This window comes from Streptomyces sp. NPDC050211 (assembly GCF_040656035.1).
In the GTDB taxonomy this organism is placed as follows: Bacteria; Actinomycetota; Actinomycetes; order Streptomycetales; family Streptomycetaceae; genus Streptomyces.
In genome coordinates this window covers 47601-92776 of record NZ_JBFALC010000039.1, presented here as the reverse complement: position 1 = coordinate 92776, position 45176 = coordinate 47601, and the positions used below count along the sequence as shown (strand labels likewise).

Here is a 45176-nt window from a genome sequence, read left to right as displayed (position 1 = left end):
TGAGACTTCGAACACCTCCCCCAACGGCACGGGAGCCTCGTGCGTTGCGGGGATCGAGCCCGTCACCCGATCAGTGGCCACGCTGAAAGACCTCAGTGATTGGCCGCCCGGCGTCCCACGACGACTCGGCTGCCAATTAGGAATTGCGAATGATCGCTCTGTAGGGAATCGACAGCGAGGTCGTCCGTCGGGTGGAACCAGCAGCACACCGTACGGAGGCACTACATGGCCGCGATCTGGGTCGGCATGGACGCAGGCAAGACCCACCACCATTGCGTTGCGATCGACGAGAGCGGCCGACGGCTGCTGTCGCGACGCGTCGCCAACGACGAACCCGAACTCCTCCAACTGATCGCCGACGTCCTGGCCCTGGGCGATGAAGTGACCTGGGGCATCGACCTGGCCGACGGCGGAGCCGCCCTGGCCATCACGATCCTCCTCAACCACGACCAGCCGCTGCACTACATCTCCGGCCGGGCCATCCACCGCGCCTCCGAGAGCTACCGCGGCGAGGGCAAAACCGACGCCAAGGACGCCGCCGTCATCGCCGACCAGGTCCGCGTCCGCCGCGACCTGCACCCCTTACGCGCCACCCACGACACCGTCACCGACCTCAAGATCCTCACCGGCCGGCGCACGGACCTGGTCGCGGACCGCACCCGCACCGTCAACCGCTTGCGCGCCCAGCTCACCGGCGTTTTCCCTGGTCTGGAACGGGCGTTGGACCTGACCAATACCGGCCCGCTCACCTTGCTGACCGGGTACCAGACCCCGGCGGCCATCCGCCGAATGGGGACCAGGCGGCTGGAGACCTGGCTGCGCAACCGCCATGTCGTGCGCCCTGACCGGCTCGCCGGGATCGCCATCGAGGCCGCTGAACGGCAGCACACCAGCCTGCCCGGCGAGAAACTGGCCGCCGAGCTGGTGCACACGCTGGCCAAGGAGGTGATGGCCCTCAACCAGCAGGTCACCGATCTCGACAAGGACATCGAGGCCCGGTTTCGCGACCACCCCACCTTCGACGTGATCACCAGCTTGCCCGGCATGGGCGTCATCCTCGGCGCCGAGTTCCTCACCGCGACCGGCGGCGACATGACGGCCTTCGGCACCGCCGACCGCCTCGCCGGCTTCGGCGGCGTCGCCCCCGTGCCCCGCGATTCCGGGAAGATCAGCGGCAACCTGCGGCGCCCACAGCGCTACAACCGCCGCCTCCAACGCGTCTTCTACACCTCGGCGTTGTTCAGCATCCGCCATTGCGAGGAATCGCGCCGGTTCTACGATCGCAAACGCGCCGAGGGCAAGCGCCACACACAGGCCGTCCTCGCCCTTGCCCGCCGCCGCGTCAACGTCCTGTGGGCACTCCTGCGCGACAGACGGCGCTATGAACTCATGCCGCCCACTGCTCACGCCACTTGACAGACCACATTAGGAATCACTGCCAGGAAAAGCACCATTCACCACAGATGTATTCAGTGTCAGAGGTGTAAGGGCCGTCGTGAAAGTGCCGTTCCCGCTCGACATCCATCAGATCACCCGCCCCTATGTCGGCGACTACATGTCCATAGTCAAAGAATACGTGATCTGCCGAACGGGCCGGGTGTGCGGGCCTACTTCGCCGGATTCGCCAGCTCTTTTGCCGAAGCAGCCCCGGGCCGGACGGGCTCATCACAGTTCCCGCCCCAATAGCTTGCACAAGTCGCATGCTGTGAGTGGCGGCCGAGGAGGCCGCCACTCAAGCGTTGGCTTACTCGGCTCCGTGGTGGTGGCCCCCGAAATATTTGACGGGTGACCAAGCGGGCAGGATATCGGGCAGACGCGGCGTGAGGGTGCTGTAGTCCTGCGCCCCGAACACCACCCTTCCATCCAGGACTGTCAAGACGGAGCAAACATGTTTGATCTGATTTTCAGGAACAGTGAAATAGTCCCTGTCCAACAGTGCAAAATCCGCCAGGTGTCCTGGAGCGATCATGCCCATTTCGGATTCTGTGTTCATGAACCATGTTGGACCACTGGTAAACAGCTTGAGTGCCTCGACTCGGGACAGGCGATTAGCCTTGGCAAGCACTTCAGACCCGGAGGCCGACTTTCCAGACACCATCCAGCTGACGCCTACCCACGGGTTGAAGGTGGCTGCCCGGAAAGCATCGGTGGTCATGGCGAGAGGGATTTCGCTATCGACCAGCTGGCGCAGCCGCGGAGTTCTCAGAGCCTTTTCGCGGCCGTGTGTTTTGATGAACCCATCTCCATGCAGCGCCATTTTGGCGTCCAAGGCAATTCCGCCGCCAAGCCTTTTGACCCGGTCAATGTTCTCCGGAGTGATAGTTTCGGCGTGTTCGATGCTCCATCGCAAACCGTCTAGCGGCGTTGTTTCGTTCATCTTCTCCAAGGCGTCAAGGAACGGCGTGATATTTTCGTTGTAGCTGATGTGCATGCGAAAAGGGATGCGCCGCCGGACCAACTTAGTGACATTTTCCTCGACGTGTCGCCGCATCTGGTCGGGGTCGATGATGACCGCCGGACGGTCGAAATTCTCATGATCGTGCACTTCCGCCTGCAACACTTCGCCGGCGCCACGATATACGTGGCCATGTTCCAGGGTCGGGTGCAGGTTTTGGCCTGGGCCGATGGGAGCGGTTTTGGTGATCGCTTCAATGTGTGCGTCCACCATATTGATTGGGCTGCCGTCGCCGAGTTGTATGTCGACGAAGGGCATGCGGACGTTGAGGCGGTTGTCGCGGGCCAGGACGTCTACGGTGGCTTGGGGTTTGGGGTAGCCCTCGCTGCCGCCGGCATCCACGATCGAGGTGACACCGAAACGGTTCAGGGCATGGACGGTATGGATCAGCGAGCTGACTTCTTCGTCGAACGAAAGTTGCGGGACCATGGTCTCCATGGCGAGGAAGGTGAATGTGTATCCGTAGATCACACCGGTGTAATGCCCTTGACCGTCCTTCTCGAATTCGGTTCCCGGCAATTCGGGAAACCGATCGGTGCCCACGCCCAACAATTCCATCGCCTGCTTATTCAGGAAGGCGCGATTATAGGCGTATTGCACGATCAATGGACGGTTATGCACGGCTTCGTGCAGCTCGTCCATCGTAGGGAACCGATTCTCCTCGAACTGGTAGGGGGACCAGCCGCCGATCACTTTGACCCAGTGCCCCTCAGGCGTTCGCTCCGCCTGCTCGCGCAGCATGCTCAGTGCGCGACGTAGCGTGGGTACGCCGTCCCACCTTATATTGTAAGTGTAGCCACTTTCGTTGAGCACGTGAGTGTGCGCATCGATAATGCCCGGAATGAGTCTGCGGCCACGCGCGTCGATGATCTTCGTTTCTGAATTTTTCAAACTCAAAATGTCTGCATCAGGACCAACCGAGTAGATACGGCCGCCCTTCACGGCTAAAGCGGATGCTTCGGCCTGTCCGCGGTTATTGGTGAAGATTTTTGCATTGATTACGATCAAATCCGCACCGGGAGGATTCTGCGTCGATTGTGCTTGGGCGTTGGGCATAATTCCAGTCATTTGTCCTCATTCAATTGAAACTTATGGAACACGCTAGGAAAAAATGCAGGGCGGCTGCGCGGTGTCTCCACACCGCCACCGATCCCGCCGCCGAAGACTGGGTGGGCGCCAAAGCCGCCCGGATCCTGGCCGGTGACGCCCTCGCAGCCGTCACAGCCATCCGCACCGAGGCCGACCACACGGGCCTGTCCCCAGATCAGCGGGCCGCCGCGGACAAAGCCTGCCGCTACCTGGAGAACAGTGCCGCCTTCGTCCACTACGACCAGGCCCTCGACGCCGGCTGGCCGACCGCCTCGACATCACCGGCAGCCGATGGAGCGTCTGCGGAGCCGAAGCCGTCCTCACCCTCCGCGCCTTCATCAGCAACGGCGACTTCCCGGCTTACAGAGGTTCCGTCCACCGGAAGGGGTCGTCTTCCAGCGCGGCACGGTCCCAGTGTCCGCGCACTGCGGCGGCTTCGTAGGTGGTGTGGAGGAACTCGGCGACCGCGCGGTCGGGGTCGGGCGCGGCGCGGACGGCCTCGTAGGGCAGGAGGAACTGCTGAAACTCGGCACTGAAGTAGGCGCCTTCGGGGCCGACCGGGTGATCGGCGAACCCGTCGGGTTCGGGGTAGGCGTAGGCGTAGAAGGCGCCCTCCTCTCCACCGCCGGGCCAGAACCCGCAGCTGGACAATTCCCGGGAGTAACCCTCGACCATCACCCAGTCCCCACAGTTGGGTACGCCGCCGGGGTGCGGAGGAGCCGACCGTCCCGAGAAGCGGGTGCAGGCGAGGTCCATCCCTCCCCAGAAGAAGTGCACCGGGCTGACCTTGCCGACGAAGTGCGACCGGAACTCGCCCATCACCCGGTTCGCCTGCAGCAGCTGTCGCCAGAACAGGGCGGCCGCTTCTCCGTCGTAGGTGGCGTGGTCGTGGTCCTCGGCAAAGGGGATCGCCGGCTCGACCTCGTTGGGGTGCGGATGGATCGGGGCGTCGATCCCGAGCTCGTCGAGCGTGTGCAGGACCTGGGTGTAGAACTCGGCGACCGGCATGGGCCGGAGCGGGAAACTTCGCACGCCACTGTCGCTGCTGCGGACTTCGAGCTGATGGCCGACGAAGTCGAATTCGATCTCGAAGGCCCCAGCGCGGTACGGGATGGTCGATGTCGTCAACCCGCGGGGGCTGACGTACAAGGTCACCTGCCACCAGTGGTTGAGCAGCGGAGCGTGGGCCATCCGGATCTTGCCCACGATCTGGGTCCACATGTGCAGAGTGTCGCGGGTGGCGGTCCAGTCCGAGACCCGGAGGCTCGGCCAGTTCGTCGTCGCTGGTGTGGTCATCGCTTCTCACATCCTTGACAGCACCATCAGTGGGTGGCGGTCATCGAGGCGCGTAGACATCGATCGTTGGGGACAACAGACCGCTTGGGGAAACCTGCGCGCGCCGGGGCTTGTCGTCCCAGAGCCACGGGTGGTCAGCGGTATTCGGGATTGGTGTTGTCGGGGTGGCAACCGGCGTCCCAGGCCGAGCGCTGGTTGCCATAAGCCGGAAACCCACCGGTGCTGCGGATCATCGAAGCGAGGTGGAGCAGGTTGTAGGTCATGAACGAGATGTTGCGGTTGGCGAAGTCGTTGTCCGGGCCGCCGGAACCTTCGTCGAGGTAGGAGGGGCCTGGGCCGACCTCGCCGAGCCAGCCCGCGTCGGCCTGGGGCGGGACGGTGAAACCGATGTGTTGCAGGCTGTACAGGATGCTCATCGCGCAGTGCTTGAGACCGTCCTCGTTGCCTGTGAGCAGGCACCCACCGACGCGTCCGTAATAGGCGTACTGTCCCTGCTCATTGAGCACGCCGGAGTAGCCGTAGAGCCGCTCGATCACCCGGCGGGTCACCGAACTGTTGTCACCGAGCCAGATGGATCCACCGATGACCAGGATGTCGGCAGCAAGGACTCGGGGCAGCAGTGCGGGCCACTCGTCGGCGTCCCATCCATCCTCGGTCATGTCTGGGCGGACGCCGGTGGCGATGTCGTGGTCGACGGCGCGGATTTGATCCACGCTCACTCCGTTCGCCTCCATGATCGCGACGCTGCGGTCGATGACACCCTGGGTGTGGCTGAGGTCGGGTGAGCGCTTGAGGGTGCAGTTGATGTACATCGCGCGCAGCCCGCTGAAGTCGGGCTTGTCATTCACGGGCACATTCATGGGGCTCCTTGCTTTCAGATCAGGACGCCTTCGATCTCGACGCCGGGGCTACGGCCGTACGCGTCCGCGCAGGCGCCCCCGGGTTCGTACCGGCCAACCACCACGCTGAATCGGTTGACGTCGCTCCACGAACCGGCGCGTGCGCCGCATAGCGACGGTCTGCGGCACCAGTAGCGACCCGCCCCGCCAAGTAGGTGACGCGTCACCCACATTAGCACCGACACTTGATGCGTCAACTAGAAGGTGATCCGCCCTCTGAGCGCTTGACCCAGGAAGTCATGTGGATGTTGCTCCAGCGAGTGGTGCGCCAGCACCAGTTCGCCCGCAGGGTGGAGGGCATCGTCGGCGAGGAGACCACGCGTGCTAGCCGCGATCATCTTCGTTGCCACCTCGGCTTGTACCTGGAATCAACTGGGCGCGGGGGCTGGCTCCGGTGGGGACGGATGCGTCGCCGCCTGGGCCCGCAGCTCCGCCGCACCCTCCAGGCGTGGATCGACGCCCACGCCGAGGGCCAGTTGGGCCGCGACCTACAGACATGCAGCAGCGGCATCCACGGCGTCGCCCACGCCCTCCACGCCATCGCAGCATGGGCCCGCTGAGCACCGTGCACAACAGGCGCCCGAAGCTGGGCACTGTGCACATTGGCCCGCGGGTGAGGTGCCTCTTACGGTTTCTGGGTGGCGGTCATCTGTCGCACGGGGGTACAGGTGACGCCTTTCCGACAGAACGGGGAGAAATCATGAAATTCAAGCGCACACTGCGCGGCGCGGGCGTATCAGCGGCGGCGGTGGCGACCACCTTCGCCATGGCCACCGGCGCTCAGGCGGCAGACCCGGACCACACGCTGTGGACCAACGACGACCGCCCCGGCGGCAAGATCGAGTTCACCCGGAACGGGGACAAACTGGAGGTCTGTGACGACCAGCCGGACGGCCTGCGCGCCGTCGCCTACGTCATCAACCCCGACGGCACCCAGCGCTACGGGATCGCCGCCAGCGGCTCGGGCAACTGCACCGACAGGGACGACAGCGACGGCTCGCGATACAACCTCAACGAGAACAAGAGGTACACGTTCAGGGTCTGCCTGGACGAAAACGAGGACGGCTCCGGCGACGACCGCTTCTGCCAGTCGCGCAAGTGGCGCGCCGGTGCCGGGTGACCTGCCCGCAGCCCGCCACATCCGCACGGACAAGGAGTAGCTCATGCCCGCACAACGCCTGTCGGCGTACGACCGCTGCTCCCAAGTTGCGTACGGACGAACGTCCCGGGCTGTCAGGCCACTTCGGTCTCCTGCTCGATGGCCTTGAGGCGGTTCTCAGCCGGTAGCTGGGGCCGTTGACGGAGATCACGGCTGACGGAGGCGGGACCGGGGCTCTTTGCTGCGCGGGGCCTGGCTCCGGTGGAGACGGATGCGCCGGAGCATGGACGGCCACCGGCCTCGCGCGGTCGCGCCGGTGTGAGGTCGGGCTCTCATCCCTGGCGTCGAAGGTGCCAACCGATTCCACGCCCGGAAAGCGAGAGCCCGATCACTGGAGCGTATGGGGCCGTCTCGACGGCTGCCCCCTGGTCTGCGATCCATCCAGCCCCGAGACACTGCGCCTGCCGCACGAGCGGGTGGCGGAAAGCGTCGAAGAAGGCCGGGGACCTGGGCCGTCTGCTCCTGCAGGGCCACTTCGATCTTCGTGCCGGCCGGGAGGAAGTTCGGCTGTCCGCCCTGGCAGCTGATGCGTGGACCGCTGGGGCCGTCGGCCGCACCCGCCTGGAGAAGGGACACCGGCGCCAACTGGTCACCGTGGTCGGGACGGTGACCGTCTCCCGGTGCGCGCTGCGCTCTCGGCCGCGAGCGTTCGATGCCGAGGCGGCGCTCGAGAAGGCGATGGTGGTCTTCTGGCGGCAGGGTTGCGAGGGTGCCAGCCTCGCAACCCTGACCGAAGCCATGGGTATCTCCCGCAAGAGCAGGTACGCGTCCTTCGGCAACAAGAAGAGCAGCTCTTCCGGAAGGCGTTGCAGCGCTGCACGGAAGGTCCTGGCGCAACGTCGTCCAGGCGTTGCGCGCACCCACCCGCCCGCGAGGTGGTCGCGGCGTTCCTCGCTGGCTCGGTGCGAGCCCACACCCGGCCCGGATGCCCACTGGGTGCCTGGGCGTACAGGGCGCGCTGGCCGTCGGCGAGACCGGGCAGGTCGCGCGCGACACCCTGACCGAATGGCGTGCCCAGAGCAGGTGCACCTGCGCGACCAGTGCCAACCGGCTGTCGCAGAGGGCGACCTGCCCGCCGACGCCGACCCGGAACTGATCGCCCGCTACGTCATGACGGTCGCGAAGGGCATGGCCATGCAGGCGGCGGGTGGTGCAGCGGGCGAGGACCTCCAGCGAGTGACCGGCGCCGCTCTCCGGAACTGGCCGCCTTCCTGACAGCTGCCGCGCTTGAAGCAGCCGACCAGTGAGGTTCGCCACCAGGATCAGTTTTCCTGGACCGGGCTGTCATCGGCGGATCCGCAAGCTCTGACGTTCTGTGCTCAATACGCAGGGGACCATGCGGTGCCCGAGTCTGATCCAGCGACCTCAACCGGTTGGATCACGAACTGCGGCTGGAGTATTGACGACAGGCAGTACCCGACACGGATCGGTGCCGTGGCAGCGGTGACGTCAGGCTTCGTTTCCGGTGGGCGTGGCCAGGAGCTGCTGCTCCCAGGCGAATGCCACACCGCTGGCACCGCCGTGCTGCGCCTGGACCTCGACGGTGCCCGATATGGTCTTCTCGCGGGCCCAGTCGCGCTGCCACTCGGCCATCACGGCCATCCAGGTGATCGGGGTCACGCCCGCCTGGTTCATGCGCTGCACCGCCATGTCGTGGGCCTCCTTCGAGACTCCGCCCGAGGCGTCGGTGACGGCGAAGACCTCGAAGCCCTCACCCGCCGCCTGTATCGCCGGCATCGCCAGACAGATCTCCGTCCAGAGGCCGGCGAGGATCAGCTTCTTGCGTCCGGTCGCCTTGACGGCATCCACGACACGCTCGTCCTGCCAGGTGTTGATGAAGGTCCTGTTGATCGGCTTCTGCTCCGGGAACACATCCTGCACCCCCTGGATCAGCAGGCCACCTCGCTCTTCCAGAACGGTCGTCAGAATGGTCGGGACGTCGAATGCCTTGGCGGCCTTGGCGAGCCCGACGACGTTGTTGATGATCATCGTCGGTTCGTGGCTGTGCAGGTTGGCGACCTGGAACGGCTGGTGGTCGATCAGGACAACCACGCTCTCCTCGGGCGTCAGCAGCGCGCCGAGTCCGGCCTTGTTCTCAGTGCTCACGAGATTCCCCTTCTGGAACTTTGCGTCCGTGGGTCTCCGGCAGTGCACCGACCTCTCGATACCCCGCAGTGAGCCAGCTACGGTTGGCCGGGCCGGCGACCCCAAACCATTTGGTTGACGCGTCATCGACCCTAGGTGTCGATCAGTGATGCGTCAACTAGCCACGGTCTTGGGTGTTCAGGCGAACTGGTCAGGCATGGCCCCGTCGTCCGGGAAGCGCAACTGGGGGGACTGTGTTACGAGTTGGGGCGTGACAGCGGGTGAGGTGTCGGTGCTGGTGAAAGGCATGATTCATTTGTGACGATCAAGGTCCGGCCGCAGGGCTGACGCCCGCCACCAGCTCGTCTTTGTCGACCCGCCGAGGGAATCGAGCTCCGCCTCGACGTCACCGGGATCCAGGTCCGCCGGCTTCTCGCCGCCGCGGGGACGGCGCGCGTTCGTCTTCGTTGGCTATGGCGACGCGTTTTGGGTCCTGGCGCGCATTCCGTGAAGGCGATCACGCTTCCGTACGCCGGTGACACACGGTCATATTGCCGGGATCCAACTGGTGTTCGCAGAAGGCGTGTTACGTGTTGTGTCGCGGACCCGGGACGAGCGGGTCTACGCCTGCCCGGCATGCGGGACACCGTCACGGCGGACGCACAGCCGGTACGAGCGCCGGCTCGCAGACGCCCCGGTGGGCGGCCGCCGGACCGTGATCGAACTGTCCGTTCGGCGCGGATCGTGGCCGGTCCGCGACCGCCGACGAGCAGCGGCGGGAGTCGCGCTTCAGGGGGTTCAGACAGGGTTTCAGGGCGTCCAGTAGTTGTGGGTGCCGACGAGTACGGAATGCAGCCGCACGCTGATGGCGTACTAGCCGGGGGCCACCGACGAAAAGCGCACACCTGCGTTCCTGCGAGCCCGTAGCTGTGGTGATCCCGTGTCGAAGCGGACGATTTCCCCTGACGGGCGGACGCCGGTCCACGGGGCGATTCAGGACGCGCGGGCGTTTTACGGAGGCCGCCTGGCAGCGGGCGATGGGCAGGCGGTGTACTCACCCGTATGTTCTTTACCCCAGACCCTGTCGTTCCGGACTGGCCGTACTGCGGTGACGGTGTCACCGGCGGGGACCGCGCTGGCTGTACCGGGCGCTCTGTCGACCCGCACTCGTCCTGCCTGGTACACCTGTCCGCCCTCGAACGCGACACTCACCTGGCGAGCCTGAACGCGGGCGACGACATCGACTACCGGGGCACCAGCTTCACTGACCAACTGCTCGACCAACTCCTCAACGCCCTCAAAGACCCCGCCACAAACAGCCCACGTCTCGGCGACGCGCGCTTCGCGTCGGCCACCTTCACCGGCGACGCCGATTTCGAGTCGGCTGCTTTCGCTGGCGACGCCGATTTCGAGTCGGCCACCTTCGCCAGCGTTGCCCGGTTCTACTCGGCCACATTCGCCGGCCGCGCCTGGTTCAACCGGGCCACCTTCAGCCGCGAAGCGCAGTTCGACTCGGTCAACTTCACCGGATTCGCCGGGTTCGAGTCGGCCACCTTCACCGGCGTCGCCCGCTTCTACTCGGCCACATTCGCCGGCGACGCTTGGTTCCTCTTGGCTACCTTCATCGACGCCGCCACGTTCATCTCGGCCACCTTCACCGACGCCGGGTTCCGGGCAGCCACGTTCACCGGGGACGCGAATTTCCACCGGGCCACATTCGCCGGCGACGCCCGGTTCCCGTCGGCCGCCTTCACCGGTACCGCCCAGTTTCGGTCGGCCACGTTCACCGGCACCGCCGATTTCAGTGCGGCCACGTTCACCGGCGACGCCCGGTTCCACTTTGCCGCCTTCAGCGGCGACGCCCGGTTCGAGTCGGCCACCTTCACCGGCATCGCCTGGTTCGGCTCGGCCACCTTCACCGGCTTCGCCTGGTTCGAGGCGACGAACTTCACCGAAGACGTCGACTTCCGTGCGACGGTGTTCGAGCAAGCGGGGGAATTGGGTCCTCTGGTCTGTGGGAAGACGGTGTTCCTGTCGGGGGCGAGGTTCAGCGGGCCGGTGACGCTGTCGATCGCGGCCCGGGGCCTGGAGTGTCACCGGACGCGCTGGGCATCAACCGCCACGCTGCGACTGCGCCATGCCGACGTCGACTTCGCGCACGCCGACTTCGAATACCCCCTGAGCATCGCCGCCGAGCAAGCCCCTTTTCCCAATTCCCGTGGAAATCGCGGTGCCGTCGTCCCGGAGGAGCGCCTCGCCGACACAGCCGGCTCCGGGGTGCGGATCGTTTCCCTGCGCGGGGTAGACGCCGCCCACCTGGTGCTCGCCGACATCGACCTGACGCGGTGCCTGTTCACCGGGACCGTCCACCTCGACCAGATCCGCCTGGAAGGCAACTGCACCTTCGCCATCGTCCCGGCCCGCACGCAATGGCGGCGGCTCCGCCCTCAACGGTTCACTCAGCGTCGAACCCTCGCCGAGGAACACCACTGGCGCTCCCGCCAGCCCACCGCCATTCCAGGCTGGCAGCAGGCCACCCCCGACACCGGGCATACCGAACACGTGGGGCCGGCGCAACTCGCCCCGGTCTACCGGGCGCTTCGCAAGGCATTCGAGGACAGCAAGAACGAGCCGGACGCGGCAGACTTCTACTACGGCGAGATGGAGATGCGCCGCCACGACCACCTCCGGCCGCGCGCCGAACGAGCTCTCCTTGCCGCGTACTGGGCGCTCTCGGGATACGGACTGCGCGCCACACGCGCCGTGGTGTGGCTGCTGCTCGCGATGACCGGCACGCTGCTTGCGATGATGCTCTGGGGTCTGCCCGCCGACAGTTGGAAGCCGGAGACCGTCGGCAGCGTGACCGGCCGGCAAGTTCGGCTGCCTGCCGAGAAGCCCGACCCGGTCAACGCCACCAACGCTCTCCACGAGCGCCTCTCCACCAAGCGTTTCGAGAAAGGCCTGCGAGTGGTGGTCAACTCGGTGATCTTCCGGTCCTCCGACCAGGAACTCACCACCGCCGGCACCTACACCGAAATGGCCTCCCGCCTGACCGAACCCGTCCTGCTCGGCCTCGCCGTCCTCGCTATCCGCGGACGCATCAAGCGATAGGTGGAACCGACCAGTGGGAACGGCCCGGACCCGCGTTAGCCACCTCATTGACTTGTCGCACCGAACGTTGAGCAGTCTCAGTGAAGTCTGAGCACCAGCTACGCAGCAGGTCAGAGGGGTGACGGCTCGTGCTCGACGAGACGCTCCAGCTTCCGGCTGATCATGGCCATGGTGGACAAGCGGAGCCTCGGCCTGCTGCGACACCGTCCTGACCTGCGCACTCAACCTGAGACGAGCTGCGATCCGTCAGCCATCGGTGAGAATCGCGCAAGGTCCGGTGCGACGGGACACTCATCAGCGACACCGAGCCCAGCGATCACGCCCCGCCCGCTTTTCGTCACCCAGGATCCGGCTTTCGTCGGGAGCCCGTCGTCGGACGCAAGCCAGGCACCGACCTGCTGACTGCGCGCCTGGCATTCCGTTACTTGCCGAGGCTCATTTCGTCGGTAGCCCGCCGGTGCGGCGGGGGGCGATTCCGCGACGGAAGCGGTGCACGTCCTCCGAGCGGGTCACCAGGGGTCACGACAGGTTCAGCCGGGCCGTGTTACCTGCGCAATGCCTCGGCAGGCTCGATACGGGAGGCCCGCCAGGCCGGATAGAGCCCGGCGAGCACGCCCGTGGCGAGCCCGATCAGCGGAGCGGCGGCGACGGTGCCCGGATGGATGACGGCCGTCCAGTTCCGTACGAGGGCGACGGTGAGCACGGTGAGCACCCCGAGCGAGGTACCGACCAGTCCGCCCAGCACGCCCAGTGCCCCGGACTCCGCGAGGAACTGGCCCAGGATGTGACGGCCCCTGGCGCCCAGTGAACGTCGCAGGCCGATCTCCCCGGTGCGTTCCAGCACGGCGACGAGCGTCGTGTTGGCGATCCCCACGGCTCCGATGACCAGACAGATCGCGGCGAGTACGAGAAAGAGCTGGTCCAGATCGGAGGTGACCGAGGTGCGCAGGGACCGCGGATCGGGGGGCGGAACGGCCTTGAAGTGGCCCGGCTGATCCGGGCGCAGCGCGATCGGGGCCTCCTCGGCGATCTGGACGGCCGCACCGACCCGGGTGGAGATCAGCATGCCGGCCCGGCTCTGCGTGGGAGGGCCCCACAGCGCGGTCGCCGTCGAACGCGGCACGACGACGGAGAGCAGCAGATCCGCCTTGCGGTCGACATCGCCGACGATGCCGATGACCGAGAAGGGGATCTCGCCGATGAAGACGGCGGGCCGGGTGTCGAGGGTGGTGATACCGAGCCGGGCCGCCGTGCCAGCGCCGATCACGGCGACCTGCTGCTGCTCCTTGTCGTGCCAGGAGTCGAAGATCCTGCCCTGCTCGAGGGTCGCCCGGGCGGCTCTGAGCACGCCGGAGGACGCGGCGAGTACCGGGACCTCGTCACCCCGTGCCCCGTCCCCGACCGGTGCGGCACGCACCCGGCGGGCGGCGGGGGCATCGACGGTCCAGTAGACACCGGCGGCCTCGACGCCGTGGAGGCGTTCGACACGACGGTCGGCGTCGCCGGGGAACGAGAGGGCCGGTTTGACGGGCTGGTCGCCACCGGTGTCCTCGATGGTCACTTCGGTCGCGGTCAGGGAGTTGAAGCGGGAGTCGATCTGGGAGGAGGCTGTCGCGGTCAGACCGAGAATGGCCACGAAGGTACCGACTCCCAGCACGGTTCCCAGCGCCGTGAGGGCGGAGCGGCCGGGGCGCTGGAGGACTCCGGCGACGGCCTCGGCGAACAGATCACGCAGCGCGAAGCGGGAGCGCTCGACGACGGCGCCGACGGCCGACGGGAGATCTCCGGACAGCGGCTCGCCGGCGCGTTGCCCGGGCCGCTCCCCGGGCCCTTCGGACGCCCTGCTGGACTTGCCGGCTCTGACGCGGAACCTCATGCCGCACGCTCACTCTGCTCGCTCAGCACGCCGTCCCGGATGGTGATGGTGCGCCGCGCCCGTGCAGCGACGGCGGGGTCATGGGTGATCACAACCAGCGTCATGCCGTCGCCGTTCAGTTCGTCGAGGAGCCGCAGCACGGACTCGGCCGTCGCCGTGTCCAGATTCCCGGTCGGCTCGTCGCACAGCAGCAGCGAGGGTCGGGCCACGAGCGCCCGGGCGACGGCCACGCGCTGTCGCTCGCCGCCCGAGAGCCGGGTGGGCAGCGCGTCGACACGCGGACCGAGCCCGACCCGCTTCAGCGCCTCCCGTGCGTGCGCCGCCCGTTCGGCGCGCCGCACGCGTCCCCCATACACCATGGCCAGCTCGACGTTCTCGCGAGCACTGCGGTGGGGCAGCAGATGGAAGGACTGGAAGATGAAGCCGATCCGGCGCCCGCGCAGTGCCGTGCGCTCGGCGTCCTTCAGCGAGCCCGTGTCATGGCCGTCCAGCAGACAGGCGCCCGCGGTCGGGGTGTCGAGCAGCCCGGCGATGTTGAGGAAGGTCGACTTCCCGGAGCCGGAGGGACCGACGACGGTGACGTACTCGCCGCGCTCGATCCGCAGATCGCACGGCTTGAGGGCCTCGACCGGCGGCGGCCCCGGATAGGTGAGCGCCGCGGCGCGCAGTTCCAGAACGGGCACAGGTGCTTCGGCGGGTACGGGTACGGTCATCCGGCGCCCTCACCCTCCCTGCCTGCCACGCCGACGATCACACGGTCGCCCGCGCGCAGCCGGCCCCCGCTGAGCGGCCGTACGGCAACGAATCCGTCGCCTTCGGTGCCCGTGGCCACCTCCGTCCGGCGCCGCTGTCCGCCCGCCCCGTACACCGTGACGACGGTCTTGCCGTCCGCGCCCGCGGAGATCGCGGCGACCGGCACGATCAGTACCTTTCCCCGCGAGGAGCCTGCGGTCACGGTCAGCCGGACATCCTGCCCGGCGAGCTCGGCGGGCAGCCTCTTCACGGGCTTGACCAGTACCCGGTAGCCGCCCCCGCCCCCGCTGCCCTCCCCCGCGCCGTCCCCGTCGCCCTCGCCGCCGTCGTCCCGGTTCGCCTCGTCGGACACCGTGGCGAGGGTGCCCTCGGCCGTGGCGCCGGTGGCCTCCGAGAGGATCTCCACGTGCTGCCCCGCCCGGATGAGATCGTGTTGCTCCGGCCCGAGCTCACCCTGGACGACGAGGTCACCGGCGGAGACGGTGAGGAGTCCCGCACCGGCCGCGGTCTCGGCGCCGACCCGCGTCCGCAGCCGGTCGACCCGGGCGGGGAATCCCCGCAGGAATGCCACCTCGGCGGCGGGCAGCATCGGACCGTCGGCCGCCGCCAGTGCGGCGAGTTCGGCGCGTGCGGCGGCCAGGTCCTGCGCTGCTCTCGTCTTCTCCTTGCCCTCCGGGGCGTCCTCCCAGGCGCGTTCGGCCTGGGTCACTGCCCGCTGCGCGGCGGTCAGTTCCGCGCCGCCGTCGGCTCCGGCGGGCAGCGGCTCGTAGCCACGGGAGGCATAGAAGGCCGTGAGTGCCCGCTTGGTCCCCGCGCCGAAGACGCCTTCTTCATCGGGGGCGGATCCGTGCCCGAGGCGGCCCAGCGCGCGCTGTAGTTGCACGACGTCCGCGCCGCGCGCACCGGGCTTCAGGTCCCGGTAGGCGGGGAGGGTTCCCGGCAGGGCGAAAAGCGGCCGGCCGGAGATCTCGACCAGCACCGAGCCGGCTCGTACGGTGGCACCCTCCCGCAGCGGGGTCCGGGTCGCCACCGCGCGAACCGCGTCCCCGCCCCCGCCCCCGCCCGACACTGCCGTGATCTCAGAGGTCTGATCAGCCTGTACGGTGCCGCGCAGCACCACGGAGTCCTCGAGTACCCGGTGTTCGACGGGGGCGGTGAGCACGTCCGCCGGGGGCGGCCCCTGCGAAGCCGCCCGCTCCGCGGGGGACTTGACCATCGTGGCGGCGCCTATGCCTCCGGCCGACAGCAGCACCGCCCCCGCGGCCACGACGATCAGCAGACGCCTCCGCCGTGCGAGCACCGTGCCGGAATCCGCATCCGCGGACGTGTCGGTCTTCTGTTCAGACACCGCTGCCCGCCAGTCGCACCGAATTGCGCAGCACGACGTCGATGGTCCGCTTCACATCGGCCATACGCTCGGCGTTGTCCTCGACGTACTGCTTCTCATAGGCGGCCTGCACCGCCCACCAGACTCCGACGAGGTTGGTCTTGTGCTTGCAGGCGACATCCGCCTTGGCCACCTGGATCTCCGCCTGGCCGGCGGGCGCGGCAGGGCCCCACCGGTCGTCGTCGTTCGCCTGCATCGGGTCGTCGTAGTCGTAGCCCGAATCCTTCATACAGGCGCTCCACTTGCGGAAGACCTCCTTGACCCGCTCGTCGGCGTCCGCGCGGGACCGGGGTCCGACGCGATCGTTGGGCACCTGGAGAAAGGCATCCGTCCCGTCCTCACCGAGGGTCTCGTGGTTCGCCTCGCCCTGACAGCCGCCCTTCGGGACCTGCTCGCCGCCGAGCCGCTCGCCGGCGTTGCTGCCCACCAGCACGGCACGCTCGGCCTCGGTGGGAGTGGTGTCCTCACCCTCGCCGTCGTCGTCCTCGACGCGACGGTCCCGGTCGGGCGCCCTGTAGCCGGACGCAGCGGCCGTGTCCGCGTCGATGACGAAGTAGTAACGGGTCTTGTCGGGGCGGAGGTCCGGCACCTCCCCGGAGTCGAGTACGGCGTCCATGGCCCGGAAGTCGAAGCCGAAGCGGGACATGCACTGCCGGATGAGGGACCGCTGTGTCTTCAGGTACGTCTGGTACTGCTCCTTGGTGAGCGTGTACGCGTCCATCGGCAGATCGGGTATGTCGGCGCTGCTCCGCACCCGCGGTATCTCCCCGAGATCGGGTACGGGCCCACCGTTCCCGTCACCGTCCCCCGAGCAACCGGAGAGAAGAGCGGCCAGGACCACGACCGACGACGCACTGCGGAACCGGATCCGGCTCACTGGACTCCAATCCTCCGGGTGGGAGACCTTCTGGGAAACTTCCGCCCAGTGGCGCCGGCGGATATCGGCCGTCGGCGCCACCGCTTACGGTGCACGACCGCGACTACCCCCTCCGGACGACCGGACGGTTCAGCTGCAGATCGGCTGTGTGCTGCGGGTCAGTACTGCTTGTACGAGGAGGTTTCGTCGTTCATCGCGTCGCCCACGTAGGAGGCGCTGACGAAGGCGCCGAAGGACGCTTCGCCGAAGTTGGGGTACTCGTAGATCCTGGTCGAGCAGTTCGAGAAACTCCGCCAGGACGAGATCTCGTTATCCCAGGCGCTGGACAGCGAGCTGCGCTGCCAGTCCACGTCGCTGTTGGCGTCACAGCCGTAGTCCCCGGCCGACGTCAACGTCGAACCGGCATAGTTCTGGTGCTCGTAGAAGATCGTGTGGACGACCGACTGGACGCCGACGTTGCCGGACGCAGTGCTCGGCGCCGCCTCGGCCGGGGCAACGGCCCCGAACGCCGCCGCGCCCGCCAGGGCAGTGGCGGCCATCATGGATCTGAGACGCATTGCTGTTTCCTCTCACTCGCTTGATCTTGATGAGGTGGAACGGAAACGTGCTGCGATGAGACAGGGGCCGGTGGGCCCCCGGGAGGCGGCCGCATAACTGTCATGCGGCGGACAGCGGTGGTCAAAGTGTCAACAACCATTCTCTACACCGGAGTTAACGCCGGATCACACACCAGCCCACCCTGCGTTCCGCTGTCAGCCCCGTACGACGGGCACAGTAGCCCGGCTCGGTCGCTGAGTGTGCCGGTCGTTTGACCCACAAGGAACGGCCGCCGCGAACATCGCAATACGGGCAAGGCGACGGTCGAGACCGCCTCTGGTTTACAGCCGCGACCTTGTTGAGCTCGACTGCCGCTACCGCTGGGACCACGAGAAGCCGCCCTACGGGTCCATCAGCTCCGTGGCTCGCAGCGAAGGCGCGGGTCACCGCAGAGCGCGGAGGGCTGGGGTGTTGGTTCGACAACTTTGCGACATCATCGCGCAGCTTCTCCACGATCTGCTCGTACCGCTGGACGCTGGCGTTGCCGATCTTCTTCGTACTGGGCACCGTGCCCCCCTGCTGGCTAGGGCGATTTCTTCCGGCCCCACCGAGGCGATTCCAGCAGGCCCCGAAATGTGAAGCCCGCTCCGAGGCGACCTGCATCAGCCCCGCCCGTGACCGGCTCGGAGGGCCAAGTAGGACTGTTTTCAAGCCGTCTTCGCTGGCGGCGATCTTCACAGATTGGGGCCGGTTCGAGGCGCCTCGGTGGTCCCAAAACGCGTCGCCATAGCCAGTCTTCGTCAAGAAGAAACAGAACACCATGAAGGCCACCGTCATCGCCGACTTGCGTGGCCGCACGGCATGGGCCGATGTCCTGCGACCCGGCCGCACGCATGACGCCACGGCCGCCCGCAGCGAAGGCACCGCCGACTGCGTCCAGCACTTTCCCGCCGGTCAAGCCTCCGGGCGGTTTCTGCCGGGAGGCCATGACCGGCTGACGGAAGTGTCGGCACCCTGGTCGCCAGGCTCGCCGGATCGCATCGTTGCTACGGGATCGGTCCGTCGTAGTCCATCCAGAAGTCGATGGCGTCCGGCCGCGGCCGGGTTGCCAGCGCGCTTCCTTCACCAAACTCCATGACCTGCTCGGGTGATCGCGCCACCGTGGGCCAGACCGGCAGGCCCGATCCGTTCGGGTCGCCCGTACGCACGAAATTGACCCAGTACGCGCTCATCTGGTCGCGCAATCTGTAGTCGACCTCTTCGTATTCGGCGTCATTGTCCTTCCCGAGGTTGTCAAAGGCGTACATCACCTCCGCACCGTGATAGGCGCCGAACTTCTCGAGGCCTTTTTCCGGTGGGACGCGAGTGAAGTAGTAGAGGTACGCGGCTGACTCGCCCGTTTGAGTCTGCAGGCGCGCCCAGCGGCGCATGGCGCGAGTCATGATCTTGTCGGTATCGGCCTGCAGACGGGACTTCAGCACTTGCTCCTGGTTCTCACCGGGGTACAGACGCAAAAAGCGCTCGGCCTCCGCGCCGTACGTCTTGCGGGCCGACTTCTGATACTTGTCCACGTCGGTGTCCGGTGGGCTGGCCAGAGCGAGCGAAGCCTCGTCCGCGTTACTGCCGAGAAGGATCGGCACGTCCAACTGTTCCCCGGATGCGTAGATCTCCGCCGGCGGTCGGTCCAGGAGGTGGCCGTCGATGGAGGGACGCCAGTGGGCGTCGAGTGACTTGGCCGCGTCGAGGATGCGCTTGACGGGCATCTTGCGCATCTCCTCCACAGAGGCGCCCCCCAGCTTCTCGCTCAGACGTCTGCCGGCGTCCTCTGCCACCACCTTGATATCGGCCTGATCGTCCTTCTCGGTGCTTCCGGCCGTGCCCATGCAGGCACCGCTCCCGGCGATGATGCCGTCCACCAGCCCTTCGGCGAGTGGCGTCGCGCCCAGGATGCATACGCTCGCGCCGCCGGCTGATTCTCCCGCGATCGTCACTTGGTCCGGGTCACCGCCGAACGCCGCGATGTTCTGCCGGATCCACTTCAGCGCGGCAATCTGATCGAGGATTCCGTAATTCCCCGAAGCGCTTTCCTTGGATTCTGCCGCGAGTTCCGGATGGGAAAGGAATCCGAGCACTCCCAGCCGGTAGTTGAGTGTGATGACGATTGCCTCACCCCTGGAAGCGAGTGACTCGCCGTCGTAGAGCGGCAGAGCTCCGGAACCTGTCGTGAACCCCCCGCCCGGAACGTAGACGAGCACGGGAAGCTTCGCCGAGGCCAGCTTCGTGCTGTGCCAGATGTTGAGGGTGAGACTGTCCTCGCTGACCGGATACGGGTTGAGGAACGTGTCCTCCAGAGGTATGTCGACGACCTGGGAAAGCGCTCGCGTGAAGAAGGTTGACGTGCCTTGAACGGGAACGTCCGAGAACCTGTCGGCGGTGAACACCTCGGAGCGCGGCTCAGGAGGCTGAGGCGGACTCCACCGCAAATCTCCCACGGGGGGCCGGGCGTAGGGGATGCCCGCGAAAATCTCAACCGTGCGCTCGTCGTTGAGGACGCCTCGCACGGCCCCCTCCCGCGTGGAGACGAGCGCGGAAGGCTGGGGATCGGTCCCGCCCGCGACGCGGTTCTGCGCAGGTGGGTAGACGAGGACGGCAGTGGTACTCACGAGTGCTCCGGCAAGCAGCCAGGCCCCCACCTGGAGCAGGGCCCGCCCTCGAAGCCACCAGTGTGCGGTCACACCGAGGGTCGCGAGCAGCGCGCCCACGACTGCCCAACTCCACCACGGGCTCCGGTTGAGCCATGCAAGCACGGCCGCGATCGCGGTCAGGGGAAGAAGGGGTACCCAGTACTTGGGAGATCGAGTGAACCTTCGACGCCGACCTGCGTCTTCAGTGGCGTTTGCTTGATCAACGCCCGTTGGGTGAGTCGATTTTCCGGTTCGCACTAAACCAATCTTTCGTTTCCTGGACAGCGCACACCTACTTGCCGGCAGTCGATCGGGCCGTCGTGCCGGCGCCGTCTGTTCTCATGCTTCAACCCTCTCCGTGGAGGCGCGGGGCACCAGTGCCGCCCTGTCACCAGCGGGCATGACAAATGTCAGAACGGCGGCTGTGTGCGAGGGAGGCACGCCTGTTCAGTACTCCAGCAGCGGTTCGGGTCCTGAGCTGATGATCGTCGTTGACCAGGCGTGGAGGGCGTGGCTGAGGTCGGCTGCTGGACTGGGGAGTTGGAGTCGGTGTTCGAGCGGGTGGCAGGCCGGTTCGGTCGGGCGGATCTGCGATGGCGAATGCGGGACATCGGCGGCGGTGATCTTCACCTGTCCCGAGCGGCAACCGCCGCCGCACGCGTCTCCGGATGGGTGATCGTCAGTTGACGACTCCGTGCTCCCACGCCCATGCAGCGATCTCCACACGGTTACGGGCCCGCACTTTGTCCTGGATCCGGCTCAAGTGGCTTTTCACAGTGCTCAGGGAGAGGGTCAGCTCCTCCGCGATCTCGTTGTTCGTGCGCCCTCGCGCCACGAAGCGGACGATCTTGTGCTCCTGCGGGCTCAGTCGCTGTATGGCGGCCGAGTTCTCAGTGTGCTGCGGTGGGCTCAGGTGCTCCAGAAGCCGCACCGTGACAGACGGGGAGATGAGAGAGTCCCCTCCGGCCGCGGCATGCACCGCCTCGATCAGCAGCCGAGGGCCGGAGTTCTTGACCACGAAGCCGTTCGCTCCGGCGCGCAGCGCGCTGTATACGTACTCATCGAGGTCGAAAGTGGTCACGATGACGATCTTTGTGGCGTCCGTCGCGTTCCCCGGCGTCCGCCGGAGCTGCCGGGTGGCCTCAAGCCCGTCCAACTTCGGCATCCGGATGTCCATGAGACACACGTCGGGGCGCAGCCGACGCACCGCCTCGACAGCCTCCACACCGTCGGACGCCTCACCGATCACGGATATCTCGTCCTGTGCCTCCAGGATGAGGCGGAAGCCCGTCCTCACCAACTCCTGGTCGTCAGCGATCACTACTGAGATGCTCACCGCGGTTTCCTGTCTGCCCAATTCAGGGGCATCGATGCGGATAGTTCCCAGCCGCCTTCCGGCATCGGTCCGCTGCTGAGTTCACCGCCGAGTTCGTGGACCCGCTCCCGCAGACCGATCATGCCGAACCCACTGGGCAGGAACCAGGACCGTCCGTGATGCTGGCTGCTCCCGTTGTCCCGAACGTGGATGACCAGCCGGCCCGACGCGACCTCCACCCTCACGTGTACGGCGGACGCGGTGCGGGCGTGCTTGCGCACGTTGGTCAGACCTTCCTGAACCAAGCGCTTCGCGGTCTTGGCGAGCTGCGGCGGCCAGTCGTCGGCTTTCACCTCCTCGGCGATCTCCAGCGAGACACGCTGCCCTGCTGAGTCGGCACGGCTGACGAGTTCCTTGATGCTCGTCATCACGGGTGTCACCGCGGCCTGCGCCGTCGCGGTTTCCGAGGTGCGCAGGAGTCCGACCATGCGTTGCATCGCCACCAAACCGTCCTGGCCGGTCTGCTCGATGTTGCTGAACAGCCTCCGTGCCGTCGCGGGATCCTTCTCCACGATGTGCTCGCCGGCCTGGGCCTGAACAACGATGGCGGTGACGTAATGAGCCACGTGATCGTGCAGATCCCGAGCGAGGTCCAGCCGCTCGGCCCGCCGGACGTCGCGTGCGGCCGCCCGGCGCCTGCCGTCCTCACCGCGCAGATAGCCGCCCAGCAGCACGAAGGCCATGGGGAGGAGGACGAACAAGCCGTCGATGTCCCTGAACACCGGCAGGTCCAACACCACCGGAGCACGCTCCTGCGTCCGTATCGCCGCGACGAACAGCGGAACCGAGCACACCATGACCAGTGACGGCCGTGCATAGCGACAGGTCAGACACAGCAGGGCCAGAAGGCCGCACAACTCGGCCCAGCCGGGGGTGCGTTGCAACACCGCACCTTGCACCAAAGACGTGGTCAGCAACGAACAGGCCGCCACGCAAAGGCTGAGCCCACACGCGACGACATGCCGGCCTGTGCCGTACATCCATGTCTGCGCCGCTGCGACTCCCAGGGCCAGGGCTCCGCTCGCCAGGACCGCCAGTCCCACATGACTCCTGCTCACGACAGACGCGTCAAGCAGGAAAGACAGTAAGCAGAAGCCCGTCATGACGCTGGGCCCGACGGCGGGACGGTGGGGCACACGGAGCATGGGCAGAACCTCAAGCAGCCCTTCAGCGACGAGGTGAGTTCGTACTTTCGGCCGTCCCGAAGGCGGCGGATTCCGCCTTACGGCCGAACCGACGCTGTCGCGCGCCACGAACAATAGATCACGCCCGACGAACGAACCACCTACCCGCAGGAGTTGCCGTGACATCCGCCAAGGCCCGCCCCCTCGCCAAGATACTGATGGCAGCGGGAGCCCTGTCATTGACCGCAGTCATTGGCTGGGGCGTGTCCGGAGAGAGCTGGGACGTCAAGCTCGAAGTGGTCGGCGGTGGCAGCGGCAACGTCAGCTACGCCTTCTCCGGCGACAACGAGGGCAAGTCGGAGAACGGCCAGACGCTGCCCTGGAGCAAGACCCAGAACGTCGGCTACGGCTTCAACGACGTCACGGTCACCGACGCGGAACCGGGCACCGCCTGCCGCATCTACGTCGATGGAAAGCTCAAGGAGGAACAGCGGACGCCGAACGCCGAGGGCACGATTTCCTGCTTCGTGAACCTCCAGGACTGAGCCGTCCGCGTCACACCGTCTGCCTGGCGGACATCCACGAGCCGACAAGCACGCGATGTCAGGCACAGGCCGGCTGGGACTTCCCTGTCCGGTGGGGTCGGCGCCTGCCCATGACGGCCGACCCCTGCACGGACGGCCGGGATGGCTCCTGGCGAAGCAGGGGTCGCCCGCTGCCCGGCCGCGCATCCGGTCGGGCAGCGCCGCACTGTCACGTACCGTGCGGCTGACGCCGAGTTGCACGGCCAGGCCGTTGAGAACCTCGTCGAAGTCGGAGGCCTGCGGAGACCCGGCCGCGGGTGGGCGTCAGTCCGAAGAGGCCGTTGTAGGCGGCGGGGACGCGGATCGAACCGGCGGCGGTGGCGTCTGCGATCGGCGCCACTCCGGCTACGACGGCAGCGCCCGCTCCCCCGCTGGACCCACGCCCTCTGCGCTGCGGGTCCCACGGGTTGCGGGTCGCGCCGTACAGCACTCCGTCGTGCTGCTGTAGGCCATCTCCTGTGTCGCGGTACGCCCGAACGTCGCGAGGCCAGCGCGTCGGAAGCGGCATGGAAGCCGAGACGCTTCAGATGCCACCCACTGTGTGGTGCCTCAGGTCTGGTTCTCGCCACCGTCGACGTAGACGTTCGCGCCGACGACGTAGCTGCTCTGTTCCGAGGCCAGGAAGGCCACGACTGCGGCGGCCTCCTCGGGTTGGCCCATGCGGCCCTTGGGCACCGTCGCGGCGACGTGCTCCTTGATGGCGCGGGCGGTCTCCTCGTCGCCGAAGGCGGCGGTGCCCCCGGGAGTCTCGATCCATGCCGGCGAGACCACGTTGACCCGGATGCCACGGCCCTTGAGCTCGGTGGACCACGTCCGCGCGAAGGACCGGACGGCCGCCTTCGACGCCGCGTACGCGCCGAACGCCTCCATCCCGCGGTCAGCGGCCGTCGAACCGACCAGGACGATCGAGGCTCCGTCGTTGAGCAGCGGCAGCGCCTTCTGCACGGTGAACAGCGTGCCTCGGGTGTTGACCGCGAACGTCTGGTCGAAGTGCTCCTCGGTGGTCTGTTCCAGTGTCATGAACGAGCCGATCGCGGCGTTCGCCACGAGCACGTCCAGATTCTGGCCTCGCGCCCGAACGGCCTCGTAGAGCCGGTCCAGGTCCTCCGGCTTCCCGATGTCGCCGACGACCCCGGTGGCCCGGTCCGTTCCGATGGTCTTGACGGCGGCCTCCAGTTCGGCCTCGCGTCGCCCGGTGACGAACACGTACGCACCCTCGTCCGCCAGCCGTACGGCGGTGGCCAGACCGATACCGGTGCTGCCCCCGGTGACCACCGCCGTCTTGCCTTCCAGCTGTCCCATGTCGGTGTCTCCATCACTTTCTCGTTGCCGATCCGTTCGACATCGATAGTGCGGGAGCAGCGGGGTACTATCCATAATGCGGAGTCCAGACTTCTTTACACATCGTCCAGGGATGGGGACGTAGCCTTCGGCATCGACTGTTCGCAGCGATGGCGTAGGCCGGCGCAAACAGAGCCCGGCTGGGTCAGCCCGCGAGCTGCTTCTTCAGGGCCTCGGCGTCGTGGACGTTGGACATCTGCACGAACTTTCCGTCACGGATCCGGTACAGGGCGAACTCGTCGATCTCGATCGGCGCGCCGGTGGGGGCCACCCCGAGCCATTCCTTGGTGGGGGTGCCGTGGTTGACGGAGTGGCAGGCCAGGGTTTCACCGTGGATCGCCACCTCCTTGATCTCCCAGTGCATGTCGGGAACCGCGTCGGTGATGCTCTTGAGCGCCGCGACTACGTCCGCGCGAGTGGCCGGCTCGCCGTGCGAGAGGATGGACTCGTGGACGAACTCGTCCATGCGGTCGAACTCATGCGCGTTGAGCGCCTCGCAGTAACGGTCGTAGAACTCGCGAACGTTGAAGTCGGACATGACTGCCTTTCTCGCCCGGTGTCCGGGCTGTACTCGTGTACTCATGGTTCACCTGCGACATCGATACTGCGGGAGCAGCGGAGTACGATCCATGATGCAGAGTCCGCAGTTCTTTACGTATCATCCAGGAGGCGCTCCGTGCTCGGCTTTCGGGATCCAGTGGCTGACGCGATCGGCCTGCTCCGGCCTCGCACGGTGATCGGGCCCAGTCTCCTGGCCGCGGGAGAGTGGGCGTTGCGCTTCGACACGTTCTTGCACGTGCGGATCGGCGGCCTCGTGCGTGGCACGTGCTGGTTGATCCTCGAAGGGCACGAGCCGGTGCTCCTGAAGGAGGGTGACACCTTCATGCTGGGCAACCCGCCGCCTTACGTGCTGGCCAGCACGCTCGACGCAAGCCCGCGCCCTGCGGAGCAGGTGTGGGCGAGTGCCGAAGACGGGTTCGTGCGGATCGGCCCGGAGTCCGAGGATGACCTCTACCTCTGCGTCGGGCACATCGCGTTCGACGACCAGAACGCGGCCCTCCTGACCGATCTCCTGCCGCCGCTCGTGATCGTCCACGTGGGCGATCCTCATGGCATGCGGCTCGCGCAGCTGATCGATCACCTGGCCACCGAGGTCGGGATCGCCGCCGCCGGCGGTCCGCTGGTGCAGAACCACCTCGCACAGATCCTGCTCGTGCACATGCTGCGTGCCCACGCCGGCCAGACAGACCGGCCCACCGGCTGGCTGAGCGCCCTGAACGAGGACGGCATCGGTGCCGCCCTGCGCGCCGTGCACGCGGACGTGGCCCACTCCTGGAGCCTCAAGGAGCTCGCCGAGATCAGCCACATGTCGCGTTCCGCGTTCGCCCAGGCCTTCAAGTGCCACGTCGGGGTCCCGCCGTTGGAGTACCTGATCCAATGGCGCATGAGCCTCGCGCGCGACGCCCTCGCCCGCGACTCTCTGTCGATCTCCGAGCTCGCACGGGCCACGGGTTACCAGTCCGAGAGCGCGTTCAGCACCGCGTTTCGCCGCGTGGTCGGCTCATCGCCCACACAGTTCCGGAACCAGGCACGGCAGCCCGCACACTCGGCCGCGAACGGAAGCTGAAGGAGGCGTCCTGCAGGCATTCGCCTGTTGCTTCGCCATAACCCCATCCACGTTTCCAAGGTCAAAAGCCCCCAACAAACTCAGCGTGCTTCAGCTAGGAGAGCGAGCTCAGCGGGTACCGTGCTCCGCCGACCCCCTCCCGGCAGCGGTCGGCGCTCAGCATCCCCGACTGGCCGGGCATGGCGCTCCAGGCGTCCTCCCACAGACGCTGCTGGTCGGCCTGCTGTCGGCGGGCGTCGCGCAGCTCCTCCTGAAGCTGCCGGTGGTCCCGGTACTGCTGGTCGCGAGCCGAAGTGGCCCGGATGACGGCGTCCTCGGCGTCACGCTCCCGGGTAGCGGTCTCCCGGACCTGATCGTCGGCGGCGGCGAGCTGGTCACGCAGATCTCCCACCTTCTCGGTGGCGCGATCCACCGCCCTCCGGGCCATGTCGGCCATGCCCTGCGCGCGGCCCAGCGCGGCTCGGGCGCTGTCGCTTTCGGCACGTGCGTCGGCCAGTGCGGCCCGGGGACCGGGACCCGCCTGCAGTGTCGGCTCATGCCCGTCGGCGGTGACCGGCCGGGGCCGGGCGGCTTCCTGCTCGACCTCCCGCTGGGCGTCCCGTACGGCTTGCTCCGTCTGCGCGAGCCGCTGCTCCGCCGTCGTGACCGCCGCCGCGTGTTGCGCGGCCTCCTCCTCGGCGGCCGTGCGTGCCGCCTCGGCGTCGCGGAGACGATCGGCGAGCGAGCCGCGGGCGGACCTGGCGGTGGCGTGTGCCGCCGCGGCGGCGTCCCGCGCCTCGGTCGCGGTGGTCACCTCCCGCCGCGAGTCCGCCAGTCGCAACTCGGCCTCCGCCTCCCTCGGCACCAGCTCCGTCTCCCGGGCGACCTGGTCTGCCTCGGCGGCGGTGGCGTCGGTGGCCGCGACGATCGCGGCGCGCAGCCGGTTCCAGGTGTCCTGGGTGGCCGGAGTGAGGTCGACGAGTGAACCGTCGGCACCGAACGGCCAGAAACGCAGTCCTGTCGCTCCGCGCACCACCAGCTCCACCGGCCGGCCGGCCGCCACCGCGGTGCGCGACCCCACGTAGAGAGCGCGGGCCAGCGCGGTGCCGTCCGGGTCGGCGCCCAGATGGAGCCAGAGCTGAGCACCGTTCTCCCGCTCGTCCAGTCCCCGGGCGAGCACCGCGGGCAGCTCGGTGACCGGATGCGTCCGCCAGTTCCGCAGCGTGTCGTTCGGCTGCTCGGCGAGCATCGACGGCAGGTCATACACCTGGGAGGCAGTTCGCGGCGCGGTGACCCCGTAGCCGAGCAGGTCACGCTCGTAGACACGCGCGGTCGCGCTGCCGATGACGTAACGGGTCTCCTCCCCCGTGACTGTGATCACCACGTCCACCATGGTCTCGTAGCTGCGTGCGGCGGGCTCTGTCCCGGAGGCGGCGGAGGAACCGGTCTTGACGCGATCCCAGCCGCCGGCGGAGGCCGAGACGCCACCCGCACGCGAGAGGGGCTGCCGGTTCAGGACGGGCAGGGTGAAACCGACCAGGTGCATGTTCGCGTCGTTGCCGCTCTGGGTCCACTGGTAGCCCAGACCGGCAGTCGAGGCCGCCGACGCGGAACTGCCGACCGAGTGCGACGTCACCCGCAACCGGTCGACCGCGATGTCGTCCGCCTCGGTGATCGGCCGCGGATTGTGCAGCGTCACCTGGAGGCGAGGGGTGACCGGTTCGCTCTCGACGGGCCAGGCACCGGGCATCGTGGGGGTCAGACCCGCCGCCGTGCGCGGCGCCTCGACAGGGATCTCCCCGGCCTGCACGAGTTCCCCCAGGCGCAACGCCGCCGCCTCCGGCGTGAGGTCGGCCGTCAGGCCCCACGAGCCGGAGAGCCGCGGCGCCACCGTGCGCAGCGCCTCGGCCAGCTCATGGAAGGCGTCGAACCCGTACACCGGGGTCGCGCCGGTGGGGATCAGCCGGGACCCGGCCGTGAAGGTTCGCCCGCCGAGCGGAATTGGAGCCTGCGGCGCGGGCAGCCGTGGGTCGGCCTGAGTGATACGGGGCCGCACCGCCGGTTCGTGCCGGCGCGGCGCGACGGCCTCCGAGCCGGCGAACCGCAGTGACACCGCCACCGGGACCCGGACCTGGTGGGCGGGCCTTCCGCGCAGCAGTCTGCCGATTCGGGCGGTCAGTGCGCCGCCGTCTTGATCGGTCAGGGTCAGCAGGCCGGATTCCAGGGCTCCGCCGACCAGATCCGGCGGCCAGTCCTGAAGGAGTTCCGCGCGCACCGTCGCGGTGATGGTGTAGCCGATGTCGTCGAAGTCCGCGGCGTTCTCGGTCCTGGCCCAGTAGGAGTCCTGCGCTGCGCGGGCGGTACGCGAGCTCCGGCCGCGGGTCCCGGTGCCGGACAGCACGGGACCGGTCCGGTCGGTACGGCCGGACCGTGCCTGAGGACGCGGGTACCGGGAGATGGGGTTCGCCGACACCTGCAGGGACCGGGTGACCGTCTCTGACTCGGAGCGGTTGCCCGGGGCATGGGAAGCGACCTGGTCTATGCCCACCCCGGCGCCGGCGGGCCGGCCGCGGACCTCGCGTCGAGCCGGGGGCTGGGCCACAGGCTCGGCGGAGAGCGCGACCTCCACGAGACGGCTGCCGTGCCGTCCGGCGTGGCGGAACCAGAGGCTCACCCTGCGTCGGCCCGGAAGCGCCCGCAGTCCGGCGGGCGAGGTCATGTCGGCGATACGGGCGGCCACTCCCATCCGATAGGCGAAATGCCCGGGTCGGGTCACGCCCGGCGCTTCCCTTTCGACCAGCGTGAGCAGCTCGCGCCGCAGCCGGTCGCGGCTCTCGTTGCGCCGTATCGGGTCGTCGAGCTGAGTGACGGACAGGACGCTGGCGAAACCGATGTCGCCGCTTACCACGTAGTGCTCCGGCAACGGCACCGTGTCCGGCTGCGCAGTCGGCCGGGGTAGCTCCGGCACGCCGGTGAACCAGTGTTCGAAGCGGACCAGTTGGCTGTCGGAGAGCTGGAACCGGACGGCGCGCGGGAGGTCGATCGCGAGGGTGATGTCCTCGCGTCCGCCCAGGCCCGCGACGTTCATGGCGACGTTCCGGGTGCCCTGACGGAGGGTCACGAGCACAGTGGCGTCGGCTCCGATGAGGTGGTGTTCCGCGGCCTGCGTCGGGGTCCGTACGACCGAGGAGCCGGCGGACCGCTCGCTGGTCCTGGCTGTGCGGTGGGTGTAGACCCCCCGCACGCTGGGGTTGGCCAGCGAGGCCCTCTGTGGCGTGCCGTCGGAGGCCGGCGGGGGCGGCGACTGGAGCGCGCTGAGTCCGCCGCCGTACTGGTGGGAGGTGGTGACGGAACGCCCCTGCGCGGACGTGTCCTTGGCGGCCAGGTCGCTTTCCGCGTAGGTGTTGTACGAACCGTGGTACGTGGGATTGTGCAGATATCCCGCGATCTCCACGGACAGCTCCTGGTCGGCGAGCAACCCGGGCAGGGTGAGACCTTCCATGACGTAACCGCCGTTGAAGATCTGCCCGGCGCGGGCGAGCAGGCTGGCGGCCCTCAGCTGCTGGAACAGGGCCTCCCCCGCGAACGCCTGCTGGTCCTCGACCGCCGTACCGGTCAAGTACTCCCAGAGCCGGTTGCCGGGCCCGGTCACCGCACCCGGCAACTGGCTCGCGGCTGCCTGGGCCCATTGTCCGAACGTGCCGACGGCCGGATGACCGGGATACGTGCCGGTGACAATCTGCCGGAACGCCTCCTGGAGGGCCGCGCTGCCGCGGAAGACGTCCACGTTCGCGTCATCCGGCAGCCTCAGCAGCCCCTCCCGCGGACGCCCCGCTTGGTCCGTCAGGCCCAGCCGCACGTGGTCGTCGTCCTGCCCGCCCCCGGTGATGGGCGCGCGGACCCGGTGCGTCGCGGCCGGCGCCACGGGGCTCGAGTCCCACAGCAGGGTGCGGTGATGCGGCACCACCAGGCGGACTCGTCCGGTGGCGAACGGCGGAGCGGGTACGCCCTGGATCGCCGCGGTGTCTCCCCCGAGCGCCGGTTCGGGCGTCGGTTCGGCGGCGAAGCGGACCGTAGGCTCCTCGGCGGTGCCCTCGTAGAGATCCAGCGTGAACAGAGCCGGAATCTCGAAGAGTTCGGTGCCTGCGTCCAAGGTGATGTTGAACGGGTCGATGCCGGACGCGGATCCGGCACTCGTGGCGGTCTCGTGCCGCCTTCCCCAGGTGTAGTCCCCGGTTGCGTCCAGTGCCGCGGCGCCACCGTCGACCGGGAAGCGCGGACCGCCTCCGGCGCCGACGGTGCCGCCGAACTGGTTGCTGCGCTGCCTGCCGCCGCGCGTCTCAAGGGAAAGGAAGGTCACGGTATCCACGTCCGGCAACCGCCGCGCGTGCACGGCCGGCGGCAGCCCGTCCTCCGCCTGGGCTGCGGGCGGGGTGCGGTCGCGAGTGGCGGAGAACCGCAGCTGCACGCGGCGCGTGCCGCCGTTCACGTGGTCGGGGAGCTCGAACCACAAGGGCCTGCCCCCATCGACCGCGTCGGGCAGCGCGGCGGCCTGCCCGAGCCGGGAGCGCAGTTGCGCGAACCTGCGCAGATTCTCCAACTGCTGTTCGGCACGGGTCTCGTTGAAGACTGACTCGCGTTCGGCCGGCGGCAGGAAGCCCTCGCGCCGCAGCCAGGTCTCCGCCCGGTCGAACATCGGCCCGGTGCCCTCGGGGGCGAGGGGCACGGCGGAGTATCCGATGCTCTCCAGGTTCTCCAGGTGCTCGGGGAGCCGTCGCCGCTCCTCCGGCGTGGGAACGTGACCGGTCGTGGTGCTCCGCTGCGGCAGCCGCAGGGAAACGCCGTCCGGCCAGGGGCCGAAGGAGCCGGTGATCTCGCCGCCGCCCGAGCGGATGAGCGTGACGCGGTAGGTGATGTCCGCCGGTGTGACCAGATGGCTGCTGGTCGTGTAGAGGGCGTGCATCAGCGCTACGGAGCTGCTGGTGTTCAGCGCGTCACCGGACTGCCAGGACACGCCGGCCTTGGCCATGAAGCTTCCGCCCATGAGCCTGGCCGCGTCCGGATGGCCGACCTCGTGGTCAGGCGTGAACATGGGCCCGCCGCTGCCGTCGAGCGCGACGCCACTGGTGAGCCGTGACGACTGCTCCACACCGGAGCTCTGGGTGAGCCAGGACTCCAGGGAGAACTTTCCGTCCGGTGTCCCGGCGGCGGGCCTCTGGGGCAGCACGGTGGCTTCGAGCCGGAGTACGCCCAGCGAGTCGCCGTGCCGGTCGAACAGCACCGGCGAGTGGACACCGCCGTCACGCATCATCGGCAGGCTGCCCCTGAGGGTCCGTTCGGAGAGGAACTCCTCCAGTTCCTCGTGGGAGTCCGCGCCCAGGTTGTTCAGCACGGCGAAACCTTCGTCCGCGCGTAGTTCGTCCAGCAGCCTGCCCGGATCGAGGACCTCGTCGACGCCCCACAGCGGCAGGTCGTCGAGACCGGCCGCCTCGGGCAGCGGCCCGGCGGCGCCGCCGTCACCGAAGACCCGGTGCTCGGGGAACCAGACGGTCAGCGGTCCCCCCACCCGCTCCGGACTCCAGGCGTCCACCGGAGCGTTGCGGTCCGTGTCGATCCGTATCTGCCAGCGGCTGATGTACTCCACGGCGTGTGCCGGATCGTTGGCGCGCTGCATGCTCCTGGCCGTCAGGCCGTCGCTGACCGTGGACGACTCGGAGGACTGGTTGTGCGTCAGGCTGAGCACCAGGGCGCCGTCGAACCAGCGCAGCGGCCCGGCCGGACCTTCGTAGTTCCCGATCCACGGGATCGGTACGGTCCGCATGGTGCCGGAGCCCGAGCTCCTGGAGGAGGACTGTCCCCCCTCGCCCTGCCGCTCCACGGCCGTCCGGCGTGGAACCTCGCCAAAGACGCCCGCGCGGGTGGACAGCGCAGGGTCGGTCAGCCGCAGTCGGACGTCGATCGTGCGTTTCTGGCCGTTCACGGTGACGGAGACGCGGTGCCCGCGGGCGCTGCGCACCTGCGGCAGTTCCCGGGCGATCTCCGACTGGCTGAGTACGGCGGCGAGTTCCTCGCGCACCGGACCATCGGCCGCGCTACCGGGCTCCACTCCCAGGCCGTCGAGGACCTGCTGGTGGAGCGCGCCGAGCACGTCCTCGGACAGCGGCTCGTACACGGCGAGCCCCACGGAGCCGTCGAGCCTCGCGCCGTAGGTCAGCGCGTACGGAGACAGAGTGCGCGGCGGCTCCTCCTCCGCGGGAACGGCGGGGACCACGTCCATCCCGTCGTCGGCGGGCACGTCGAGGATCGTCACCGCGTCCGTGTCCTGCCCGTCCCTCGTGTCCCGGGCCTTTCGCGGGGGTGTGGTGGTCTCCTCCGCCGGAGGGGGCGTCAGGGCACTCTCCGCGACCGGGGCAAAGACTTCGCTGGTCTCCGCGACCGGGGCCGGAGGTGTCCGGGTGACCGGGGTACCGGAGGAGGTACCGGCCCGCTGGGAATCCGGCGTGCTCGGCCGCAGTTCGGAGCCGAAGAACACGGCGGGGCGCGCCGAGTCGCCGGAAGCGGCCGCAGCGGGACGCGTGGTAGTGCCGGGATGCGTACTGCTGTCGGCGGACGTCGTGCCCCAGCTGTAGCCCGAGGTACTGGTGGGCTGCGACACGTCGGGCCGTCGAGCCTGCCGGGCCTGGGCGGTGGGTTCGGTGGCCGCCCATCGCGCGGTGTAGGGGGCGGGGTCCTCCTGCTGGAGAAGGGCAACCGGCCGGCCGGCCTCCGGGCCGGTCGTCCAGAGGGAGCCGTCCGGCCTCAGCACGGTCAGACGCAGCCCCCGCAGCCCCAGTACGGGCGCGGCCACGGCCAGGGTGAGCCAGTCCGTGGCTTCAGGGCCTGATCCGGTCCGCAGGGCACGGGCGGCCTCGTCCGCGGAACCGCCGAAAGCGGTCACGAGCGGGGCTCCCGACGGCCCTGTCTGTCCTGCCACCGCGGGCCACAGGCGTTGTTCGTCCGGCGGCAGTCCCAGATCGGCGGCGAGCGTGTCGGCGAGCGCGGTCCGCAGCTCCTGGGGACCGGCGGGCCTGCTGTACCCCGCCAGTCGGCCGCTCTCGGCCGGGGCGACTGCGGTCAGCGCGTGCGCCAGCACGTCCCCGCCCGGCAGGACGTACACCGGCGTCAGCCCGCGCTCGGCGAGCTGCTCCTCCTGCGAGGGAGGCGGCTGCTCGGCGGAGGAGGGCATCTCCTCCGCCGGGAGCCGGGCGGGCACGGGTGCTTCCACGAGTGTGGTGGTGGTCGGGGGCGCGAAAAGAACCTCCCCCAGCTCCCGGAACTCGCTCGCGGCGGCGGGCTGCTGCTGCACAGTGTCCGGCAGGGAGTTCATGCCCTCTTGACCGGCCATCTCCGTGTCCCTCTCTGTAGCCGTTTCGGTGGCCGGCGGTGCCGGGCGGAGGAGGGGGCCCAGGGTGGCGTCGTCTTCCAGGCCGTCGGTCAGCCTGCCGGTGTTCTTGTCCACCGGCAGCGCCCCGTAGAGACCGCCCGGCACCTTGATCCGTACGGTGCCGTGCGGCCCGTCGACCACGGCGGTGACGTCGAAGCGGTAGGCACGGTAGGGCCGCTTGCCTTCCGCGTTGCGCTCATCGGTATCGCCCAGTGCCGCGCTTCGGCTCTCGCTGTTCTCCCAGTTCTTCACGTCGACCAGCAGGCGTTCGAGCATTTTCTGATCGCCCACCGGACCGCCGGCGTCCGGACCGACCGCGATTCGCCAGCCGCTGTCCTGATGGTTCTCGTGCGTGGGTTCCTCGTCGGCCTGGTGGTACCTGCGCTGCTTGAGCAGTACGCCTTCCGGGGGGCCCAGGATCTCGGCGCCGTCCAGCTCCAAGCCCACCATGGCCGAACGGTCGCCGAGTGGGACCCCGTACGTCTGCTTCAGCAGCTCCCGGATGCGGGGGCGCATCACATTGGCGCTGGTGCGGTGGTGGTAGCGCACGCCCGCGGTGGTGGTGCGGTCCAGGCCGGAGATCTCCGGCGCCGTGCCCACCTGGGAGGTGGGCACGATGCGGTGACGTACCGCGGTCAGCTTGGCCCAGCGCCCGATCGATGCGGCAGCGGGCACCGTCCACGGATGGAGGTTGTCGACGAACGTGTCCGGCAGCGCGGGGGCCGGCGGGTTCTGCGAGCTGTGCCACAGCCAGGTGACCTGGGTCTCGCGTGGCGCGGTGAGGCCGAGGGGCCACTGCTGCGGCCGGCCGGCCTCGACGGTGAGGTGGCGGGGGACGAGCAGCCGTACATCGCCGTCGACGAGCTGGTCCGGGCCGTCCCCGGGGTCGTGCCAGGCGAAGACCGACGGGCTGCTCTGGGGCCCTTCCGGCTGGGAGAACAGGCGGGCCGCCGACAGCGCACCCTGTGCGGGTGTGGTGAGCACCTCCGGCAGTTCGGTGGTCGTACCCATCTCGACGCGGAAGGTGATGCCGTGTTCGAACTCCTCGGAGGGGTCCTGGGTGGTGGCCCGGTAGATTCCGACCTTCTTCTCGGCGTCCTCGTCCTTCGTACCCTTGGACGCGGAGTACTCGACTTCGGCCTCGAACCCGCCGTGCCCGTTCTCATTTCCGGCACGGGCCCGGACATCGACACCGACGTCGTGTCCCCAGCCGGAATCGCGGCTCTGGGACTCCTCCTCGACCGCCTCGCCGCGCAGCGTGAGCTTGATCTCGTCACGGGGACGCTGCCCATGGGGACGGTCGAGTTGGGTCGCCGTGACGTTCACCCACAGATACCGGGTGGTGCCCCACGGGCCGGGCAGGGGGAACCAGCGCAGAACACCCTCAGTGGTCAGAGCGTGCCACTCACTCTGCAACGCCTCGGAGGAGTAGACCGCTTTCAGCGACCGCTGGAGCAGGTTGGGACGAGGCCCCGTGGCCCCCTCGCTCTCGGCACGGACAATCCCCCTGGCACGCAACCGGTCGTTGATCGTCTTCAGGACATCGACGCGCAAGACTTCGGGGTGCGCGATCCCGGAGAGCAGACCGGTATCCAGATAGGTCCGGGTCACCTCGGCCACCCGAGCCTCATCCGTCACAGGAACCTGGTCCGGCTCCACGGTCCGGCCCGGCACTGGAGCCTGCTCCGGCTCCGCGGTCGGGTCCGCCGCCGGGGTCTGCCGCGGCTCCGATCCGGCGGCCGTGCCGGTCGCGGGAGGAAGGATGTCCGACATCCGTCGCTCGGGGACGAGTAGATCGAGGGCCTCGGTGGCGCGCAGATACCGGGTGGTCTCGGTGAGCTCGTCGCCGTGCCAGCGGACGTGGGTCAGTTCGAAGACCGGGTCGGTACGCAGCGTGTGTACGGACCCTCCGTAGGTGGCCCGGGTGATATCGATCCGGCCGTCGCTCTCGGCCGCCCCCTTGCCCCAGTTCCAGGCGACCGAGGCGTTGGCGAGGACGGTCAGCCGGCCGCCGGGGCCGGCGGGGTGATCACCGTCTTGCGCGTCGGAGCCGAACCGCAGTTGGGGGCCGAGGGTGCCCGTCACGCCCGCGCCCCACTCGCCCTCCTGCCCGGATTCGTAATCGGCGTTGCCCTTGAGGTACTGCTCGACCTCCGTTTCCGGGTTGGCCCCGAGGTCGTTGACGTTGTCCACGAGGAGCCGCAGGCGCAGTGCCTGCTTGTACTTGCCGTCCTTCGGCAGTTCCTTCTCGTATCCGCCCTGACTGACCTCCTCGCCGAAGTGGGAGGCGAGGACCATGGGATGGGCCAGGTCGCGGATCTCCTGGGGCCAGTCCGCGGGGTTGTCGAGCCAGGCGTCGATCAGGCTCTGCCGCTTGGCCCGGTTCCGTTCCCCGGCGTACAGCCGCTCGGCATACATACCGGCGCCGAGCTGGGCCAGCTCGGGCATGAGGTGGAAGACGGGGTAGATCCCCTGGGCCCCGCCGACGAAGTCCAGCCGCCGGCCGACCTCGGTCGGCACCGTTCCCACGACCGTGTGACCAGCCGCCTGTGCCTGCTCCGGCGTGACCGGCGTGGCTGGGACGTGCTCATGTGGGACGACGACCCGGGCGACGAAGGGATTACGCCCGCTCAGGAAACGGCGCTTGTTCAGCCAGCTCGGCTTGAACCGGCTCTTCTTCTCGGGTGTGACCGTCCAGTTCACGGCCATCCGATAGCGGTGCTCGTCGATCCGCTTACCGGTCTCGGTCCGGCGGTAACTCCCGGTCGCGCCACCGTACTTGCGGCTCTTCTCCCTGGAGCTGCTGACGATCCCTCGCACAGAACCGAACTGCATGCGTATGGGCGGGGTGGTGAAGTGCAGCTTCCCGAGCGAGAGCTCGTACTCGGGGATGGCCAGACGGGCTCCGCCGCCGAAGGTGAAAGCCGCCCTCCAGCCCTTACCGCGCTCACCGGCCGTGGTGGCCCCGGTCGCGGCCCGGGTGTTGACCTTCATGGAGAAGTCACCCTCCGGGCGGCTCTCCTCGGTGACCGGGTCGGCCAGCGGACTGGGCTCCTCGATCCTGTCACCCCACTTCGCCTTCGCGGAGACCTTGTAGCGGCGTCCGCCGACCTGGATGGTGCGGTGGATTCCGAGGAGCGCCTGGGCCGGGTCCCCTTCGAGAGCCGGGCGGCCGTAGAAGGCCGCCAGGTCCCGGTCGGCCTGGGCCCAGGAGCTCTTCTTCGCCCCTTCGGCACCGACGTCCAGGACGTGCAGCCGCTCGATGGCGTCCCGCAGGTCCTGCTGGAGGGTCTCGACGCCCGGCAGAGCGATCGGCACGCCGAACCCGAGGCCACGGCGGGCGGCGGGCGCGAGGGGTTCCCGCGGGTGCGGGGTGAGCCGCCCCTGGGCACGCTCCACCGCCATCCGGAACCGGAACCGCGGGCTGGTCTTCGGCAGCCTCGACACACTCCTCGACGGGGGGAGGGCGAACACGCGGTGCCGCGGGGCATCCGGGCCGCCGGCCGCCGGCCGCAGATCGGCGGTCCACCCCGAGCCGACGGTACGCCGCACGAAGTGCGCCGCTTCGCGCTGCGGGACACTGAGTTCGCCCTCGGTGGTGACCCGCACCGGGGCGATCGTGTGCGTGCTGGATTCCATGGTCACTTCGAGGCGCAGCCCGGCCCGGTAGCGGGACTGCCTCGCGAAGTCGTTGAGCACCGTGTGGCTCGTATGCGAGGAGTCCAGCGAATAGCCGACGTCGCGGTTCACCCCGGCCTTGATGGCGAGCGCCGGGGCCAGGCCCGACAGTTGGACGGACAGCTTGTTCTCGGAGTGGGGGGAAGTTCCCTCGTCCGCGTCGACCGAGAAATCCCCGCCCGCGCCGACTCCGGCGGTGTTGTAACCGAAGCCGAATCCCGCGTCCGAACCCCCCTGACTGTCGCGGGTGCTGCCCTCCCCTACACCGATGTCGTCGCGGGTTCCGACCTTGCTGTCCCCGAGATACTGGAGGCTGTCGATCTCCCTGCGGATCCGCAGATGCCCCCGGAACTTCCCGAACAAGGACCCGGAGACCTCGATGCCGTTGGAGGAGTCCCCACCGGCCCACCACGGATAGCGACTGCGGGCCGTCGTCTCGGTCAGGAACCCTTGGGCACGGTCCATCTTGGCCTGCGCCAGGATCTTCTTGACGGCCGAGGCGGGCAGGCCGGCGGTGCGCATGTTCCGGTGCAGTCCGGCGATGACGGGCGTGAGGTCGATCGCCTGCAGCAGCTCACGGGCCTGGGAGGGGCGGGAAGCCCGCTGGTACCGAGGGCGTTCGGCCTCGGGGGCACGGTAGTCGGGTCGGTGCCCCTCCTCGCCGGTGTAGACGGTGGGAATATCGATATGGATCCGGTCTGGCACGGTGGCCTGATGGAAGACGGTAGGGGTGGCGTCCGCACCGTCGACGAACACCTTCATCTGGAGACCGGCGCCGAAGCGGGCGAGGTCGTTGATGAAGGGCTTACGGCCGGCCACGACGGTACGCAGCCAGCCGCTGTCCTTGGACTTGGAAGAGCCCACGTAGAGCTGGGGGGCGGGTACCGCGGCTGCGGACGCGGCAACGCCTGTCCCCAGGTTGATGAGGGTGAGCAGTGTCGACTCTATTCCTTGGGTGACCTCGTGTCCGGTCCGGCCTCCGGTGGCGGTGGAACCGAAGCCGACCGGGTACTCGTTGACCTCCCCCTTGGTCCGGGGCACGGGCGTCAGATCCCGCATCACCGGGCGCAGCCACACCAGCCGGCCGTCCACGACCAGCGTGCGCCCGGCCGCGAGGATGTCGTCCCACTCCTTCGGCTTGGAGGTGAGCAGCAGATCGCTGATCGCGGTCCTGATGCCCGAACGCAGCGCGATGTGCGGACCGGGACCGGTCAGGTCCAGGCGTGAACTGATCTGCTCCGCCCAGAAATCCGCCTGCTCCCGCCGGAAGTCGATGGTCTCGGTCGACCTGGCAACGATGGCCTGACCCATCGCGCCATGGGCGAGGTACCACGGAGAGGGATCACGCGTCCCGGTAACCGGTGTCGAAGGCGCGGCCCCGGTGGATGCCGGATCAGGATCGCGATGGGCGTCCAGCGGGGACACCTCCCCTTCGGGAGAGGTCACCACAATCGCCGGAACCCCGTCGGTTCGCGGCGGTACGGCGTCGAGATCCGGGGTCACCGCGTCCGTGTCCTGCCCGTCCCTCGTGTCCCGGGCCGTTCGCGGGGGTGTGGTGGTCTCCTCCGGGAGTGGGGGCGTCAGGGCGCTCTCCGCGACCGGGGCGGAGACTTCGCTGGTCTCCGCGCCCTGGGCCGCAGGTGTCCGGGTGACCGAGGTACCGGAAGAGGCACCGGCCCGCTGGGAATCCGGCATGCTCCGCCGCGGTTCGGAGCCGAAGAACACCGCCGGGCGCGCCGAGTCGCCGGAAACGGCCCCAGGCGGCCTCGCCGGCAGCGTCGGCGGGGGGGCCAGCAGCGTCTCTGGCTCCGTGTGGACATCGGACCCACTCTGCTGGACCGTATCGGACACCTCGACGCGACGAGTTTGCGTGGGAATCACGTTGTCATAGGACGTTGGTGTGGAGTCGTGTCCCGTCTGCTCGCCCTCGGCTCGGTCCCACAGTTGGCGGAAGCCCGTGAGGATGTACGGGTTGTCCCTGCTGCCGAGGTTCGAGGGCCGGCCAGGGCCGTAGAGCCTCCGAAGCAGCGGCAGCAGTGCCGGGTCGTTCTGCTCCACCCAGTCCGACCCGTTGTTGCGCGGGCGGCGCCGCGAGTTGGAGTCCCTGCCGGTGTTCGCACCGAGATAGGCATTGCTGAGCTGCGCGAAATACTCGTGTGCGTTGCTGGACGAGTGGTTGGGGACAGGCCCGTCCGGCCATTGAGCGGGCGGGTCCGCGGCAACCTTCGCCTCGTACACGTCGCGGATCAACTGCCGGTCCTCGGCGCTCAGCACCGACTCACCAGACGAGGACTGACCACGCCCACGGGCGTCGCTACGGCGCTCGTAGGCAGCTTGAGCGGCTGCCCTCAACCGCACGTAGAAGGGATTGTTCTGACTGATCTGCCACATGTGCAAATAGATCAGCATCTGGTTGAGCACGGTGTCGTACTCGACCAAGGTGCCGGATGCGTTTCCGGCCGCCTCCCCCCAGCCGACCAGGCGTTCCTTCTGTGCGGTGGTGATCTTCCCCGACCGTTCGAAGTTGTGCGCGTACCGCTCCAGCGTGCGCGGTTGCGCGCCGTAAACCAACTTCTCCTGCAGCATTTCCTGCTGAAATTCGCTGAACTCCCGGTCCCCGGCCAAGGCCGTCTTGAGATCGTTGAGAGTCCGCCTGCGTTCCGCCGCCAGCGCACCGACCTCCGCGTCGGTCGCCCCAGATCGCACCAGCTCCATCACCGGGCTGCTGCCGAACGCCTGATGGGCCACGACATGAGTGAATTCGTGGGCGATGTGACCCAGCAGGAAGGAGGTACCGCCCCTGACCTGAGGATCGACGTTGAAGGTGTACTCCGCGCTGTCTCCCGTGCTGTTGAGCTTGATGCCCGGCATGCCGCCCCGGGGGTACTGCATCACGGTCACCAGCGGTTCTACGGCCATCAGTTCCTCAATGACGGCGCGAGTCTCCGCGGGCAGCGTCCGGTCGTCGCGGAGCCTGCCCAGCTTGTGGACATAGTCGCTCATCATCGCGTGGAATCGGTCCGAAGGAACGGCCTGGGCTGCCTTCTGAGCCTCACCAGCCGGACTCCGACGGTCGAGGTCGGGGTTCTTCCCTTCCCTCAGGGCGTCGTCGATCTCGGTCAGCAGGTCCCGGAAGACGTTCTCGGGGTTGAGCTGCTGCATCGCCGCCTCGGCCTGCTGGGCGAGCCGCTGTGCGCCCTCGACACGGGACCCTTCACCCTGCTTGTGGGCCACGTAGGCGCGGGAGCTCTCCGCGATGGCTTTGAGGGCGAGCAGACGGGCGCCCTGTCTGCTGCCGGGCAGGGCATGGAAGGCCCTGAGTTCCTCGTCGATGTCAGCGATCCTGGAGCTGCTGCGCAGCCCGGGTGCCGCCGTACTCTGCTTGAACTCCCTTTCCGTCATCATCGCGGACACCGGCAGCCGCCGGGGGCGGGGTGCTGTGGTGGGGGGAGCCGGCAAGGTCTCCACGTCCACAGGCAGTGGGCGGGTGATCGCGTCGGCCGGCTCGGGCGCCTCCGGCGTCTCCGGCTGGCGGGCCGGTGGCGTAGGTAGCTCCGCTTCAGGCTCTGCCAGGGCGTGTCCCGTCAGTTCGCTCTCGGCTCGGTCCCACAGTTGACGGAAGCCCTCAAGGATGTAGGGGTCCCATGGAGCGAGCGGCTCCGCGGCAGCCTTCGCCTCGTACACGTCGCGGATCAACTGCCGGTCCTCGGCGCTCAGCACCGACTCGATCGCGTGCGCCCACTCATGACGGGCAACGGAGTACCCGTCGTCGTAGAAGTCGTTGCCGAGCACGTCGGTGGTCTCACCCAGCAGGTTCTCCTCGCCGACGCCGACCAGATGGCGGCGGAAGTAGAGTCCCCGTGCGGCGTCGAACGACCGGCCTCCTCCGGGATGGTGGCGGCCCCTGAGCCCGGCGAACTCCTCGAGCGACGTCATCGGCCGGTTCCGGGGCACCACGATGAGGCGACGGCCCCCGGTCAGCAACGCCACCGCGATCTGCGGATCGGCGAGCATGTCCGCGACCAGGGCCTCCGCTTCCTCCCGGGCGGCCTCGGGCTGTTCCACACCGTCAGGAACGACGACCAGCAACCGCGCCGCCACGGCCGTGAAGTCCTCCACGGACAAGCTGGCGCGCAACCGCTCCACGAACGCCGGGTCAGCAGCCAGGAGTTCCCGGTCCCGCTGCGGCAGCGACGCCAGTTCCCGTGCCCGCGCGTCCGCGTCCATCGCGACGAGCCCGGCCGCCGTCTCCACGAGAGCGGGCGGGAGAGGAGTGGGTGACGGGGCAGGGGCAGGGGCGGGTCCCGCCGGCACCGTACTGCCGGCCGGTCGTACTGACGGGACAGTCGTGGCGGGCGGCGCGAACAGGACGGCGGGCTGGGCGGGGGCGAGGGGCCGGCCGACCGGCGGCAGTCCGCGATCCAGCCTCGCCTCGTTGTAAAGGTTGAGGGAGAGGACCGCCAGGGTGTCACTGTCGCGCTCGATGGTCTGCGGAGTCTGCTCCATCGACGCGTAGCTCCGGGCCTCCAGCCTCACGACGGCAGGAACAATGAGCGCCCGACCCTGGTGGTCGGGATTGGCATCCAGTGTGCGGAATTCGGTACGGATCCCCAGTGCCTCGTACTGGCTCACGAACCGTTCCGGCCTGTGCAGGAGCAGGTTGTCGAGGTACTGGCCGACCGTCGCGCGCAACGGGCCGCCTGACATGGTCAGCGGCAGGTCGAGGACTCCCCCGCCCCTGACGACGGTCTCGGCGAAGCGGGCGGCGATGCTCCGCGCCCGATGCTCAAGATACGCGCGGGGCCCGTCACCAAGGCTGCTCCGCAGGGCCGCGAGAGAATCGCGGGAGGCCACCGCAGTGAGGTCCTTCGGCCGCTGTGTCCAGTCGAGCGTTCCTCCTCGCACAGTGGCGGCGACCTGGGTGTATCCGAGCGCGATCGCACCTTCCAGTTCGTCGCCGTCCCACGGGTTCGCGGCATCGGCCCAGCGCGGGTATTGGCTGAGCCAGCGTGCGAAGTCCTGACGGGCCCAGGCACCGAATGCAAGGCCGGCGCCCGCATCCTCGTGAGCGATCTGCACGGGTGGGGACTCACGCCGCATAACGTCCCTGACGTGTTTGATGAACATCACGAGACGCGAGGTCGGAGCGGTCGCCGTGTGATGCACCAGCGTCGCGTATCCGGCCTCGTTGATCCTTACCGGCAGATCCTCCGCGAGGGGATCCACTACATATCCTTCCGATTCGGGGAAGATCTGCCCGATTCTCGTTCCCGGCCTCGCGCGCCGGAGCCGGGACATCACGTCGTTGACGGCCACCTGCACCTCGGACCGTTCGGCCCGGCCGTCCGCCGGCCCTCGCACCAGACCACGAGCCGGCTTCGTGACGATCTCAGGGACCGGCACTCCCCCAGCCTTGTCCAACGTGATCGTCAGAAGGTCGGGCAGCTCCACGATGTCGCCGAACTCCTCGACCGCCGCGCCACGGGGCAGCTCCACCCGGTACCGGTGCAGCTCGGCCTCCAACCCACTGGCCGGACCGAACCCCTCGACCGCTCCCGGAGCGGCAGAGACCAGCGGCGCCACAACAGGCGGCTCACCTCGCCGCGAAGAAGGCCCAGGCTGGGCGGAATAGCCCCCACGCACAGGCGTACGCCCGGAAGCACGCTGCTCCACTCTGTCACGGACGGAAACAGGCGCAGGAGGAGCAAGCTGATCCATCCTGTCGCGGACCGCCGCCTCCAGACGCGAAACAGCCTCCCACCGCCTGCTCTCCGGCCCCTTGTCACTCTTCCATTCCGTCACGCTGACCAGCACACGCCGCAAATCCTCGGTCCCCGCATCGTGCGGCAACCGCGACACGGCCCGATCAATGGCACGCAGCGCGGAAGAACGGCGCGACCCTCCACTCGCCGAGATCGTCAGCCAGTCACGAATCGGATCCAGCCCCGCCCCACGAGCCGGCGGTGCGAAGAGGACGTCCGGGCCTTCGGACTCCGACCCCAGCCGGTCTTCCCCTTCCCCGGCAGAGTCCGGCACCGCGGACGATGAGGATTCCGGAGACTCGTCCGAGGACCCGGGCAGGACGGTCTCCGCACCGGATGCGGCCACCGGACCCGAGGCGGAGCCGATCGCGGTCGATTCTGCCGAGGACGTGGGCGCCGTGGGGACGATGCTCCCTGCGGGCGGAACGGCCTCTGACGCCGCGGTGTCGGCACCTCTCCCGCCCGGCACCAGCAGAGCCGGCAGTTGCTCGGAGTCCGGTTGCGGCCGCGCGCCGGCCTCGGGCTCCGGCCGGGGCTGCGGCTGCGCTGCGGGCTGTGCGGCGGCCTCGGGGCCCCTGACGAGGGAGCCCAGCAGGGCCGTCGCCGGCAGGTGCCCGGCGCGCAGGTGCTCTGCGGCGACGAGTTCCACGACCTCCTCGGGCCGCGCCACGACACCCAAGGGGTTCTCATCCGGTGCGACTTGCTGAATACGGCCCAGCACCGAGCGTTCGGCCCAGAGCACAGACTCCTCCCGGCGTTCCGGTGACACACCCGGATCCGCGAGCCGAGCCCGGGCGGCATCGATATCGAAACGCGCCGAGCCCGGGTGACGGTGACTGGGGGAAGGAGCGTCCGGCACAGGAGTGATGCCCGTGGTGGGCGCCGTGTCTGTGTCCCGACGGGGTACCGGAACCTCGCCGCCCTGGTGTCCGCTCGTACGCCCGCCCCGCTCCGCGCCGGTGCCGGGGTCCGCCGTGCGCGGCGGCGTGCCGACCGGCTCGGACGAGGTGGAGTCCTCCACCCTCGACGCGGCAATCGGGCCGGCCGTGCCCCTGTCCGGCGTCGTGGCGGGTACGGGAGACACCGGCATTTCGTGCGATTGAGCGGAGGGGGGCACGATGTGGTCCGTCTGCCCCGGGGTACGCACGGGGGCCCCGTCCTCGGCGTCCCTGACGGGGTCGTTCCCCGCCGTGGGTGCGCCGAGCCGGTCACTGTCCGGTGTTCTGGCCGAGTGGGTGACGGTGTCGCCTGTCGACGACGGCCGCGTGGGCTCGGCCTTCGAGTCAGCGGCCTTCCCAGAAGGCCGCGCCTTGTCGGGCGAGGACGGACGGACGTTGTCCCCGGCCGTCGTGCCGGAGCCGCGGTGCCCAGATGAGACGAGGGGTTCCGTGACGGGCCGGTCCGAGGCGGGCCGCTGTTCGGTGGCGGAGCCGTCATCACGGCGCGCATCCGCGAGTTGGGCATCCGGCTTCCTGGCCTCGGCCGGGGACAAGTCGCGCCCTTGGTCACGGCCGGCCGGACCCTGTCCCGATTCGTCGGGGCTGAGGTTCCTGGAACCGTTCCCGGAAGACTGCGAGGTGCGGGACGACGACGGACGGGCATCGTCGCCGCCGGACCGGTCGCTCCTCTGGCCGGCGGGCTGGTCGCTCGAAGCGTGTGTCGTGGTCTGGGTGACACTGCCACTGCCATTGTTGGCGCGCAGGTTGCCCTCACCGGCACCTGAACCCTTGCTGCCGACGGGCGGCTTCCAGCCAGGGATGTTGTCGAGCGAGGCGGGCGGGCCGCCGAAATAACCGGGCCCGGAATGCGTAACCCTCGGAGTAGCCTTCGGAATCGGACCCTCCGCCCTCGAACCACCCCCCGGACCCGGCGACGGAACCCCCTCACGGTCGCCCGGCAGAACTCCGACAACACCCGACCCAGAAACCCTCGTCGACGAGCGCTCCGGAGACGGCGAAGGAAGGTTGTCGATACTGGCAGGCGGGCCGCCGAAATAACCGGGCCCGGAATGCGTAACCCTCGGAGTAGCCTTCGGAATCGGACCCTCCGCCCTCGAACCACCCCCCGGACCCGGC

The 45176-nt window shown here is 68.6% G+C and carries 23 protein-coding genes and 6 pseudogenes; 12 read left to right on the top strand and 17 right to left on the bottom strand.

Features of this window, described 5'->3' with window-relative positions:
• The first annotated feature begins 225 nt into the window (after nt 1–225).
• Nucleotides 226–1416, top strand: a complete 1191-nt coding sequence (locus AB0I98_RS31595) for an IS110 family transposase (RefSeq protein ID WP_362947947.1) — start codon at nt 226–228, stop codon at nt 1414–1416.
• 328 nt (nt 1417–1744) lie between these two features.
• Here AB0I98_RS31595 and AB0I98_RS31590 read toward each other — a convergent pair whose 3' ends face one another.
• The 4 genes from AB0I98_RS31590 to AB0I98_RS31575 all read right to left on the bottom strand — a co-directional run bounded on the left by AB0I98_RS31590 (nt 1745) and on the right by AB0I98_RS31575 (nt 5700).
• Nucleotides 1745–3523: an amidohydrolase gene (locus tag AB0I98_RS31590; protein WP_362947945.1), complete on the bottom strand. Its 1779-nt coding sequence runs from the start codon at nt 3521–3523 to the stop codon at nt 1745–1747.
• Nucleotides 3520–3780 (bottom strand): hypothetical protein, encoded by a 261-nt coding sequence (locus tag AB0I98_RS31585; protein ID WP_362947942.1) that lies wholly within the window; start codon nt 3778–3780, stop codon nt 3520–3522. The genes AB0I98_RS31590 and AB0I98_RS31585 overlap by 4 nt, the downstream gene beginning before the upstream one ends.
• Before the next feature lie 124 nt (nt 3781–3904).
• The gene (locus AB0I98_RS31580) at nt 3905–4840 is read right to left on the bottom strand and encodes a DUF5996 family protein (protein WP_362947940.1); all 936 of its coding nucleotides are present in this window, start codon (nt 4838–4840) and stop codon (nt 3905–3907) included.
• Between the two features lie 134 nt (nt 4841–4974).
• Nucleotides 4975–5700, bottom strand: a complete 726-nt coding sequence (locus AB0I98_RS31575) for a flavodoxin family protein (RefSeq protein WP_362947938.1) — start codon at nt 5698–5700, stop codon at nt 4975–4977.
• 227 nt (nt 5701–5927) lie between these two features.
• On the opposite strand from AB0I98_RS31575, the pseudogene AB0I98_RS31570 reads away from it, so the two are divergent.
• The 5 genes and pseudogenes from AB0I98_RS31570 to AB0I98_RS31550 form a co-directional block, all read left to right on the top strand.
• Nucleotides 5928–6114: pseudogene (locus tag AB0I98_RS31570) on the top strand (hypothetical protein); the annotation flags it as partial.
• 29 nt (nt 6115–6143) lie between these two features.
• A complete protein-coding gene (locus AB0I98_RS31565; RefSeq protein ID WP_362947950.1) occupies nt 6144–6299 on the top strand; it encodes a hypothetical protein in 156 nt (51 codons plus the stop codon).
• A 140-nt stretch (nt 6300–6439) separates the two neighbouring features.
• Entirely contained in the window at nt 6440–6859 is a 420-nt protein-coding gene (locus AB0I98_RS31560; protein WP_362947936.1) for a hypothetical protein, read from the top strand.
• A gap of 483 nt (nt 6860–7342) precedes the next feature.
• A pseudogene (locus AB0I98_RS31555) lies at nt 7343–7534 on the top strand (hypothetical protein); the annotation flags it as partial.
• A pseudogene (locus AB0I98_RS31550) lies at nt 7526–8113 on the top strand (TetR/AcrR family transcriptional regulator). The pseudogenes AB0I98_RS31555 and AB0I98_RS31550, both read left to right, overlap by 9 nt.
• Before the next feature lie 234 nt (nt 8114–8347).
• Here AB0I98_RS31550 and AB0I98_RS31545 read toward each other — a convergent pair.
• Nucleotides 8348–9004 carry a hydrolase gene (locus AB0I98_RS31545; RefSeq protein WP_362947935.1) on the bottom strand — a complete coding sequence of 219 codons (657 nt, stop codon included), beginning with the start codon at nt 9002–9004 and terminating at the stop codon, nt 8348–8350.
• Between the two features lie 607 nt (nt 9005–9611).
• On the opposite strand from AB0I98_RS31545, the pseudogene AB0I98_RS31540 reads away from it, so the two are divergent.
• A pseudogene (locus AB0I98_RS31540) lies at nt 9612–9722 on the top strand (transposase family protein); the annotation flags it as partial.
• Between the two features lie 323 nt (nt 9723–10045).
• Nucleotides 10046–12094, top strand: coding sequence for a pentapeptide repeat-containing protein (locus AB0I98_RS31535; protein ID WP_362947934.1), 2049 nt, complete (start codon nt 10046–10048; stop codon nt 12092–12094).
• Between the two features lie 544 nt (nt 12095–12638).
• Here AB0I98_RS31535 and AB0I98_RS31530 read toward each other — a convergent pair.
• The 5 genes from AB0I98_RS31530 to AB0I98_RS31510 form a co-directional block, all read right to left on the bottom strand.
• On the bottom strand, nt 12639–13970 hold the full coding sequence (locus AB0I98_RS31530; protein WP_362947933.1) for an ABC transporter permease: 1332 nt from the start codon (nt 13968–13970) through the stop codon (nt 12639–12641).
• A complete protein-coding gene (locus AB0I98_RS31525) occupies nt 13967–14683 on the bottom strand; it encodes an ABC transporter ATP-binding protein (protein ID WP_362947931.1) in 717 nt (238 codons plus the stop codon). The genes AB0I98_RS31530 and AB0I98_RS31525 overlap by 4 nt, the downstream gene beginning before the upstream one ends.
• A complete protein-coding gene (locus AB0I98_RS31520) occupies nt 14680–16071 on the bottom strand; it encodes a peptidoglycan-binding protein (RefSeq protein ID WP_362947930.1) in 1392 nt (463 codons plus the stop codon). The genes AB0I98_RS31525 and AB0I98_RS31520 overlap by 4 nt, the downstream gene beginning before the upstream one ends.
• On the bottom strand, nt 16064–16987 hold the full coding sequence (locus AB0I98_RS31515) for a hypothetical protein (protein ID WP_362947929.1): 924 nt from the start codon (nt 16985–16987) through the stop codon (nt 16064–16066). The genes AB0I98_RS31520 and AB0I98_RS31515 overlap by 8 nt, the downstream gene beginning before the upstream one ends.
• Nucleotides 16988–17145: 158 nt before the next feature.
• Nucleotides 17146–17544, bottom strand: a complete 399-nt coding sequence (locus AB0I98_RS31510; RefSeq protein WP_362947928.1) for a hypothetical protein — start codon at nt 17542–17544, stop codon at nt 17146–17148.
• Between the two features lie 776 nt (nt 17545–18320).
• On the opposite strand from AB0I98_RS31510, the pseudogene AB0I98_RS31505 reads away from it, so the two are divergent.
• Nucleotides 18321–18473: pseudogene (locus AB0I98_RS31505) on the top strand (transposase family protein); the annotation flags it as partial.
• A 97-nt stretch (nt 18474–18570) separates the two neighbouring features.
• Here the strand turns inward: AB0I98_RS31505 and AB0I98_RS31500 are convergent.
• The 3 genes from AB0I98_RS31500 to AB0I98_RS31490 form a co-directional block, all read right to left on the bottom strand.
• A complete protein-coding gene (locus AB0I98_RS31500; RefSeq protein WP_362947926.1) occupies nt 18571–20286 on the bottom strand; it encodes a carboxylesterase family protein in 1716 nt (571 codons plus the stop codon).
• Nucleotides 20287–20887: 601 nt separating this feature from the next.
• A complete protein-coding gene (locus tag AB0I98_RS31495; RefSeq protein WP_362947925.1) occupies nt 20888–21544 on the bottom strand; it encodes a response regulator transcription factor in 657 nt (218 codons plus the stop codon).
• Nucleotides 21541–22836 carry a histidine kinase gene (locus AB0I98_RS31490; RefSeq protein WP_362947924.1) on the bottom strand — a complete coding sequence of 432 codons (1296 nt, stop codon included), beginning with the start codon at nt 22834–22836 and terminating at the stop codon, nt 21541–21543. The genes AB0I98_RS31495 and AB0I98_RS31490 overlap by 4 nt, the downstream gene beginning before the upstream one ends.
• 50 nt (nt 22837–22886) lie before the next feature.
• Between AB0I98_RS31490 and AB0I98_RS31485 the strand changes: the two genes are divergently transcribed.
• Nucleotides 22887–23252, top strand: a complete 366-nt coding sequence (locus tag AB0I98_RS31485) for an MmpS family transport accessory protein (RefSeq protein ID WP_362947923.1) — start codon at nt 22887–22889, stop codon at nt 23250–23252.
• Nucleotides 23253–23399: 147 nt separating this feature from the next.
• On the opposite strand, the pseudogene AB0I98_RS31480 reads toward AB0I98_RS31485, so the two are convergent.
• The 3 genes and pseudogenes from AB0I98_RS31480 to AB0I98_RS31470 all read right to left on the bottom strand — a co-directional run.
• Nucleotides 23400–23795 (bottom strand): annotated as a pseudogene (locus tag AB0I98_RS31480) (amidase family protein); the annotation flags it as partial.
• A gap of 45 nt (nt 23796–23840) precedes the next feature.
• Nucleotides 23841–24593, bottom strand: a complete 753-nt coding sequence (locus AB0I98_RS31475; RefSeq protein WP_362947922.1) for an SDR family oxidoreductase — start codon at nt 24591–24593, stop codon at nt 23841–23843.
• 184 nt (nt 24594–24777) lie between these two features.
• On the bottom strand, nt 24778–25170 hold the full coding sequence (locus tag AB0I98_RS31470) for an ester cyclase (RefSeq protein WP_362947920.1): 393 nt from the start codon (nt 25168–25170) through the stop codon (nt 24778–24780).
• Nucleotides 25171–25308: 138 nt separating this feature from the next.
• Between AB0I98_RS31470 and AB0I98_RS31465 the strand changes: the two genes are divergently transcribed.
• The gene (locus AB0I98_RS31465; RefSeq protein ID WP_362947918.1) at nt 25309–26259 is read left to right on the top strand and encodes an AraC family transcriptional regulator; all 951 of its coding nucleotides are present in this window, start codon (nt 25309–25311) and stop codon (nt 26257–26259) included.
• A gap of 94 nt (nt 26260–26353) precedes the next feature.
• Here AB0I98_RS31465 and AB0I98_RS31460 read toward each other — a convergent pair whose 3' ends face one another.
• Nucleotides 26354–42922 carry a hypothetical protein gene (locus tag AB0I98_RS31460; protein ID WP_362947916.1) on the bottom strand — a complete coding sequence of 5523 codons (16569 nt, stop codon included), beginning with the start codon at nt 42920–42922 and terminating at the stop codon, nt 26354–26356.
• A 1063-nt stretch (nt 42923–43985) separates the two neighbouring features.
• Here AB0I98_RS31460 and AB0I98_RS31455 point away from each other — a divergent pair.
• Nucleotides 43986–44204 (top strand): hypothetical protein, encoded by a 219-nt coding sequence (locus AB0I98_RS31455; RefSeq protein WP_362947915.1) that lies wholly within the window; start codon nt 43986–43988, stop codon nt 44202–44204.
• The last annotated feature ends 972 nt before the right edge of the window (nt 44205–45176 follow it).

Coding starts and splice junctions, on each gene's coding strand:
- AB0I98_RS31595 (WP_362947947.1), top strand. CDS start 226: ATGGCCGCGATCTGGGTCGGCATGGACGCAGGCAAGACCCACCACCAT.
- AB0I98_RS31590 (WP_362947945.1), bottom strand. CDS start 3,523: ATGACTGGAATTATGCCCAACGCCCAAGCACAATCGACGCAGAATCCT.
- AB0I98_RS31580 (WP_362947940.1), bottom strand. CDS start 4,840: ATGACCACACCAGCGACGACGAACTGGCCGAGCCTCCGGGTCTCGGAC.
- AB0I98_RS31575 (WP_362947938.1), bottom strand. CDS start 5,700: ATGAATGTGCCCGTGAATGACAAGCCCGACTTCAGCGGGCTGCGCGCG.
- AB0I98_RS31565 (WP_362947950.1), top strand. CDS start 6,144: ATGCGTCGCCGCCTGGGCCCGCAGCTCCGCCGCACCCTCCAGGCGTGG.
- AB0I98_RS31560 (WP_362947936.1), top strand. CDS start 6,440: ATGAAATTCAAGCGCACACTGCGCGGCGCGGGCGTATCAGCGGCGGCG.
- AB0I98_RS31535 (WP_362947934.1), top strand. CDS start 10,046: ATGTTCTTTACCCCAGACCCTGTCGTTCCGGACTGGCCGTACTGCGGT.
- AB0I98_RS31530 (WP_362947933.1), bottom strand. CDS start 13,970: ATGAGGTTCCGCGTCAGAGCCGGCAAGTCCAGCAGGGCGTCCGAAGGG.
- AB0I98_RS31525 (WP_362947931.1), bottom strand. CDS start 14,683: ATGACCGTACCCGTACCCGCCGAAGCACCTGTGCCCGTTCTGGAACTG.
- AB0I98_RS31510 (WP_362947928.1), bottom strand. CDS start 17,544: ATGCGTCTCAGATCCATGATGGCCGCCACTGCCCTGGCGGGCGCGGCG.
- AB0I98_RS31475 (WP_362947922.1), bottom strand. CDS start 24,593: ATGGGACAGCTGGAAGGCAAGACGGCGGTGGTCACCGGGGGCAGCACC.
- AB0I98_RS31470 (WP_362947920.1), bottom strand. CDS start 25,170: ATGTCCGACTTCAACGTTCGCGAGTTCTACGACCGTTACTGCGAGGCG.